This is a genomic window from Rhodococcus sp. W8901 (assembly GCF_013348805.1).
In the GTDB taxonomy this organism is placed as follows: Bacteria; Actinomycetota; Actinomycetes; order Mycobacteriales; family Mycobacteriaceae; genus Prescottella.
Genome location: NZ_CP054690.1, coordinates 2,682,290 through 2,738,438 on the forward strand (window position 1 = coordinate 2,682,290; position 56,149 = coordinate 2,738,438).

The 56,149-nt window shown below is 69.0% G+C and carries 58 protein-coding genes and 1 tRNA gene (2 of these 59 cut by a window edge); 29 read left to right on the forward strand and 30 right to left on the reverse strand.

Annotated elements, in window-relative coordinates:
- On the reverse strand, positions 1-333 hold the beginning of the coding sequence (locus HUN07_RS12670) for an SDR family oxidoreductase (RefSeq protein WP_174910017.1). It extends 438 nt beyond the left edge of the window; 333 of the gene's 771 nt are visible here — the first part of the coding sequence; it begins with the start codon at positions 331-333; its stop codon lies beyond the left edge, outside the window.
- Between the two features lie 163 nt (positions 334-496).
- On the opposite strand from HUN07_RS12670, the gene HUN07_RS12675 reads away from it, so the two are divergent.
- The 3 genes from HUN07_RS12675 to HUN07_RS12685 all read left to right on the forward strand — a co-directional run bounded on the left by HUN07_RS12675 (position 497) and on the right by HUN07_RS12685 (position 3,165).
- Positions 497-2,128: an ABC-F family ATP-binding cassette domain-containing protein gene (locus HUN07_RS12675; protein WP_174910019.1), complete on the forward strand. Its 1,632-nt coding sequence runs from the start codon at positions 497-499 to the stop codon at positions 2,126-2,128.
- 105 nt (positions 2,129-2,233) lie between these two features.
- Entirely contained in the window at positions 2,234-2,476 is a 243-nt protein-coding gene (locus tag HUN07_RS12680) for a helix-turn-helix domain-containing protein (RefSeq protein WP_114723021.1), read from the forward strand.
- Between the two features lie 167 nt (positions 2,477-2,643).
- Entirely contained in the window at positions 2,644-3,165 is a 522-nt protein-coding gene (locus HUN07_RS12685; protein WP_174910021.1) for a hypothetical protein, read from the forward strand.
- Positions 3,166-3,323: 158 nt separating this feature from the next.
- Here the strand turns inward: HUN07_RS12685 and HUN07_RS12690 are convergent, their stop codons facing one another.
- The 3 genes from HUN07_RS12690 to acnA form a co-directional block, all read right to left on the reverse strand.
- Positions 3,324-3,980: a maleylpyruvate isomerase family mycothiol-dependent enzyme gene (locus tag HUN07_RS12690; RefSeq protein WP_254622916.1), complete on the reverse strand. Its 657-nt coding sequence runs from the start codon at positions 3,978-3,980 to the stop codon at positions 3,324-3,326.
- A 170-nt stretch (positions 3,981-4,150) separates the two neighbouring features.
- Positions 4,151-4,720, reverse strand: a complete 570-nt coding sequence (locus HUN07_RS12695) for a TetR/AcrR family transcriptional regulator (RefSeq protein ID WP_174910025.1) — start codon at positions 4,718-4,720, stop codon at positions 4,151-4,153.
- Positions 4,721-4,831: 111 nt separating this feature from the next.
- Positions 4,832-7,633, reverse strand: coding sequence for an aconitate hydratase AcnA (gene acnA / locus HUN07_RS12700; RefSeq protein WP_174910027.1), 2,802 nt, complete (start codon positions 7,631-7,633; stop codon positions 4,832-4,834).
- A gap of 320 nt (positions 7,634-7,953) precedes the next feature.
- Between acnA and HUN07_RS12705 the strand changes: the two genes are divergently transcribed.
- The 9 genes from HUN07_RS12705 to HUN07_RS12745 all read left to right on the forward strand — a co-directional run bounded on the left by HUN07_RS12705 (position 7,954) and on the right by HUN07_RS12745 (position 16,779).
- The gene (locus tag HUN07_RS12705) at positions 7,954-8,523 is read left to right on the forward strand and encodes an Rv1476 family membrane protein (protein WP_174910029.1); all 570 of its coding nucleotides are present in this window, start codon (positions 7,954-7,956) and stop codon (positions 8,521-8,523) included.
- A 359-nt stretch (positions 8,524-8,882) separates the two neighbouring features.
- A complete protein-coding gene (locus HUN07_RS12710; RefSeq protein ID WP_174910030.1) occupies positions 8,883-10,331 on the forward strand; it encodes an NlpC/P60 family protein in 1,449 nt (482 codons plus the stop codon).
- 97 nt (positions 10,332-10,428) lie between these two features.
- Complete coding sequence (locus HUN07_RS12715; RefSeq protein ID WP_114723026.1) at positions 10,429-11,544, forward strand: AAA family ATPase; 1,116 nt, start codon at positions 10,429-10,431, stop codon at positions 11,542-11,544.
- Positions 11,541-12,497 carry a DUF58 domain-containing protein gene (locus HUN07_RS12720; RefSeq protein ID WP_114723027.1) on the forward strand — a complete coding sequence of 319 codons (957 nt, stop codon included), beginning with the start codon at positions 11,541-11,543 and terminating at the stop codon, positions 12,495-12,497. The genes HUN07_RS12715 and HUN07_RS12720 overlap by 4 nt, the downstream gene beginning before the upstream one ends.
- Positions 12,494-13,474 (forward strand): VWA domain-containing protein, encoded by a 981-nt coding sequence (locus tag HUN07_RS12725; RefSeq protein WP_114723028.1) that lies wholly within the window; start codon positions 12,494-12,496, stop codon positions 13,472-13,474. The genes HUN07_RS12720 and HUN07_RS12725 overlap by 4 nt, the downstream gene beginning before the upstream one ends.
- A gap of 68 nt (positions 13,475-13,542) precedes the next feature.
- Complete coding sequence (fabG1, locus tag HUN07_RS12730; RefSeq protein ID WP_114723029.1) at positions 13,543-14,265, forward strand: 3-oxoacyl-ACP reductase FabG1; 723 nt, start codon at positions 13,543-13,545, stop codon at positions 14,263-14,265.
- Positions 14,266-14,317: 52 nt separating this feature from the next.
- Positions 14,318-15,115 carry an NADH-dependent enoyl-ACP reductase InhA gene (inhA, locus tag HUN07_RS12735; RefSeq protein ID WP_174910034.1) on the forward strand — a complete coding sequence of 266 codons (798 nt, stop codon included), beginning with the start codon at positions 14,318-14,320 and terminating at the stop codon, positions 15,113-15,115.
- A 42-nt stretch (positions 15,116-15,157) separates the two neighbouring features.
- The gene (locus HUN07_RS12740; protein ID WP_174910036.1) at positions 15,158-16,228 is read left to right on the forward strand and encodes a ferrochelatase; all 1,071 of its coding nucleotides are present in this window, start codon (positions 15,158-15,160) and stop codon (positions 16,226-16,228) included.
- A gap of 62 nt (positions 16,229-16,290) precedes the next feature.
- Positions 16,291-16,779, forward strand: a complete 489-nt coding sequence (locus HUN07_RS12745; protein WP_254622917.1) for a helix-turn-helix domain-containing protein — start codon at positions 16,291-16,293, stop codon at positions 16,777-16,779.
- Between the two features lie 26 nt (positions 16,780-16,805).
- On the opposite strand, the gene HUN07_RS12750 is transcribed toward HUN07_RS12745, so the two are convergent.
- The gene (locus HUN07_RS12750) at positions 16,806-17,618 is read right to left on the reverse strand and encodes a hypothetical protein (RefSeq protein WP_174910040.1); all 813 of its coding nucleotides are present in this window, start codon (positions 17,616-17,618) and stop codon (positions 16,806-16,808) included.
- Positions 17,619-17,685: 67 nt separating this feature from the next.
- Between HUN07_RS12750 and HUN07_RS12755 the strand changes: the two genes are divergently transcribed.
- The 3 genes from HUN07_RS12755 to HUN07_RS12765 are packed head-to-tail and all read left to right on the forward strand — an operon-like array spanning position 17,686 to position 20,178.
- Complete coding sequence (locus HUN07_RS12755; protein WP_174910042.1) at positions 17,686-18,513, forward strand: DUF3097 domain-containing protein; 828 nt, start codon at positions 17,686-17,688, stop codon at positions 18,511-18,513.
- 58 nt (positions 18,514-18,571) lie between these two features.
- Positions 18,572-19,003, forward strand: coding sequence for an NfeD family protein (locus HUN07_RS12760; RefSeq protein WP_114723034.1), 432 nt, complete (start codon positions 18,572-18,574; stop codon positions 19,001-19,003).
- A 5-nt stretch (positions 19,004-19,008) separates the two neighbouring features.
- Complete coding sequence (locus HUN07_RS12765) at positions 19,009-20,178, forward strand: SPFH domain-containing protein (protein ID WP_114723138.1); 1,170 nt, start codon at positions 19,009-19,011, stop codon at positions 20,176-20,178.
- Positions 20,179-20,256: 78 nt separating this feature from the next.
- Here HUN07_RS12765 and HUN07_RS12770 read toward each other — a convergent pair whose 3' ends face one another.
- The 5 genes from HUN07_RS12770 to HUN07_RS12790 form a co-directional block, all read right to left on the reverse strand.
- On the reverse strand, positions 20,257-21,096 hold the full coding sequence (locus tag HUN07_RS12770; RefSeq protein WP_114723035.1) for an alpha/beta fold hydrolase: 840 nt from the start codon (positions 21,094-21,096) through the stop codon (positions 20,257-20,259).
- 141 nt (positions 21,097-21,237) lie between these two features.
- Positions 21,238-21,768, reverse strand: coding sequence for a hypothetical protein (locus tag HUN07_RS12775; protein ID WP_174910043.1), 531 nt, complete (start codon positions 21,766-21,768; stop codon positions 21,238-21,240).
- Complete coding sequence (locus HUN07_RS12780; protein WP_114723037.1) at positions 21,765-22,346, reverse strand: hypothetical protein; 582 nt, start codon at positions 22,344-22,346, stop codon at positions 21,765-21,767. The genes HUN07_RS12775 and HUN07_RS12780 overlap by 4 nt, the downstream gene beginning before the upstream one ends.
- 66 nt (positions 22,347-22,412) lie before the next feature.
- Positions 22,413-23,072, reverse strand: a complete 660-nt coding sequence (locus HUN07_RS12785; protein ID WP_174910046.1) for a TVP38/TMEM64 family protein — start codon at positions 23,070-23,072, stop codon at positions 22,413-22,415.
- A gap of 49 nt (positions 23,073-23,121) precedes the next feature.
- The gene (locus tag HUN07_RS12790) at positions 23,122-23,943 is read right to left on the reverse strand and encodes a PaaI family thioesterase (RefSeq protein ID WP_174910047.1); all 822 of its coding nucleotides are present in this window, start codon (positions 23,941-23,943) and stop codon (positions 23,122-23,124) included.
- A 172-nt stretch (positions 23,944-24,115) separates the two neighbouring features.
- Here HUN07_RS12790 and mutA point away from each other — a divergent pair, with 172 nt between their 5' ends.
- From mutA to meaB, 3 genes are read left to right on the forward strand one after another with little or no spacing between them, the layout of a single operon-like run.
- Positions 24,116-26,011: a methylmalonyl-CoA mutase small subunit gene (gene mutA / locus HUN07_RS12795; protein ID WP_174910049.1), complete on the forward strand. Its 1,896-nt coding sequence runs from the start codon at positions 24,116-24,118 to the stop codon at positions 26,009-26,011.
- A gap of 14 nt (positions 26,012-26,025) precedes the next feature.
- On the forward strand, positions 26,026-28,287 hold the full coding sequence (scpA, locus tag HUN07_RS12800; protein ID WP_174910051.1) for a methylmalonyl-CoA mutase: 2,262 nt from the start codon (positions 26,026-26,028) through the stop codon (positions 28,285-28,287).
- The gene (gene meaB / locus HUN07_RS12805) at positions 28,274-29,275 is read left to right on the forward strand and encodes a methylmalonyl Co-A mutase-associated GTPase MeaB (protein WP_254622918.1); all 1,002 of its coding nucleotides are present in this window, start codon (positions 28,274-28,276) and stop codon (positions 29,273-29,275) included. Before scpA ends, meaB begins: the two co-directional genes overlap by 14 nt.
- A gap of 73 nt (positions 29,276-29,348) precedes the next feature.
- Here the strand turns inward: meaB and HUN07_RS12810 are convergent, their stop codons facing one another.
- The 4 genes from HUN07_RS12810 to HUN07_RS27270 all read right to left on the reverse strand — a co-directional run bounded on the left by HUN07_RS12810 (position 29,349) and on the right by HUN07_RS27270 (position 31,843).
- The gene (locus HUN07_RS12810) at positions 29,349-29,786 is read right to left on the reverse strand and encodes a VOC family protein (RefSeq protein WP_114723041.1); all 438 of its coding nucleotides are present in this window, start codon (positions 29,784-29,786) and stop codon (positions 29,349-29,351) included.
- 88 nt (positions 29,787-29,874) lie between these two features.
- Entirely contained in the window at positions 29,875-30,555 is a 681-nt protein-coding gene (locus HUN07_RS12815; RefSeq protein WP_174910055.1) for a ScbR family autoregulator-binding transcription factor, read from the reverse strand.
- Positions 30,556-30,653: 98 nt separating this feature from the next.
- Complete coding sequence (locus HUN07_RS12820; protein ID WP_174910057.1) at positions 30,654-31,712, reverse strand: nucleoside hydrolase; 1,059 nt, start codon at positions 31,710-31,712, stop codon at positions 30,654-30,656.
- The gene (locus HUN07_RS27270; protein ID WP_302675485.1) at positions 31,709-31,843 is read right to left on the reverse strand and encodes a hypothetical protein; all 135 of its coding nucleotides are present in this window, start codon (positions 31,841-31,843) and stop codon (positions 31,709-31,711) included. The genes HUN07_RS12820 and HUN07_RS27270 overlap by 4 nt, the downstream gene beginning before the upstream one ends.
- 77 nt (positions 31,844-31,920) lie before the next feature.
- Here HUN07_RS27270 and HUN07_RS12825 point away from each other — a divergent pair, with 77 nt between their 5' ends.
- Entirely contained in the window at positions 31,921-32,640 is a 720-nt protein-coding gene (locus HUN07_RS12825; RefSeq protein ID WP_174910059.1) for a lysoplasmalogenase, read from the forward strand.
- Here the strand turns inward: HUN07_RS12825 and HUN07_RS12830 are convergent.
- Positions 32,592-33,854, reverse strand: a complete 1,263-nt coding sequence (locus HUN07_RS12830) for a CoA transferase (RefSeq protein WP_254622919.1) — start codon at positions 33,852-33,854, stop codon at positions 32,592-32,594. The two genes, HUN07_RS12825 and HUN07_RS12830, sit on opposite strands and share 49 nt — an antisense overlap.
- Positions 33,855-34,024: 170 nt before the next feature.
- On the opposite strand from HUN07_RS12830, the gene HUN07_RS12835 reads away from it, so the two are divergent.
- Both HUN07_RS12835 and HUN07_RS12840 read left to right on the forward strand, forming a co-directional pair.
- A complete protein-coding gene (locus HUN07_RS12835; protein ID WP_114723044.1) occupies positions 34,025-34,567 on the forward strand; it encodes a DinB family protein in 543 nt (180 codons plus the stop codon).
- Positions 34,568-34,646: 79 nt separating this feature from the next.
- Positions 34,647-35,522: a class II glutamine amidotransferase gene (locus HUN07_RS12840; protein WP_114723045.1), complete on the forward strand. Its 876-nt coding sequence runs from the start codon at positions 34,647-34,649 to the stop codon at positions 35,520-35,522.
- A 3-nt stretch (positions 35,523-35,525) separates the two neighbouring features.
- On the opposite strand, the gene HUN07_RS12845 is transcribed toward HUN07_RS12840, so the two are convergent.
- From HUN07_RS12845 to HUN07_RS12860, 4 genes are all read right to left on the reverse strand, one after another.
- Positions 35,526-36,776, reverse strand: a complete 1,251-nt coding sequence (locus HUN07_RS12845) for a saccharopine dehydrogenase family protein (RefSeq protein ID WP_174910061.1) — start codon at positions 36,774-36,776, stop codon at positions 35,526-35,528.
- Positions 36,777-36,818: 42 nt separating this feature from the next.
- Positions 36,819-37,199 (reverse strand): DUF2784 domain-containing protein, encoded by a 381-nt coding sequence (locus tag HUN07_RS12850; protein ID WP_174910063.1) that lies wholly within the window; start codon positions 37,197-37,199, stop codon positions 36,819-36,821.
- A 92-nt stretch (positions 37,200-37,291) separates the two neighbouring features.
- Positions 37,292-37,687 (reverse strand): universal stress protein, encoded by a 396-nt coding sequence (locus HUN07_RS12855; RefSeq protein WP_114723048.1) that lies wholly within the window; start codon positions 37,685-37,687, stop codon positions 37,292-37,294.
- 139 nt (positions 37,688-37,826) lie between these two features.
- Positions 37,827-39,269, reverse strand: a complete 1,443-nt coding sequence (locus tag HUN07_RS12860) for an SDR family NAD(P)-dependent oxidoreductase (RefSeq protein WP_441346813.1) — start codon at positions 39,267-39,269, stop codon at positions 37,827-37,829.
- Positions 39,270-39,490: 221 nt separating this feature from the next.
- Here HUN07_RS12860 and HUN07_RS12865 point away from each other — a divergent pair, with 221 nt between their 5' ends.
- Positions 39,491-40,708: a S8 family peptidase gene (locus HUN07_RS12865; protein WP_114723050.1), complete on the forward strand. Its 1,218-nt coding sequence runs from the start codon at positions 39,491-39,493 to the stop codon at positions 40,706-40,708.
- A 161-nt stretch (positions 40,709-40,869) separates the two neighbouring features.
- On the opposite strand, the gene HUN07_RS12870 is transcribed toward HUN07_RS12865, so the two are convergent.
- A tRNA-Leu gene (locus tag HUN07_RS12870) sits at positions 40,870-40,955 on the reverse strand.
- A gap of 213 nt (positions 40,956-41,168) precedes the next feature.
- On the opposite strand from HUN07_RS12870, the gene HUN07_RS12875 reads away from it, so the two are divergent.
- Complete coding sequence (locus HUN07_RS12875) at positions 41,169-42,494, forward strand: M20/M25/M40 family metallo-hydrolase (protein WP_254622920.1); 1,326 nt, start codon at positions 41,169-41,171, stop codon at positions 42,492-42,494.
- Positions 42,495-42,527: 33 nt separating this feature from the next.
- A complete protein-coding gene (locus HUN07_RS12880) occupies positions 42,528-43,058 on the forward strand; it encodes a YbhB/YbcL family Raf kinase inhibitor-like protein (protein WP_174910069.1) in 531 nt (176 codons plus the stop codon).
- 63 nt (positions 43,059-43,121) lie between these two features.
- On the opposite strand, the gene HUN07_RS12885 is transcribed toward HUN07_RS12880, so the two are convergent.
- The 8 genes from HUN07_RS12885 to HUN07_RS12920 all read right to left on the reverse strand — a co-directional run bounded on the left by HUN07_RS12885 (position 43,122) and on the right by HUN07_RS12920 (position 50,268).
- Entirely contained in the window at positions 43,122-44,192 is a 1,071-nt protein-coding gene (locus HUN07_RS12885) for a quinone-dependent dihydroorotate dehydrogenase (RefSeq protein ID WP_174910071.1), read from the reverse strand.
- An 8-nt stretch (positions 44,193-44,200) separates the two neighbouring features.
- Positions 44,201-44,449 carry a DUF5703 family protein gene (locus tag HUN07_RS12890; protein WP_174910073.1) on the reverse strand — a complete coding sequence of 83 codons (249 nt, stop codon included), beginning with the start codon at positions 44,447-44,449 and terminating at the stop codon, positions 44,201-44,203.
- A gap of 6 nt (positions 44,450-44,455) precedes the next feature.
- Positions 44,456-45,472 carry a hypothetical protein gene (locus tag HUN07_RS12895; protein WP_174910075.1) on the reverse strand — a complete coding sequence of 339 codons (1,017 nt, stop codon included), beginning with the start codon at positions 45,470-45,472 and terminating at the stop codon, positions 44,456-44,458.
- Positions 45,473-45,595: 123 nt separating this feature from the next.
- Positions 45,596-46,462, reverse strand: coding sequence for a heme ABC transporter ATP-binding protein (locus HUN07_RS12900; RefSeq protein WP_174910077.1), 867 nt, complete (start codon positions 46,460-46,462; stop codon positions 45,596-45,598).
- Positions 46,462-47,520, reverse strand: coding sequence for a FecCD family ABC transporter permease (locus tag HUN07_RS12905; RefSeq protein WP_174910079.1), 1,059 nt, complete (start codon positions 47,518-47,520; stop codon positions 46,462-46,464). Before HUN07_RS12905 ends, HUN07_RS12900 begins: the two co-directional genes overlap by 1 nt.
- Entirely contained in the window at positions 47,517-48,536 is a 1,020-nt protein-coding gene (locus tag HUN07_RS12910) for a heme/hemin ABC transporter substrate-binding protein (RefSeq protein ID WP_174910081.1), read from the reverse strand. The genes HUN07_RS12905 and HUN07_RS12910 overlap by 4 nt, the downstream gene beginning before the upstream one ends.
- A complete protein-coding gene (locus HUN07_RS12915; RefSeq protein WP_174910083.1) occupies positions 48,533-49,216 on the reverse strand; it encodes a biliverdin-producing heme oxygenase in 684 nt (227 codons plus the stop codon). The genes HUN07_RS12910 and HUN07_RS12915 overlap by 4 nt, the downstream gene beginning before the upstream one ends.
- Before the next feature lie 116 nt (positions 49,217-49,332).
- The gene (locus tag HUN07_RS12920; protein ID WP_174910084.1) at positions 49,333-50,268 is read right to left on the reverse strand and encodes an aldo/keto reductase; all 936 of its coding nucleotides are present in this window, start codon (positions 50,266-50,268) and stop codon (positions 49,333-49,335) included.
- Between the two features lie 219 nt (positions 50,269-50,487).
- On the opposite strand from HUN07_RS12920, the gene HUN07_RS12925 reads away from it, so the two are divergent.
- Genes HUN07_RS12925 through HUN07_RS12940 form a run of 4 tightly spaced genes read left to right on the forward strand, consistent with a single transcriptional unit; the run spans position 50,488 to position 53,535 of the window.
- Positions 50,488-51,333, forward strand: coding sequence for an undecaprenyl-diphosphate phosphatase (locus tag HUN07_RS12925; protein WP_174914681.1), 846 nt, complete (start codon positions 50,488-50,490; stop codon positions 51,331-51,333).
- A gap of 36 nt (positions 51,334-51,369) precedes the next feature.
- Complete coding sequence (locus tag HUN07_RS12930; protein ID WP_174910086.1) at positions 51,370-52,074, forward strand: histidine phosphatase family protein; 705 nt, start codon at positions 51,370-51,372, stop codon at positions 52,072-52,074.
- 40 nt (positions 52,075-52,114) lie between these two features.
- Complete coding sequence (locus tag HUN07_RS12935; RefSeq protein ID WP_114723061.1) at positions 52,115-52,708, forward strand: DUF3090 domain-containing protein; 594 nt, start codon at positions 52,115-52,117, stop codon at positions 52,706-52,708.
- 5 nt (positions 52,709-52,713) lie between these two features.
- Positions 52,714-53,535: an SCO1664 family protein gene (locus HUN07_RS12940; RefSeq protein WP_174910088.1), complete on the forward strand. Its 822-nt coding sequence runs from the start codon at positions 52,714-52,716 to the stop codon at positions 53,533-53,535.
- A gap of 40 nt (positions 53,536-53,575) precedes the next feature.
- On the opposite strand, the gene HUN07_RS12945 is transcribed toward HUN07_RS12940, so the two are convergent.
- Positions 53,576-54,739, reverse strand: a complete 1,164-nt coding sequence (locus HUN07_RS12945; protein ID WP_174910090.1) for a hemerythrin domain-containing protein — start codon at positions 54,737-54,739, stop codon at positions 53,576-53,578.
- Between the two features lie 5 nt (positions 54,740-54,744).
- Positions 54,745-55,374, reverse strand: a complete 630-nt coding sequence (locus HUN07_RS12950; RefSeq protein WP_174910091.1) for a TetR/AcrR family transcriptional regulator — start codon at positions 55,372-55,374, stop codon at positions 54,745-54,747.
- Positions 55,375-55,472: 98 nt separating this feature from the next.
- On the opposite strand from HUN07_RS12950, the gene mshC reads away from it, so the two are divergent.
- Positions 55,473-56,149 carry the 5' portion of a cysteine--1-D-myo-inosityl 2-amino-2-deoxy-alpha-D-glucopyranoside ligase gene (gene mshC, locus HUN07_RS12955; RefSeq protein ID WP_174910093.1) on the forward strand. Its footprint extends 565 nt past the window's final position, so 677 of the gene's 1,242 nt are visible here — the first part of the coding sequence; the start codon lies at positions 55,473-55,475; its stop codon lies beyond the right edge, outside the window.

Genomic DNA, 56,149 nt, shown 5'->3' on the forward strand with positions numbered 1-56,149 from the left:
GTCGAGGTCGGCGTCCATCAGCGCGCCGTAGACCGGGTTGATGCCGGTGTTGTTGATCAGGATGTCGATCGATCCAAGGTCGCTCACCGTGCGGGCGACGGCCTCGGTGCGGGCGTCGGCGTCGCCGGAGTTCCCGACGATCGCGATGACCTTGCCGGCGTGCCCGAGGGCGCGCAGGTCCGCGGCCGCTTCCTCGAGCGGTTCGGGTTTGCGCGCGGTCACCACGACGTTGGCGCCGCGCCCCAGCAGTTCCGCGGCGATGGCCTTGCCGATTCCTCGGCTGGCGCCGGTGACGAGGGCGTTGCGTCCCTGCAGATCGTTCGCACGTGTCATGGAGCCGAACGTTAGCCGACTCACTGCACCGCGGTGTGGCGACAATCCCGCGTCACGGTAAAATCGGTGGTTCTTGTGCTCTATCGCGGGCACGATGACGTCCGAATGGCGCAGTGCGTGCGCTTCGGGGCCGTCCCGCCTTTTCTCACCTAGGGAGTTTTGCTTGATTACCGCCACCGACCTCGAAGTTCGTGCCGGTGTGCGGACGCTGCTGTCTGCCCCGGGTTCGGCGTTGCGTGTGCAGGCCGGGGACCGGATCGGTCTGGTCGGGCGTAACGGTGCCGGCAAGACGACCACCCTGCGCATCCTGGCGGGGGAGGGCGAACCCTACGCGGGTGCGGTGATCCGCAGCGGCGAGTTGGGGTACCTGCCGCAGGACCCCAAGGAGGGCAACCTCGACGTCCTCGCGAAGGACCGGGTGCTGTCGGCGCGGGGTCTCGACGAGATCATGCGCAAGATGGAAAAGCAGCAGACCATCATGGCCGAGGCCGTCGACGACGCGGTCCGTGACAAGGCCGTGCGCAAGTACGGTTCGCTCGAGGACCGGTTCTCCGCCCTCGGCGGGTATGTCGCCGAGTCCGAGGCGGCCCGCATCTGCAACAGCCTCGGGCTGGCGGATCGCATCCTGGAGCAGCCGCTGCGCACCCTCTCCGGTGGTCAGCGTCGCCGCGTGGAACTGGCCCGGATCCTGTTCGCGGCCTCGGACGGCTCGGGCGGCAAGTCGAACACCACGCTGCTGCTCGACGAGCCCACCAACCACCTCGACGCCGACTCGATCACGTGGCTGCGCGGGTTCCTGCAGAACCACGACGGCGGCCTGATCGTGATCAGTCACGACGTGGACCTGCTCAACGACGTCGTGAACCGGGTGTGGTTCCTCGACGCCGTGCGCGGCGAGGCCGACATCTACAACATGGGCTGGAAGAAGTACCTCGACGCCCGCGCCACCGACGAGCAGCGGCGCCGGCGTGAACGCGCCAACGCCGAGAAGAAAGCCGGCGCGCTGCGCGTGCAGGCGGCCAAGCTCGGCGCGAAGGCGACCAAGGCGACCGCGGCGCAGAACATGGCCAAGCGCGCCGACAAGATGATGGCCGCTCTCGACGAGGTGCGGGTGGACGACAAGGTCGCGCACATCCGCTTCCCGGAGCCCGCCACCTGCGGCAAGACACCGCTGATGGCCGAGAACCTGACCAAGATGTACGGCTCCTTGGAGATCTTCGCCGGTGTCGATCTGGCGATCGACCGTGGCAGCCGGGTGGTCGTGCTCGGGCTCAACGGCGCCGGCAAGACGACGCTGCTGCGCATCCTGGCGGGCACCGAAACGCCCAATGCGGGCGAGCTGGTGCCCGGTCACGGGCTGAAGATCGGCTACTTCGCGCAGGAACACGACACCCTCGACGACGACGCGACTGTGTGGGAGAACATCCGGCACGCCGCCCCCGACACCGGGGAGCAGGACCTGCGCGGTCTGCTGGGGGCGTTCATGTTCACCGGGCCGCAGCTCGAGCAGCCGGCGGGCACCCTGTCCGGTGGCGAGAAGACACGTCTGGCGCTGGCCGGGCTGGTGTCGTCGGCGGCGAATGTGCTGCTGCTCGACGAGCCGACCAACAACCTCGACCCGATCTCACGCGAGCAGGTGCTCGACGCGCTCCGCAGCTACACCGGCGCCGTCGTCCTGGTCACGCACGACCCGGGCGCCGCCGAGGCACTGAACCCGGAGCGGGTCATCCTGCTGCCTGATGGGCAGGAAGATCACTGGTCCCAGGAGTACCTCGAACTCATCCAGCTCGCCTGATTCGTCCCATCCCCGCTGGCTGAGCGAGTTTTCGGTTTGTTGATCACGCGTCGATCGGTGATCTAGCCTGGAAACCGGGGCTCGCTCAGCTGACCGGAGGATGTCATGGCGGAGAGCACGGGGATCGGCGGGGTTTCCGGCGGGGTTTCCCGGGGGGCCCGAATCACCGGGGAATCGCGTGACAAACTCCGCGACGAACTGAAAGCCCAGTACGAAGCCGGTGCGAGCATCCGCACCCTCGCCGAACAGACCGGCCGCTCGTACGGGTTCATCCACAACGTGCTCGTCGAGGCGGACGTGACACTGCGGCGGCGGGGTGGGCCGAACCGGCGCAAGAAGACTGTTTGACCAGGCTGTTACCGGATCGGGGAGCTTCTGGTGGGATCCCACCAGCCGGAGCCAACAGGGATTCCAGTTTCGATCGGCCGGTCCGCGAGATTCTGCCGTCCGGCGAGGGCTTGTGGTATCACGGAAAATCGCCAGCTTGAAGGTCCGCGTTATGTACTGTCCGAATCATGCGTATGCGGGCTGTAGCTGCGTCCTTGCTGCTCGCTGCCGCCGTGGCCGGTTGCGCGAGCACCGGTACGGGCGGTGATGGGCTCGACTCGCCCGTATCCTCGCCGCCGAGTGAGGAATCTCAGCTCTACTCCGCTGCGCTGCACCAACTGGTTCTCGTCGACAATCCCTTCGCGAGATCGCCGTCGCCGGTCGGGTACGTCTACGTCGTCGACGGTTCGCAGTTCGACACCGACCTGAAGAACGACATCACCGCACAGTCCGGCGATCTTCCCTCTGTCGAGTTCATTGCAAGCCCTGATCAGCGGGCAGATGTCGGAAGGCAAGGCTTGACTGGCGTCGAGAACGACGGAGTCATCATCGAGCTCGATCCGACGCAGCGACAGGACGACGGGAGGGCCCACGCCGGCGTACGACTATGGTGTGGCATCGATTGCGGAATCGGGCTCACCTACGTCCTCGAGCGCATCGACGGACAGTGGACAGTCACCGGAACGACGGGCCCCGTTACCATTTCCTGAAGCATGGTTCTTGTTCGGTGCGCCACCGCTACGTCGTCGCGCGAGGCTGTAACTGGACTCCGCGGGGAGGCCGCCGTTTCCATTCGACACGGATGCCTACGGATCCCCGCCGGGTCGCCACCCACACCCAACGCCGACGTCCATCCGGGAGTGGCCCGCTAGACGTTTGCCGGTGGGCGGCCGGATGAGGAACCGCCGAGCCGTACTCGCAGCGTCGCCAGGCCGGGGCCCTCGAGCTCGTTCGCGACATCGCCGCGTCCGGCGACGGACATGAGCAGGGCCTCGCCGGGTCCGCGGACTTCAGGTCCGCTTCCCGCGGTCCAGTCCAGGTCTGTTGCCGCCAATCGAAGGCCCCGGATCCGTCGGTGTGCGCCTATCGGGGGCGCGATGCGCGCGAAGTCGAGAGCGGGCACGAGCGCCTCGGCGGGGATATCCCGGGGGAGGCCGAGCGGCCGACGAATGTCCTGCTGGTGGATCATGCCGTCGACGAGCGCGATTCGGCTCCCGAATGCGGTGGTGAGTCCTCGGGGCTGCAGGCTGCGATCCAGTAAGTCGAGCAGTTGGTGTGGGCTGTGCTCTGCGAAGTCGTCCAGCCCGATCGCGTTGGCGCGGTCGAACCGCAACCAACCGCGAGCGAACCTGCTCGCCACCCCGCCGGGGCCCAGCTCCTCGTAGCTCAGCATGTGGGCAACGACGTCGCGGACGCTCCAGCCCGCGCACAACGATGGCGTCTGCCACTGCTGTGGGGTGAGTGAATGCAGGAGAGTCGCGAGTTGGGTCCGCTCGGCGCGGGCCAACTCCTTCACGTCACGCACTGCAACTCCCGGACTGGTCCAAGACCACGAGTAGCCCGTGCCCATTGCCGGCCGTTCCCCTGTTGTGCCGCGGTCGGCGATCAGTAGCCATGACGCAGTATCACTCGATCTCGGCCGGCGGCGGGCCGGTTACGCGCGAACGCCCGCAGCTGATGAAGGGACGAGTCGGTTCAGGTATCTCTGCGACGCACCGATTCCTCGACGAGATCGAGCACGGCCGAGAGGTTCTCGCCGCCGTGGCCGGAGGCGATGCGTGCGATCAGGCCGTCGAGGACCAGGTCGAGGTAGTCGAGCAGAACGTCGGTAGGCAGGTCGTCGCGCAGGCGTCCGGCCGACTTCTGGCGCTCGAGGCGGCGGACGGTGGCCTCGGTGAGTTCGGCACTGCGCTGCGTCCAGTCGCGGGCGAACTCGGGGTCGGTGCGCAGCCGTCGGGCGATTTCGAGTCGCGTTCCGAGCCAGTCGAACTGCTCGGGGGACGCGAGCATGTCGCGCATCACCTGGACCAGACCGCCCTCGGCGACGACGTCGGCCATGCGTTTGGCGTCCTCGTGGGCAAGGGCGAGGAACAGTCCGTCCTTGTCCTTGAAGTGGTGGAAGATCGCACCGCGCGAGAGCCCGGTGGTTTCCTCGAGGCGGCGCACGGTGGCGCCGTCGTAGCCGTACTGCGCGAAGCACTGGCGGGCCCCGTCCAGAATCTGGCTCCGCCGCGCCGCGAGATGGTCTTCACTGACCTTGGGCACAGCCGACATCCTTTCGTACGAAACTGCAACGGCGGGCCCGAGACTGACGTCCCGAGCCCGCCGTCAACGCGCTGAGTGATCCCGGGGAACCGGGATCACACGATCAGGTGACTAGCCCCGGATCATGTTGCGCAGCACGTACTGCAGGATGCCGCCGTTGCGGTAGTAGTCCGCCTCACCGGGGGTGTCGATACGGACGACCGCATCAAACTCTGTACGAGACCCATCCGCCTTGGTCGCGGTGACCTTGACCGTCTCCGGGGTGACGCCCTCGTTCAGCTTCGCGACGCCCGCGATGTCGAAGGTCTCGGTGCCGTCCAGGCCCAGCGAGCCTGCCGACTCACCTGCCGGGAACTGCAGCGGGACGACGCCCATGCCGATCAGGTTCGAGCGGTGGATGCGCTCGAACGACTCGACGATGACGGCCTTGACGCCGAGCAGGCTGGTGCCCTTGGCGGCCCAGTCACGCGACGAACCGGAGCCGTACTCCTTGCCGCCCAGCACGACCAGCGGGATGCCGGCGGCCTGGTAGTTCTGCGACGCGTCGTAGATGAACGACTGCGGGCCACCCTCGAGGGTGAAGTCGCGGGTGTAGCCGCCCGAGACGTCGTCGAGGAGCTGGTTGCGCAGACGGATGTTCGCGAACGTGCCGCGGATCATCACCTCGTGGTTACCGCGACGCGAGCCCAGGGAGTTGTAGTCCTTGCGCTCGACACCGTTGGCGTCCAGGTACTGCGCGGCCGGGGTACCGGGCTTGATCGGGCCGGCCGGGCTGATGTGGTCGGTGGTGACCGAGTCGCCGAGCAGCGCGAGCACGCGGGCGCCCGAGATGTCGGTGACCGGAGCCGGATCCATCGTCATGCCGTCGAAGTACGGCGCCTTGCGGACGTAGGTCGACTTCTCGTCCCACGCGAAGGTATCGCCCTCCGGGGTGGCCAGGTTCTGCCAGCGCTCGTCGCCTGCAAAGACCGTGGCGTAGGACTTGCGGAACATGTCCTGGCTGATGGCCGACTTGATGGTGTCGTCGATCTCCTGCGCGGACGGCCAGATGTCCTTGAGGAAGACGTCGTTGCCGTCCTGGTCCTGACCCAGCGCGTCGGTCTCGAAGTCGAAGTCCATGGTGCCGGCCAGCGCGTACGCGATGACGAGCGGCGGGGACGCCAGGTAGTTCATCTTGACGTCGGGGGAGATGCGACCCTCGAAGTTGCGGTTGCCGGAGAGCACCGCGGTGACCGACAGGTCGTGCTCGTTGATCGCCTTGGAGATCTCCTCCGGCAGCGGACCGGTGTTACCGATGCACGTGGTGCAGCCGTAACCGCCGAGGTAGAAGCCGAGCTTCTCGAGGTACGGCCACAGGCCGGCCTTCTCGTAGTAGTCGGAGACGACCTGCGAACCCGGAGCCATGTTGGTCTTGACCCACGGCTTGGTCTCGAGGCCCTTCTCGACCGCATTGCGGGCGAGCAGAGCGGCGCCGAGCATGACCGACGGGTTCGACGTGTTGGTGCAGGAAGTGATGCCGGCAACCGCGACCGCGCCGTGGTCGAGAACGAACTCGCCGCGCTCGGTCTTCACCGTCACCGGCTTGCTCGGGCGTCCGTGCGAACCGTTGGCGGCCGACGGAATCACCGAGGCGACGTCGGAGACGCCGGCCGTCGAGGCCGGGTCGGACGCCGGGAAGGACTCCTCGACGGCCTCGTCCAGCGCGGAGTGGGCGGCCTCGGCACCGTTGGTGACGTAGGTGACGATGTCGCGACGGAACGCGTCCTTCGACTCCGACAGCAGGATGCGGTCCTGAGGACGCTTCGGGCCGGCGATCGACGGCACGACCGTCGACAGGTCCAGCTCGAGGTACTCGGAGTACGCGGGCTCGTGGTCCGCGTCGTGCCACATGCCCTGCTCCTTGGCGTACGCCTCGACGAGCGCGAGCTGCTCCTCGGAACGTCCGGTCAGACGCAGGTAGTTGATGGTCTCGCCGTCGATCGGGAAGATCGCTGCGGTGGAACCGAACTCGGGGCTCATGTTGCCCAGGGTCGCGCGGTTGGCCAGCGGCACCTCGGCGACGCCCGCACCGTAGAACTCGACGAACTTGCCGACCACGCCGTGCTTGCGCAGCATGTCGGTGACGGTGAGCACGACGTCGGTCGCGGTCACGCCGGGCTTGATCTCACCGGTCAGCTTGAAGCCGACGACGCGCGGGATCAGCATGGAGACCGGCTGGCCGAGCATGGCAGCCTCGGCCTCGATGCCGCCGACGCCCCAGCCCAGCACGCCCAGGCCGTTGACCATCGTGGTGTGCGAGTCGGTGCCGACGCAGGTGTCGGGGTATGCCTGACCGTTGCGGGTCATGACGGTGGGCGCCAGGTACTCGATGTTGACCTGGTGCACGATGCCCATGCCCGGGGGGACGACCTTGAAGTCGTCGAACGCGCCCTGGCCCCAGCGCAGGAACTGGTAACGCTCGCCGTTGCGCTGGTACTCGAGGTCGACGTTGCGCTCGAGAGCGTCGGCGCGGCCGAAGACGTCGAGGATCACCGAGTGGTCGATGACCATGTCGGCGGGGGAGAGCGGGTTGACCTTGTTCGGGTCGCCGCCGAGGGCGGTGACGGCCTCACGCATGGTGGCGAGGTCGACGACACAGGGCACGCCGGTGAAGTCCTGCATGATCACGCGCGCGGGGGTGAACTGGATCTCGACGCTCGGCTGCGCCGAGGGGTCCCAGTTCGCGATGGCGCGAATGTGATCGGCGGTGATGTTGGCACCGTCCTCGGTGCGCAGCAGGTTCTCGGCGAGAACCTTCAGCGCGTAGGGCAGCTTCTCGGTGCCGGGGACGGACGCGAGGCGGAAGATCTCGTACGAGTTGTCTCCGACCTCGAGCGTTCCCTTGGCGCCGAACGAATCAATACTGGTGGTCACGTCAGCTCCACTCGTCTTTGAGGTTCGCCGTCGACGGGGCTGTGTCGACGGCTGAAGCGAGGCACGCGAACAGGGCCCGATTCGGTCGGCGGACCGAACCCGACAGTTCCGCGGGCGTCTCCAAACGAGTCTAACAGTACGCTTGTCCTGTGAGACTGCAGGGTATTGCCGAGTTCCGGCCGGGGCTGACGGGCCTGCTCGCGTCGGTCCAATCCTCACGCAGTCGGCGCGCGGGCGCAACGGACGAGGCGGTCTCGGCGGCGGGCCGTCACGTACTGTGCAGTGCACGCTTGCCCTTCGTCACCGAACCCGGATGAGAGATGTCTGCTCCTATCGCGCATGCCCTGCTCCCGCTCGTCGCCACCATTCCCGATGGCGTCTCCGTCGACTCGGTGCTCGCGGACCTCGCGGACGACGGAGTCTCGGCGCCCGCATCGGACGTGGAGGGTCTGCGCGACGTCGTGATCCGCGCCGAGGAGCACGGGATCAAGCTCAGTGTCGTTGTCGTGGACAAGGAGCCGGGCCGATCCGAGCAGTTGCGGGACCTCGCGACCGAGGTGGGGCAGACCGAGGGCGGCACGGTGCTGGTGCTCGGACCGTCGGCGCCCGGCACCTACAGCGACACCGTGAGCCGGGTCGTGCTCGAGGGTGCGCAGGACCGCACGTACACCGGTAACCCCGTCGAGTCGGCGAACAACTTCGTCGACGAGATCACCGAGCCCGGTACGCCGTGGGGCCTCGTCACCGCCCTCCTGGTGCTGGTGGTGGTGCTGGTGGGCGGGGTCTCCTACTTCGCGAAGTCGTGCCGTGGACCCGCCCCCGCGTCTGCCCCGTCCGGTCCGGCCGTGGGCGCCGATGCCGATTCCGACGGGGACAGCGCCGCCCGCTGACGCCCGGCGTTCGCCGCCCGAACTCCCACCCACCGTCCCGACCGCCCGTACCTGCGCGAGGGCCGTCGATTCGGCGTATTCGCGCCATTTCCCCAGGTCGAATTACGTCCACGTCATTTGTGACAAGAGTTCACCAGAGAGCGCAAAGTGTCGTACGGTGCCAATGGCACTTTTTGGGGAAGAAGTGTCGCGAGAGTGATGTGACGATTCGCGTGACCGTTGTGCCGTCACGCGATCTGCGCGTCGCCGGCGGTGCCGTCGGCGTACCTCCCCGCACGGGCCGGACAAGCCGCCGGCCCGGTCACAGCCTTAGGGAGGGTGTTGTGAGGCGGAGGGGTTCTAGGAGTTCACGCGGTGGCGTGCGACGTCCGGGCTTCTCGCGGACGCGTTCACGGTTCGCCCGAGTCGTGTTGGGTGTGAGCATCGTCGGCGCGCTGGTATCGGGGACACCGGGCATCGCGGCCGCCGTGCCGCCGCCACCGCCCAATCCGTCCGATGCCGAGATCCAGAGCGGCAACGCGCAGGTCTCCGAGGGCGTCGTCCAGGTGGGTGACCTCATCAACCGAGTGGCCACCGCGAACCAGGAGTTGTCGCGGCTCGACGACGAGGTCGCGATCAAGCGCGAGGATGTCAATCGCGCCCTCGTCGACCTGCAGAGCGCTCGGGACGCCGCGGATGCCGCGGGCGGCATGGTGGCGCAGAGCCAGCAGGCACTTCGTGACGCCGGAACGCAGATCGAGCAGGCCCAGAAGCGGTTCACCGACTACGCGGTGTCGAGTTACACCAAGGGGCGCAACGTCGCGTCGCTGTCTTCGTACTTCGGTGCCGAGGGGCCCGACGACATCCTGGACCGCGCCCAGATCATGCGGGTGCTGTCGGGGAGCCAGAAGGCGGTTCTCGAGAACCTGCAGCGGGCGCGGACCGAGCAGGCCAACCGGGACTCCGCCGCCCGCGAGGCCAAGCAGCGCGCGGACGCCGCGGCAAGCGAGGCCGAGTCGAAGAAGGCGGAGGCGGAACAGGCGATCGTCTCGGCCCGGAGTGCGCTCGAGGAACAGGCCACCCGGAAGGCTCAGATCGAGGCCGACCGCAATTCGGCCCAGGCGCAGCTCGACGCCGCCCGGAGCAACGTTGCCGGACTGCAGGGCCAGCGCGAGGCATACATCAACTGGGACAACCAGCGGCAGGCGGAGGAAGCAGCCGCTGCTGCCGCCGCTGCCGCCGCCGCCGAGGCCGCGCGGCGGGCCGCGGAGGATCGCGCGGCGAACGAGCGGGCGGCCCAGCTGGCGGACGGTGAGCGCCCACACACCCAGATCGACGACGGGGACTCCGGCTGGACGCCACCGGCCCAGTCCCAGCCACGCCCGATGTCTCCGGCCGTCACCGGGAGCGCGGCGATCGAGACGGTGATCGACCGTGGCATGTCGCAGCTGGGCGTCCCGTACGCGTGGGGTGGCGGGAACGCCAGCGGCCCGACACTGGGCATCCGCGACGGCGGCGTCGCCGACAGCTTCGGCGACTTCGACAAGGTCGGATTCGACTGCTCGGGACTGATGATCTACGCGTTCGCCGGTGTCGGAATCTCCTTGCCGCACTACACCGGATATCAGTACACGGCGGGCACCCAGGTGGCGTCGTCGGACATGCGTCGTGGCGACATGATCTTCTACGGCCCGAACGCGAGTCAGCACGTCGCCCTCTACCTCGGTGACGGGCAGATGCTCGAGGCGCCGCAGTCCGGGTCGATCGTGAAGGTCTCGCCGGTGCGGTGGGACGGGATGACGCCCTACGCTGTCCGTATGGTGTCCTAGGTCACCTCGCCTGCGTGCGGGGAACGGGTGACACCTGGAATAGTTGAGCAGACAGTCGAGTCGATGAGAACGATCTAGGTGGAAGCGGGGATTCTTGGTGACCTCACGTGACGGCGCGGTAGCTGGGTCCGGCTCGGAGGGAGCGCACGCGAGCGCGGGGGCGCCGGCGTCCGATCTCGCTCGTGACGTGCACACCCTCGAGCGGGCGATCTACGAGGTCAAGCGAGTCATCGTCGGGCAGGACCGCCTGGTCGAGCGCATGCTCGTCGGCGTGCTGGCCAAGGGGCACGTGCTGCTCGAGGGCGTTCCGGGCGTCGCGAAGACGCTGGCCGTGGAGACGTTCGCGAAGGTCGTCGGCGGATCGTTCTCCCGCGTGCAGTTCACCCCGGACCTCGTGCCCACCGACCTGATCGGTACCCGCATCTACCGGCAGGGCCGCGAGCAGTTCGACACCGAGCTCGGCCCGGTCGTGGCGAACTTCCTGCTCGCCGACGAGATCAACCGCGCACCCGCGAAGGTGCAGTCGGCGCTGCTCGAGGTCATGGCCGAACGCCACGTGTCGATCGGCGGCAAGACGTACCCGATGCCCGAGCCGTTCCTGGTGATGGCGACGCAGAACCCGATCGAGAACGAGGGCGTCTATCCGTTGCCGGAAGCCCAGCGCGACCGCTTCCTGTTCAAGGTGCTCGTCGACTACCCGTCGGTGGAGGAGGAGCGCGAGATCGTCTACCGGATGGGCGTCGCCGCTCCGGAGCCGCATCAGGTTCTCGACGCGCACGAACTCGTCCGACTGCAGAAGGTCGCGAGCACCGTGTTCGTCCACCACGCGCTGGTCGACTATGTGGTCCGTGTGATCGCCGCGACGCGCACGCCTCGACAGTTCGGCCTCGACGACGTCGCCGGTTGGATCGCCTACGGGGCGTCGCCGCGCGCGACGCTCGGCATCATCTCCGCGTCCCGCGCCCTGGCGCTGCTCCGCGGACGCGACTACGTCGTCCCGCAGGACGTGCTCGAAGTCATTCCGGATGTGTTGCGCCACCGTCTGGTTCTGTCTTACGACGCGCTCGCCGACGAGGTGTCGCCGGACGACGTGATCACCCGGGTGCTGCAGACCGTCGGGCTGCCGCAGGTCGGCGCCCAGCCGGTTGCGCCGGTGGCACCGCCGGCGTTCGAGCCCGCGCACCTGTCCTCGTCGGGCACGCAGCAACAGTGACCCGTCGCGCGGGAGCAGTGCCGTCGTTCCGCTCCGGATCGCTGCGCGACCCGGAACTGACCGCCGCCCTGCGGACCCTCGAACTGACCGTCCGCCGACGCCTGGACGGGGTGCTCCACGGCGATCACCTCGGTCTGATCCCCGGTCCGGGCTCCGAACCGGGCGACGCCCGCGAGTACCAACCCGGTGACGATGTGCGCCAGATGGATTGGTCGGTGACCGCCCGCACCACCCATCCGCACGTCCGGCAGACGGTCGCCGACCGGGAGCTCGAGACGTGGCTCGTGGTCGACCTGTCGTCGAGTCTGGACTTCGGAACCGTCGGGTGCGAGAAGCGCGACCTCGCGGTGGCCGCGGCCTCGGCCATCACCTACCTCGCCGGCGGCAGCGGGAACCGGATCGGTGCCATCGTCGCCACCGGGGATCGGACGGTGCGGATTCCGGCGCGTGGGGGCCGCGTCCACGCGCAGGCGATGCTCCGGCGCATCGCGTCCACCCCGCACGCCGCCGACGGTGTCCGCGGCGACCTGCGCGGCGCGCTCGAGTCACTCCGCCGCCCGGAGCGCCGACGCGGTCTCGCCGTGGTCATCAGCGATTTCCTGGGGCCGATCGACTGGGAGCGCTCGCTGCGCGCCCTGTCCGGCCGGCACGAACTGCTCGGTGTCGAGGTACTCGACCCGCGCGATACGGCGCTGCCCGACGCGGGCGACGTCGTGCTGTTCGACCCCGAATCGGGTCGGACGCGTGAGTTCTCGACGACGCCCCGGTTGCGCGCCGACTTCGCGCGCGCCGCGCAGTCGCATCGCGACGACGTGGAGGCCGCGCTGCGACGCTGCGGGGCACCACGACTGAGCTTGAGTACCGATCGGGACTGGATCGCCGATGTCGTGCGGTTCGTCACCTCCCGTCGGCACAGCTACGGCGCTCCCGGGACCCGGGCGGCGCGCGGATGAGCCTGTCGCAGTTCGCTTCTCCCTGGTGGTTGTTGTTCCTGGTGGTCGTGGCGGGGTTGGCCGCGGGCTACGTCGTCATTCAGCGTCGCCGCCAGAAGCACGTGTTGCGCTTCGCGAACATGGAGCTGCTCGAGAAGGTCGCACCCAACCGGCCGAACCGGACCCGGCACATCCCGATCGCCCTGATGCTCGTCGGGCTGGTCTTCCTGACCGTCGCGCTCGCCGGGCCGACCGCCGACAAGCGGGTCCCGCGGAACCGCGCGACGGTGGTGCTGGTGATCGACGTGTCGCTGTCGATGAAGGCCACCGACGTCGAGCCGAGTCGTCTCGCGGCCGCGCAGGAGGCGGCGAAGTCGTTCGCCGACGGCCTGACTCCGGGGATCAACCTCGGGTTGGTCGCGTTCGCGGGCACCGCATCGGTTCTGGTGTCGCCGACGCCGAATCGCGACGAGACCAAGGCCGCGATCGACAACCTGAAGCTCAGCGAACGGACCGCGACCGGTGAGGCGATCTTCACCTCGCTGCAGTCGATCGACACGCTCGCAGCGGTTCTCGGCGGCAGCGAGCAGGCGCCGCCCGCCCGCATCGTGCTGCTCTCGGACGGCAAGCAGACCGTGCCGGAGAGCCCCGACGACCCGCGCGGTGGGTTCACCGCGGCCCGGCAGGCGAAGGACAAGGGCGTGCCGATCTCCACGATCTCGTTCGGTACGAGCTACGGCACCGTCGAGATCGAGGGCGACCGCATCCCGGTGCCGGTGGACGATCCCTCGCTCCGGGAGATCGCGAACCTCTCGGGCGGCAACTTCTTCACCGCGTCCAGCCTCGAGGAACTACGCGACGTGTACGACACACTCGAGGAGCAGATCGGTTTCGAGAACGCCCGCGGCGACGCCAGTCGACCCTGGCTCGTCCTCGGCGTGCTCTTCAGCGCGGCGGGACTCGCGACGGCACTCGTGCTGCGGCAGCGCCTGCCCTGATCTGGTCCGATACGTCGAATTCGTCCACCTCCGCCCGAAACCGGCAACCGAACAGATAGGTTGATCGCATGTCGAAATCCAGCTCCCCGTCCCGTTCCGTGCTCGTGACCGGAGGCAACCGCGGCATCGGCCTGGCCGTCGCGCAGCGCCTTCTGGAGGACGGGCACAAGGTTGCCGTCACTCACCGCGGGTCGGGTGTGCCGGAGGGCCTGTTCGGCGTCAAGTGCGATGTGACGGACGCGGAGTCGATCGACCGTGCCTTCAAGGAGGTCGAGGAGCATCAGGGTCCCGTCGAGGTCCTGGTCGCCAACGCCGGCATCACCGACGACACGCTTCTCATGCGGATGGACGAGGAGCAGTTCTCGCGCGTCATCGACTCCAATCTGACCGGCGCCTTCCGATGCGCCAAGCGCGCCAATCGGGCGATGCTGCGCGCCCGTTGGGGACGGATGATCTTCCTGGGCTCGGTCGTCGGCCTCGCCGGCCAGGCAGGCCAGATCAACTACGCGGCGTCGAAGGCCGGCGTCATCGGCATGGCGCGGTCGATCACCCGTGAACTGGGGTCGCGGTCGATCACCGCGAACGTGGTGGCACCGGGCTTCATCGAGACCGACATGACCGCGGAACTGTCGGAGGACCTGCGCGACACCGCCAAGAAGTTCATCCCGCTGCAGCGCCTGGGCAAGGCCGAGGACGTCGCCGCGGTGGTCAGCTTCCTCGCCTCCGAGGACTCCGCGTATGTCTCCGGTGCCGTGATCCCGGTCGACGGCGGCATGGGCATGGGCCACTAGGCCCTCCCGAAACATCACGCACCCACAGACTTTCATCTACAGGAGAAGCAACATGGGCGGACTGCTCGCGGGCAAGACCATTCTCGTCACCGGAATCATCACCGACGCATCCATCGCGTTCCACGTCGCGAAGGTGGCGCAGGAGCAGGGCGCGAAGGTGATCATCACCGGGTTCGACCGGCTCCGGCTGATCGATCGCATCGCGCAGCGTCTGCCGGAGCCGGTGCCGCCGGCCGTCGAGCTGAACGTCCAGGACGACGAGCATCTCGCGACGCTCGCCGACCGGGTCCGGGAGTTGGCGCCCGAGGGCATCGACGGGGTCGTGCACTCCATCGCCTTCTCGCCGCGCTCGGGTCTGGGTGCCCCGTTCCTGGACGCACCATGGTCGGACATCTCCAAGGCGATGGAGATCTCCGCGTACTCGTACGCCTCGCTTGCCAAGGCGCTGCTGCCGGTCCTCAACGACAACGCGTCCATTGTCGGCATGGACTTCGATCCGTCCCGTGCGATGCCGTTCTACAACTGGATGGGTGTGTCCAAGGCCACGCTCGAGGCGGTCAACCGGTACGTCGCCAAGGAGGTCGGCGTGCGCGGCATCCGCTCCAATCTCGTTGCGGCAGGGCCGGTCAAGACGCTGGCGGCGAAGGCCATCGCCGGCGACGCGACCGGTGCCGGCGACGAGTTGAACAAGCTGAACGCCGCGTGGGACAGTGCCGCGCCGATCGGCTGGGACGTCGACGACCCGACCCCCGTCGCCAAGAGCGTGTGCACGGTGCTCTCGGACTGGCTGCCCGGCACCACCGCGTCGATCATCTACGTCGACGGCGGCTTCCACGCGGTGGTCGGCTGACCCGTCCACGGCGGTGTTTCGGCGACGGGCGAGAATGAGGGCATGAGCGGTCAGCAGGACACGGAGTTCGACGCACTACTCGTGCTCTCGTTCGGGGGGCCCGAGAAGCCCGAGGACGTGCGGCCGTTCCTCGGGAACGTGACCCGGGGCCGGGGGATCCCGCCCGAGCGGCTCGACGCCGTCGCCGAGCACTACATGCACTTCGGCGGGGTGTCGCCGATCAACGCTCTCAACCGCGACATCATCGAGCGCGTCGAGGCGGATCTGCGCGTCGCCGGGATCGATCTGCCGGTGTACTTCGGCAACCGCAACTGGCACCCGATGGTGGAGGACACCGTCGCACGCATGCGTGACGACGGTGTCCGCACCGCGCTGGTGTTCCCGACGTCGGCCTGGGGCGGGTACTCCGGCTGCCGGCAGTACCACGAGGACATCGTCCGGGCCCGTGCGGCGGTCGGCGCCGACGCTCCGACGCTCGCGAAGCTGCGGCAGTACTACGACCATCCGCTCCTGATCGGGGCCTTCGCCGACGCGATCCGCGTTGCGCGACAGCAGCTTTCGGGGAACGTGCGGGAACGCGCGCGGCTGGTGTTCACGGCGCACTCGGTTCCGATCGCCGCCGATGCCGCCGCCGGGCCCCCGGCCGAGGGCGGGCATCTCTACAGCCGGCAGGTCGCCGAGGCGGCCCGCCTGTGTGCGGAGGCCGTCGGCGTCGACGACTTCGACCTGGTGTGGCAGTCGCGGTCCGGTCCGCCGCAGGTGCCGTGGCTCGACCCCGACATCTGCGATCACCTCGACACGGTGGCCGCCGCGGGTGCCCCGGCGGTGATCGTGTGCCCGGTCGGGTTCGTGTCCGACCACTTGGAGGTGGTGTGGGACCTCGACACCGAGGCCCGCGACAAGGCCGCGGAACTGGGCATCGAGTTCGTCCGGGTCGCGACGCCGGGCACCGATCCGCGTTTCGCTCGGATGGTGCGCGCGCTGGTCGAGGAGCGGCGAACCGGCACGGTGCCGGCTCGGCTCGGACGGGAGCCGCTGCTGGGCGCCACCGTGGACGGGCTGCCCTGCGCCACCGAGTGCTGCGCGCCGGCGCGTCGTCCGACGGGTCGCTGACGCCGGACCCGCAGGCGCGTTTCCGAATGGAAACGCGGGATGTGGAGGGCTATGTTGGGCGGGTGCACGACACCCTCTATCACCGCTTCGAATTCTCGTTCATCGTTCCGCTGCTGACACTTTCGCGGGAGGCGACGATCGCGGAGGAGTTCGGCGGCCGCGTCGACGACCGTTCGGGGCTGCAGCTGCTGACGGTGACGACCGAGGGCATGCGCTGCGCGACCGCCGGCATGAGCCTGGTGGACCAGTTGGCGGCGCGGGGGGTGCGTCCGCTGCGCACCCATCCGGATCTCGTGACCCGGCAGGACGTCGCCGACCGTGCCGGGGTCACCCGCCAGGCGGTGGGGCAGTGGGTGCGCGGCGTGCGGCAGAAGGGAACCCCGTTCCCGGTGCCGTTCAACACCGTCTCCGGCGGCATCTGGCTGTGGGGCGACGTGTACGCCTGGCTGCGGCACCACGACTACGGTCGCGACACCGGCCTGCGATACCCCACCCTCGACGAGCACGTGCGGATCGACCGGCACATCGTGATGAACCACCGCGACGACTGAGCCGTCTCGGGGCCGTCTCGGAGCGGTCAGGCCCGGTGTGCCGACCCCGCGCACGCGGACACCGCGGCCACCCGGGCCGAACGGACCGCGGCCCACAGTGGGCGCAACAGTTCCTCGCTGGCGGCGGCGCTGGACGCCGACGGTGCCTCGGTGGGTGAATCGTCCTCGGCGACAGCGAGAATCGTGGCCACCTGGTCGGCGGAGTCGAGGATGCGCAACGCCCGCGTCGGGATCGTGTCGGGGTACCGATGGTGCGCGCGGTCGTCGAGCGCCTCGGCGATGCGCCGGCGGGGATCGCCGTCGGCGCGGCCGGTCTGCACCGACGACAGGCGCAGCAGTGCGTCGGCGGCGCCGCGGATGGCCTCGCGCATCGCGTACTCGGCCTCGCCCAGTCCCGTGTAGTCGGCCGCCGGCGGCACCGTCGCTATCGGAAAGACCGTCCACCGCAGCACGTCCGGTCCCTCGATCACGGGCACGAGGCCGGTTCCCGGATGCCCGGTCTCGCCGACGATCACGCCCTCGCCGGCGTCGAGCGCCGCCCGCGCGAAGCCGGTGCCGGCGGGCAGGCCGCGCACGTCACCCGGTGCCGGTAGGACGAGACGCACCTCGGCCCCCGCGGGCGCGGTGCCCTGTCGCACGATGCGCAGCAGGAGCGGCCCCGCGCCGTCCTGAACGCCCGGCCAGTCGAGCCCGGTCGACTGCGCGGTTGCGGCGTCGGAGGCGCCGACGATGTGCATCGGCGCCCACTGGTGCAGGGCGTCGATCACGTCGTCGGGGGCGCTGTCGCCGGCGAGCCAGGAACCGGCCCACACGGTCAGCGTCGCGCTGGGGGAACTCACGGTTAACGAGCATAGGACGGCGTGGCGACCGGCGCGCGCATGCCTTGCTCGCATAGCGTGAAGTGCCGTGAACGCGAGCAACAAGTACGGCGACATCTACGCCGGCCACCCCCGGACCCGGAAGCCCTCGATCCCGAAGGTGGCGGCGGAACGGGACCTGGTGGTCGAGGACGCGTCGACCGGATTCTGCGGGGCCGTCGTCGGCTTCGAACGCACCTACGACGGCGACTTCGTCCGACTCGAGGACGGTGCCCGGCGCACCCGGCTGTTCGCGATGCGCGAGGCCGCGTTCCTCATCGACGGTCGGCCCGTCACCCTCGTCCGTCCCGCGCCGCAGCAGCAACAGAACGCGGCGGCGCAGCGTTCGGCGTCCGGTTCGACGCGGGTCGAGGGCCTGCGGGCCCGCACCGCGCTGCCCAGCCGGATCTGGGTGGAGGGCGTCCACGACGCCGCGCTCGTCGAGCGGGTCTGGGGGCACGACCTGCGCGTGGAGGGCGTCGTCGTCGAGCATCTGGAGGGGCTCGACAACCTCGCGGACCGGTTGGTCGAGTTCCAGCCGGGTCCGGGACGCAAGGTCGGTGTGCTCGTCGACCATCTGGTCACCGGTTCCAAGGAGGAGCGGCTGACGCAGGGGCTCGGCCCGCACGTGATGGTCACCGGCCACCCGTACATCGACGTGTGGGAGGCGGTGCGACCCAAGGCGGTCGGGATCGCCGCGTGGCCCACGGTGCCGCGCGGCCAGGACTGGAAGACCGGTGTGTGCGACGCGCTGGGCTGGGGCACACCGCAGGACGGGTGGCGCCGCGTCTACGGCGCGGTCAGCAGTTTCCGGGATCTCGAGGCCCCGCTGATCGGTGCCGTCGAGCGGCTTGTCGATTTCGTCACCGTCGATTGATCCACAGCCGGGTCCGCGGTCCCGGCGGCCGCGTCCCGAGTTCTGGTTAGATGGTGGCGTGGCAGCTCTGATTTGGCTGGTGGCGGGGGTGTTGTTGGCGGCTGCGGAGGCGTTGGCGGGGGAGTTCTTCCTGCTGATGCTCGCCGGTGGCGCGTTGGCGACGGCCGGCTTCAGCGCGGTGACCGACTTCCCGGTGTGGGTCGACGCGATCGTGTTCGGTGTCGTCTCGGTCGCGCTGGTCTTGGGGGTGCGCCCGGTGTTGTTGCGGCGCTTCGAAGCTCCACCGCTCAAACTGACCAATGCGGCCGCGTTGGCCGGCAAGCAGGCGCTCGTCCTCGAGGAGGTCGGGGCGCACGCCGGGCAGGTCAAGCTCGACGGTGACGTGTGGACGGCGCGTCCACTCGACGTCACCGAGGTGTATCCGCCGGGCACGACTGTGACGGTGATGGAGATCGACGGCGCGACCGCCGTCGTGTGGAGGGGACCGTAGAAGACATGGCAGCACTGATAGTTCTGGCGGTACTGGTCGTACTCGTCGTCGTAGTGGTCGCGAAGTCGGTGGCCCTCGTGCCGCAGGCCGAGGCGGCCGTGATCGAGCGGCTCGGCCGCTACGTCAAGACCGTGTCCGGTCAGCTCACGTTCCTGATCCCGTTCGTCGACCGGATCCGGGCCAAGGTCGATCTGCGTGAGCGCGTCGTGTCGTTCGCGCCGCAGCCGGTCATCACGCAGGACAACCTAACCCTGTCGATCGACACGGTCGTCTACTTCCAGGTGACCAACCCGCAGGCCGCGGTGTACGAGATCAGCAACTACATCGCCGCCGTCGAGCAGCTCACCATCACCACCCTCCGCAACGTGGTCGGTGGCATGACCCTCGAGGAGACGCTGACCTCGCGCGACTCGATCAACGGTCAGCTGCGCGGCGTCCTCGACGAGGCCACCGGACGTTGGGGTCTGCGCGTCGCGCGGGTCGAGCTCAAGAGCATCGATCCGCCGCCGTCGATCCAGGAGTCGATGGAAAAGCAGATGAAGGCCGACCGCGAGAAGCGCGCGATGATCCTCACTGCGGAGGGCCACCGCGAGTCGTCGATCAAGACCGCCGAGGGCGCGAAGCAGAGCCAGATCCTCGCCGCCGAGGGCGCGAAGCAGGCCTCGATCCTCGGGGCCGAGGGTGAGCGTCAGTCCCGGATCCTGCGGGCGCAGGGTGAGCGCGCCGCGAAGTACCTGCAGGCGCAGGGCGAGGCCAAGTCCATCGAGAAGGTGTTCGCCGCCATCAAATCGGGCAAGCCCACCCCCGAGATGCTCGCGTACCAGTACCTGCAGACGCTGCCGCAGATGGCGCAGGGCGACGCGAACAAGGTCTGGCTCGTCCCGAGCGACTTCGGTGACGCCCTCAAGGGATTCGCGAAGACTCTCGGCGCACCGGGCGACGACGGTGTCTTCCGCTACGAGCCCACCCGCACCGAGGACGAGGACCTGCCGCGGCCCGAGGACGACTCGGAAGAGGTGGCCAGCTGGTTCGAGACCAAGACCGACCCGGCCGTCGAGCGGGCGGTCCGTGCGGCGGAGGCCGTCGCGCGGACGCCCGTCGAGAGCCCGCTCACCCAGGAACACCTGCTCGGCGGCACCGACGAGCCCGGCGAATTGCCTCCCGGCAAGGAGTAGGCCGTGCCGCGGTGACGCGGCCGCGGGCCTGTCGAGCGACGCACGCACGTCGCGGCATCGGCCATCGGGGCATTGTCGTCATCGGAGGTGGGTGCCGAGGAACTCGACCACTCGGGGCACGACATGGTGCGCGTGGGTCATGACGCCGCCGTGGCCGGCGTCGGGGACGACGCACAGTTCGGCAAGGGGCATCTGTTCCACTGCCGCTCGGGCCTGGGTCGGACCGAGCAGTGGATCGAACTCGAAGGCGACGGCAAGAACCGGAACGTCGATCTTCGGCAGCCGGTCCATCCGGCCGTGGTCTCGGAGCCAGGCGTGAGACGCACGTGCCTGGGCGACTTCGCCGTCGCTCGACGTCCACTGCGCACTCTGATAGGCGGACATGGCGGCCCACTGTTCGACCATGGGCGACGCTGTGGCCAGTGCTGTGGGCGGCAGTGCCGTCAGGAGGGTCTGCATGGTCATCACGTCCGCAGGCAGAGCGCCCAGTTGATCTATCAGGGTCGATTCGCTGTTGACGACGGCATGCAGGAGGGGCGTGGTCGGACCGGGGCCGGCGATGAGGACTGCGGCGGCGAAGAGCTCCGGCTGTGTGGCGAGCAGGTGTTCGGCGGTGAAGCTGCCCAGCGAGTAGCCGACCAGTGCGGGTGGGCGGTCGAGATCGAGGGTGGCGATGAGGGCCAGCAGATCGTCGCCGAGGTCCTCGACCGTGCAACTCGCGGACGGTGCCTCGCTCGGTACGACGCCCCGAGATGCATAGGCGATGGCATCGAAGCCGTGATCGACGAGGGCTGGGGTCAGCCCGGCAACGTCCCAGGCGACGGGAGGCATCCCCGTGCCGCCGATCAGGACGACGGGAGGGCCCTCTCCTCGGCGATCCACCCCGAGCCGGATTCGTCCGGTATCGATCATCTCCATGGCAGGGATTCAATCACCGGGAGCTCGGTGGAATGTCGACAATGACCTTCCTCTGACCTTTCGCTGCCGGCGCGGGCGCTACGGCAGCGCGATTGTCGCGAAGCCTCGGGACAGGTCGCTGCTCGGACGGAGCCTGTGGCCTCAGGTCAACAGCGCCCGGCCGACACCGGCGGCGGCCACGGCCCACAGCACGCTGGTGAAGGTGCCGATGATGAACTGCTCCGACGCGTGCGGTTCGCGCAGTTCGGGGTAGCGGGCGAGGCCCTTCACCGCGAGGACGATCGCGATGCCCTCGGGCCAGCCGGCGAGGATCGAAACGGCGACTGCGGCCCGTTCCAGGAGACCGATGACCCGGCCGCCGCGGAGCGGGCCGTCGTCGGGTTCCGGACCGGCGTCGGGCTGGCGGCGGGCGAACCGGAAGGCCGCCAATACCATCGGCGCGCCGCCGGTAGCGGCGGCCGTCACTGCCAGGACGTAGGTCGTGGCGAGTGCGAACCCCGTGACCGGGGGCGCGCCCGTCGCGGCGACGGCCGCACCGCCGAGCGCCAGTACGGCGACCACGGGCGCGATCCGGACGACCGCCCCGGAGTGCGCGGACGACGCCGCGAGGCGGCCCGCGACGGTCCCCACGAGCGCGGCGACCCCGATCAGGGTCAGGCTGAGTACGGTCATCGATCGGCCTTCCGGAGTAGTCGCTCGGTCAGTCGGCGGCCCGCAACCTCGGCTTGCCAGCCCGCGGCGGTGAGTCGCTGGGATACGGCCTGTTTGCTGATGCCGAGTGCGGCGGCGGCCTCGGCCTGCGTGAGGCCGCGTTCCATGAGCGACACCGCGGCGTGCCCCTGTGGGGAGCGGCGCGAGACGAGTAGCGCGACGAGGGTCAGTGCCGCGTCGGCGTCGGCGGCGGCATCCGGGTCGGCCGCCTCGACCGCGACGCCGCCGGGGGCCTTCTTCGCGCGTTCGACGGCCACCCGGGCGGCCTCGAACGCCGGCCCGCGACCGGCCCGCGTCTGGGTCGGCAGCGGTTCCTCGACGATCCCGATACCGATTCCGATGCTCCAATGACCTCGCCGAACGAGGTCCAGCACGAGGTCGACCACGGCGGCAGCGTCGTCGTCGACGGCCTGGACCTCGTCGCCGGCGGTGCGTTCGAACGGGCGGAGCAGGCGTCGGTTCCCGAGATCGGCGAGCAGTGGACCGACGCGGTCGATGTCGCGTCGGCTGCCCCGTTGATCCACGGTCAGAACGAACATAGAGCAAGGCTAAGAGCTTGAAACCGGAAGATCAAGCTTCAAAGCTTTACTTTACGAAGTCCAGTCTCAATCCTTGACTGCCGCCTCGGGGACCGGCGTTCGCGCATCGACGAACAGGCCGAGGACGCCGACAGCGATGCACACTCCCGACACCGCCAGCATCGCTGGATCGGTCTTGCCGGTCAGTGCGTCCGCGAGCAGCACCACCCCGACTGTGCCCGGAACGGTCCCGACGACGGTGGCGACGGTGTAGGGGAGTACCCGGATCGACGACACTCCGCAGCAGTAGTTGACCACCGAGAACGGGATCGCGGCGATCAATCGGAGAGACCCGACCGCGAGCCAACCGCGTCGCGCCAGGCGCGCATCCACCGCCTTCACCGCCGGGTGGGTCAGATGGGCGGCGACCGCATCACGACCGATCGCGCGCACCACCAGCAGCGCGAGCACCGCGCTGACGGTCGTGGCTGCGAGTGCGACCGCGATGCCCGTCGCGGCACCGAAAAGCACGCCCGCGCTGACTGTGAAGATGGTGCGGGGAATCGGTGCCATCGTCACGACGACGTGCACGATGAAGAATGCGACCACGAACATTGGCCCGACCGACTCGGACCACGTCCGGACCTGGTCGATCGAGGGGTGCGGCACCATCGCGGCGGCGACGAACAGCACCGCCAGGCCGACGAGGGCAGCGAGGAGCCGGGGATCCCTCAGTCGCGCAATCACAGTCGGCCAGGATACCCGCGCTCGACCTGGTTTCCGTCGGTCTGCCCGGCTATCGACTCGGCCGGCGGCACGTCACGGTGGCGACCGCGCACACGCGTCCGTCCGCGTCGGTGCTCGTCACCCGGGCGACCGCGACCGCGCGACCGGCACGGATGACCTCCGCAGTGAAGACGAGGTCGGCGTCGACGGGAGAAGGCCGGAAGAAGTTGATCCGCAGCGATGCGGTGTGCATCGGCGTATCCGGTGCGCTGACGGCGGCGTTGCCGATCAGATCGATCGCGCAGGCCTGGATCCCGCCGTGCATCACGCCGAGCTTGTTGGCCAGGGCCTGGTTCGGCGGCACGATCAGCCGCGGATGCTCACCGTCGCGCTCGATCCGGCCACCGATCCGGACGAGCGGCGCGACCGACGCGGCCGGCACCGAGGCGGCCGTTGCGAGGGGGCGGACCACCGTCGCGCTGCGATCGGTGCCCGCGTCCACGAAGTTTCCCCACGCGGTGCCGGTCGCGATCAACGTGTCGGCGCTGTCGCGGATCTCCGTCGAGCTGGTGCCACCGTCCGCCGTCACGGCCACGACCCGGCCGTCGGCGTGCAGTTCGGGCCCGTGCCACCCGGTGGGTGTGACGAAATCCACTGACAGGTCCGCGGTCACCAGTCCGCTGCGTTCGCCGCGCCGGTCCCACAGCGTGAATCCGAGGATGTCGTCGACGAGAATGCCCAGCGTGGCGGTGGGGGAGGTGGCCCAGGAGTCGAGCCCTTCGATGTCCATCGTGAGCCGGTTGAACCCGTCCAGGCGCTGCGGCGGACGCATCCGGAACAACCTCTGGGGAGTGACGGACACGCCTTCTTCCAGCACGTTCGCAACGCTCATGAACCGAGGCTAACGAACGTCGGGTGGTCCTCACGTCAGCGGCCACGAGGATGCGGTTAGCATCACAGGTCAGAGGACGACAATCGTCCCATTTGTTTGCCGGATTGTTTTGCCCGATTGGAAGACCGGTCGCCATGAGCGATCGCACGTGAGAGTGAGAGGGAGCCGCCCCGTGTCACCAGCTTCAGAGGCCGAGGACGCCGCGCGCGCCTACTCGGAGTGGCAGCAGGCCGTGGCCGGCGTGCTCGCCAAGTCCCGTCGAGTGGACGCCGCCGAGCTGGGCCCGGAACCGCAGAAGCTTCTCGAGACGACCACCTACGACGGTGTGACGATCTCGCCGTTGTACACCGGACGTGACGAGCTTCCCGAGTCGCCGCTGCCCGGACAGTTCCCGTTCGTCCGTGGCACCGATGCCAGCCGCGACGTCAACGCCGGCTGGTTGGTCAGTGCCCAGTTCGGTCAGGACACGCAGAACGCCGCCGAGGTCAACCGCGCGATCCTCGACGGCCTCGAGAACGGCGTCAGCGCCGTGCGGCTGTCGCTCGGCGGCCAGAACCTTCCCGTCGCCGCGCTCGACCTCGCGCTCACCGGTGTGCTGCTGGATCTGGCGCCGCTCACGCTGGACGCCGGTGCCGACACCGCCGCCGCGGCACAGCAGCTCTTCGCCCTGCTCGACCAGCGCGCCACCGCCGGCGACGGTGTCACCGACCGCGCCCAGGTGCGGGCCGGTCTCGGTGCGTCACCGCTGACGGACGCGTTCGCCGGCGCCGCGGGCGTCGAGCTGTCGGATGCCGTCTCGCTCGCCGAGACCGCGGCCGGCCGCGACGAGTCGATCCGCGCGATCACCGTCGACGGCACCGCATTCCACAACGCCGGTGCGAGTGACGCCGAGGAGCTCGGTGCGGCCGTCGCGGCCGGCGTCGAGTACCTGCGGGCGCTCACCAACGCGGGTCTGACGATCTCGGCGGCCCTGGGCCAGCTCGAGTTCCGCCTGGCCGCCACCGACGACCAGTTCCAGACCATCGCGAAGTTCCGCGCCGGCCGCCAGGTGTGGGCCCGCGTCGCGCAGGTGTGCGGTGCCTCCGAGTTCGGTGGCGCGGTGCAGCACGCGGTCACCTCCGCCGCGATGATGGCGCAGCGCGATCCGTGGGTGAACATGCTCCGCACGACGCTCGCCGCGTTCGGTGCCGGTGTCGGCGGCGCCGACTCCGTGACCGTGCTGCCCTTCGACGTTGCACTGCCCGCGGGTGCCGCAGGCGTGTCGAAGTCGTTCTCGGCGCGCATCGCCCGCAACACCCAGCTGCTGCTGCTCGAGGAGTCGCACCTGGGGCGCGTGCTCGATCCCGGCGCCGGTTCTTGGTACGTCGAGGACCTCACCGAGGAGATCGCGGCCAAGGCGTGGGAGTTCTTCCAGCAGATCGAGACCGTCGGCGGCTACTCCGCGGCGATCGGCTCCGGCGTGATCGGTGACCGCATCGCCGCCACCAAGGCTGCCCGCGACTCCGACATCGCGCACCGCAAGACCGCCGTCACCGGTGTCAACGAGTTCCCGAACCTCGCTGAGGCCCCGCTGCCGGCGGGCGCTGCCGAGGCCGGTGCCACGGTGGCCCGCTACGCCGCGGCGTTCGAGTCGCTGCGCGATCGTTCCGATGCGTTCCTCGCGGCGAACGGCGCACGGCCTCAGGTGTTCCTGGCGCCGCTGGGGCCCGTCTCCGAGCACAACGGACGGTCCACGTTCGCATCCAACCTCCTGGCCTCCGGTGGTATCGAGGCGATCAACCCGGGTCCGCTGGACGCCGGAGACGGCAGCATCGCACCGGCGGTGAAGGAGTCCGGAGCCCGCATCGCGGTGCTGTGCGGCACCGACAAGCGCTACGCGGAGCAGGGCGCGGCGGCCGTGGCCGCACTGCGGGAGGCCGGCATCGAGCAGGTGCTGCTGGCCGGTCCCGAGAAGATCTTCGCTGACGTCGAGGGCGCTCAGCGTCCCGACGGATTCCTTACCGCTCGCATCGATGCAGTGACGGCGCTGTCCGGCCTGCTCGACGCAATCGGCGGCGACAACAAGTGACTGGGAGCATCGAAGTGACAACGAACGAGGTGCAGCACGTCATCGGCAGTTTCGCCGACGTCGCGCTGACGGACCCGCAGTTCCCGAAGCCGGCTGCACCCACCTCCGAGCAGACCGAGGCGCTCATCGAGAACCTCGCGACGGCGAACAACTACACCCCCGAGCAGGTGGTGTGGTCGACGCCCGAGGGCATCGACGTCAAGCCGGTCTACACCAAGGCCGACCGGGACGCCGCCGAGGCCGACGGCTACCCGCTGGGCAGCTACCCGGGTGCGGCCCCGTTCCTGCGCGGCCCCTACCCGACGATGTACGTCAACCAGCCGTGGACCATCCGCCAGTACGCCGGCTTCTCCACCGCCGCCGAGTCGAACGCGTTCTACCGCCGCAACCTCGCGTCCGGTCAGAAGGGCCTGTCGGTCGCTTTCGACCTCGCGACGCACCGCGGCTACGACTCCGATCACCCGCGCGTGCAGGGTGACGTCGGCATGGCCGGTGTGGCGATCGACTCGATCCTCGACATGCGTCAGCTGTTCGACGGCATCGACCTGTCGCAGGTGTCGGTGTCGATGACCATGAACGGCGCGGTGCTGCCGATCCTGGCGCTGTACGTCGTGGCGGCCGAGGAGCAGGGTGTCGCTCCCGAGCAGCTGGCCGGAACCATTCAGAACGACATTCTGAAGGAGTTCATGGTCCGCAACACCTACATCTACCCGCCGAAGCCGTCGATGCGGATCATCTCCGACATCTTCGCGTACACGTCGGCGAAGATGCCGAAGTTCAACTCGATCTCCATCTCGGGCTACCACATCCAGGAGGCCGGTGCGACCGCCGACCTGGAGCTGGCCTACACGCTCGCCGACGGCATCGAGTACATCCGCGCCGGTCTCGACGCGGGCATGGACATCGACAAGTTCGCGCCGCGCCTGTCGTTCTTCTGGGCGATCGGCATGAACTTCTTCATGGAGGTCGCCAAGCTCCGCGCCGGGCGTCTGCTGTGGGCCGAGCTGGTCGAGAAGTTCGCTCCGAAGAACGCCAAGTCGTTGTCGCTGCGTACCCACTCGCAGACCTCCGGCTGGTCGCTCACCGCGCAGGACGTGTTCAACAACGTCGGCCGCACGTGTGTCGAGGCGATGGCCGCGACGCAGGGCCACACCCAGTCGCTCCACACCAACGCGCTCGACGAGGCGATCGCGCTGCCGACCGACTTCTCGGCCCGCATCGCCCGCAACACGCAGCTGCTGATCCAGCAGGAGTCGAACACGGTCCGTCCGATCGACCCGTGGGGTGGCTCGCACTACGTCGAGTGGCTCACCAACGAACTCGCGAACCGGGCCCGCGCCCACATCGCCGAGGTCGAGGAGGCCGGCGGCATGGCGCAGGCCATCGGTGAGGGCATCCCGAAGCTCCGCATCGAGGAGGCCGCGGCCCGCACCCAGGCCCGCATCGACTCCGGCCGGCAGCCGCTGGTCGGCGTCAACAAGTACGTGCCGGACGAGCCGGACAGCATCGAGGTCCTCAAGGTCGACAACACCAAGGTGCGTGCCGAGCAGATCGCCAAGCTGCAGCAGCTGCGCGCCGAGCGTGACGAGGCCGCCACCCAGGCGGCTCTCGCGGAGCTCACCCGCGCCGCGGCGTCCACCGAGGGCGGCATGGAGAACAACCTGCTCGCTCTCGCCATCGACGCCGCCCGCGCCAAGGCGACCGGCGGCGAGATCTCCGACGCGCTCGAGAAGGTGTACGGGCGCCACCAGGCCGAGATCCGGACCATCAGCGGTGTGTACCGGGACGAGGCCGGAAAGGTGAGCAACATCTCGAACGCAATCGAACTGGTCGAGAAGTTCGCCGAGGACGAGGGACGTCGTCCCCGCATCCTCGTCGCGAAGATGGGCCAGGACGGCCACGACCGCGGCCAGAAGGTCATCTCCACGGGCTTCGCCGACCTCGGCTTCGACGTCGACGTGGGACCGCTGTTCCAGACCCCCGAGGAGGTCGCCCAGCAGGCGGCCGACGCCGACGTCCACATCGTCGGTGTGTCCTCCCTCGCCGCCGGTCACCTCACGCTGGTGCCGGCGCTGCGGGAGGCCCTCGCTGCGGTGGGTCGCCCCGACATCATGGTCGTCGTCGGCGGCGTCATCCCGCCGGGCGACTTCGAGGAGCTGTACCAGGCCGGTGCCGCGGCGATCTTCCCGCCCGGCACGGTCCTGGCGGATGCGGCCATCGGTCTGTTGCAGAAGTTGTCGGAGCAGTTGGGACACGATCCGATTGCCGCCGACTAGCCGTCCGCCGCTCGATCTGGCTGCGCTCGGTGACGCGGTCCTGGAGGGCCGGCGAAGTGATGTGTCCAAGGCCATCACCCTCGTCGAGTCCACCCGGGCCGATCACCGGGAGCAGGCGCAGCAGTTGCTGCTGGGCCTGCTCCCGCACGCCGGAAGCGCGATCCGGGTAGGCATCACGGGTGTTCCCGGTGTCGGCAAGTCGACGACCATCGAAGCGCTCGGGATGCACCTGATCTCGTTGGGGCACAAGGTCGCCGTCCTCGCGGTCGACCCGTCCTCGACGCGCACCGGCGGCTCGATCCTCGGCGACAAGACCCGGATGCAGAACCTGTCGGTGGAGCCGAACGCGTTCATCCGGCCGTCCCCGACATCGGGCACCCTCGGCGGTGTCGCGAAGGCGACCCGCGAGACGATGGTTCTGCTCGAGGCGGCCGGCTACGACGTGATTCTCGTCGAGACGGTCGGTGTCGGGCAGTCGGAGGTGACGGTCGCGAACATGGTCGACACGTTCACGTTCCTCACCCTCGCCCGGACCGGTGACCAGTTGCAGGGCATCAAGAAGGGTGTCCTCGAGCTCGCCGACATCGTCACCGTCAACAAGGCCGACGGCAAGCACGAGACCGAGGCGCGGGTCGCGGCTCGCGAACTGGCCGGTGCACTCCGGTTGATCTATCCGCACGACGCGTTGTGGAAGCCGCCGGTGCTGACGATGAGTGCGCTCGAGAACATCGGCGTCGACAAGTTCTGGGACGAGGTGCTCCGGCACCGCCAGGTGCTCGGCGACGCCGGTGAACTCGAGCGTAAGCGGCATCAGCAGCAGGTGGACTGGACGTGGTCGATGGTGCACGACCAGCTGTTGCGCCGACTCGACTCGAACGCGCGGGTGAAGAAGATTCGTGGCGACGTCGAGGACCAGGTTCGTGAGGGGTCGCTCACCGCGGCTCTCGCTGCGCACCGGATCCTCGAGGCATTCGACGGCGCCGAGTAACGCTGTCCCGCAGTCGGAACCACGACGAGGGCTCCACACCGTCCGACGGTGTGGAGCCCTCGTCGTTTCCGTCTCACATGTCGGTGGTCAGCCGTACCCGTCCCTCGGAATCGATACTCCAGCCAGGGTTGTGGCAGATCTCCCAGATCACGCCGTTGGGGTCGGCGAAGTGTCCGTGATAGCCGCCGAACGCCGCGCGCTGCGGGTGTTTGATCAACGACGCTCCCGCGCGGACCGCCGCGGCGACCAGCGCATCGACCGCTTCCGGTCCGGCGACGTTGTGCGAGAACGTGATCCCCGATGTGGCGACGTGGGTACCGGGCCGGCCGATGTCCTCACGGAACTTCTCCGCGTCGAACAGTCCCAGGACCATCCCCGGCGCGGTCTGGAAGAAGATGATCTCCCCAGGCACGTCCAACAGCGGTTCCCACCCGAGTCCGCCGCAGTAGAACGCGCGCGCCGCGTCGAGGTCGGGCGTCGCGAGGGTGACGAAGTGGATGTGTTGTTCCATGTCCCGGAGTGTCGCACCGATACGTGTGATCCGCACGGGCCCCGCATCGCCGATCACGATGCGGGGCCCGGGCGGTGTGTGAATTGATTCAGACGTCGACGGACGGATCCGCTGTTGCCGTGACTGCTTCGGCCGGGGGTGTCCACCGCGCGACGCGGACCTCGGCGAGTTCGGCCGCGTCCTGGGTGGTCGCGATGCTCGGCAGCAGGTATCCCCACATCTCGTCGATGCGTTGCTCGATGTCTCTGCGGCGTGCCAGGACCTGGGATACGAGTTGGACGCCGGTGAACGACCCGATCATGAAGCGGGCCAGCGTGGGAGGATCGACGGTCCCGCGGATCTCACCCCGGGCGATGCCCGACTCGATGAGTTTCTGCGCGCTCGCGATCCAATCGATGTATGGCTGGGCCGGGGCGTCCGCAGTTCCGCTGAACTCGAGTGTCAGCCGCGTGCCCGCGCGGACGATCGGATCGTGCACTATCTGCCGGGCCATCTCGTGACACAGCATCACGAGTTGTCGCAGTGAGCCCGCACCGGTGTTTGCGATCGCATCGACCGTGTCGATCGACGTTCGATGGTGCTCCTCTATGACGACCCTCGCGAGTTCGTCCTTGGACCGGAAGTGGAAGTAGAGCGCACCCTTGGTGGTTCCCGCCCCGTCGACGATGTCGCCGAGGCTCGCTCCTTCGAATCCTGACTGCTCGAACATTCGAGCCGCTCCGGTGATGATCTGTTGCCGTGTTGCCACAGCGCGTGCCTGTCTTACCACGTGAACCGCCTTTTCCCGACTTGACGATCCGGTCGAGCGCACGGTCGCTGTGCGGACTGGACGCTCTTCCAGATCGACGAAACCGTACCAGTGTCGAGCTACCGGTCGGTTCGGTTCCCCGGGGGTGTCACGGTGCGTGCGAAGGCGGCGAGACGGAGGATCAAGTCGTCGAGAAATGCGTCCGCGTCGGTTTCCCAGGTGATCGCCGCGTTGGGAGACCTTCCCCACAATCCGTGCCAGTCGGCGACGGTCTGCCCGCGGGTGATCCGCCCCTCGGTTTCCACGTCCACCGTGGCGGCGCGATAGCGGGCGATCGTGGGATCGAGCGCGACGGCGGCGGCGAACGGATCGTGCATGTGCGCGATGAAACCCTGTCCGTGGTCGCGGTGGAACTGGAAGTAGAAGCGCACCGCGTCAGACAGGTGTCGCACGATCGGATTCGACGTCGTGGACCGGGCGTCCGGGGCGTCGTCGGAGCCGATGAGCTCGACCGGTGTGCTGTCGGCGAGCTCGGCCAGCCGACGCAGATGGTCGGGGCGTAGCTCGATCCGCTCGGTGACGTCGAGGCCGCAGACGATCGGGGCACGGTCCTCGGGCACCGACGAGAACGCCGCGAAGACCTCGGCGGCCGCCTCGGGGTCGACCGAGATGTTCCACTCCGCGACCGGCGTGGTGTTGCCCGGGTGCTGGAAGGCCCCACCCATCACGACCAGCCGCCGGAGCCGCTGGGGGAGTTCGGGATCGGCGCGGATCGCGAGCGCCAGATTGGTGAGGGGACCGGTCACGAGCCCGACCAGTTCGCCGGGATTCTCGCGGGTGAGTTCGATCCACGCCTGCGCGGCGGAACGCTCGGACAGGGCCCGAGTGGACGGCGGCAGGACCGCGTACCCGATGCCCTGCGGGCCGTGGGTGTCCTCGGTGGTGCGCAGCGGGATCTTCAGGGGGCCGTTGGCGCCGACCGCGACCTCGATGTCGGGGCGCCCGCACAGGTCCAGCCACGCCAGGTTGTTGGCCGCGACCTGCGCGGTCGGGACATTGCCGGCGGTCGACAGGACCGCGACGATGTCGGCGTCCTCCCGTGCCAGCAGATAGAGCAGCGCGACCGAGTCGTCGATCCCGGTGTCGACGTCGACGATCAGTCGGGTCGGCGGGGTCATCGCGAACCGGCCGTGACGGTTTCCCGGTGATGGACCGGGAAATTGACGGATCGGGCGATGAAGCAGTTCTCGGGGGCGACCACATGATCGCCTGTCCAGGTCACGTCGAGGACGTAGCTGTGTATGGTCACGTCCCCATTCTCGCGGAATCCGGTTGGATGCGAGACAAACTCGTGTCCGGCCGGATGCGGCCGCCTAGCATGACGGCGTGATTCCTCGGCAGCGTGCGGTGCGGTTCGTGTGGGTGGTATTCGGGTTGCTGGCGATCGTGCACCTGTCGGCGCAATTGGTCGACCGGGAGCGGGTCGCAGACGTCACCCAGTGGTTCCTGATGCCGGTGCTGGCGGGAGCGTTGTGGCTCGGGACGGGCGGGTCTGCCGCCCCCGGACGCAGTCGACTGGTCGTGCTGACCCTCGTCGCGCTGGGCTTCTCGTGGCTGGGCGACACCGCTCCCGATCTCGCCGACGGCGACCTCTCGTTCCTGCTGATGGTCGGATTCTTCCTGCTGGCACAGGTGGCCTACATCGCGGCGTTCGCGCCGTACGGGCGCGCGGAGGTGTGGGGTCGTCGCCGCTGGTCGACCGTCGGGTACCTCGTCGCGGTCGGGTTCCTGGTCCTGGCGTGCGCGCCCGGCGCCGGCCCGCTGCTGGTGCCGGCCCTGCTCTACGGCTCCGCGCTCGGTGCGATGGCCATCCTCGCTGCGGGGGTGAACCGGTTGGTCGCGGTCGGCGGCGCACTGTTCCTGGTGTCTGACGGCATGATCGCGCTGGGCGCGTTCGCGGACTGGTTTTCTCCGCCGGTCGAGGGGTTCTGGGTGATGCTCACCTACATCGCCGCGCAGGTGCTGATCGTGCTCGGCGTGCAGGCGGCGGACCGCGATCACCAGCGCGGTTCGTCGGCACCCCACGTTCTCGCCGGGAACGGGTAGTCGTCGAACCCGGCAAGGACCGGTCGTGCCGTGGTGATTCCGCCGTGGCTCACGACCGTGTCCGGTCCGGGAAGTTGGGCGGCCCGAGCGGCCTCCCGGCGTCCGGGGGCGTCGAGCAGCGATGAGGCGGTGCGCGCGAGGGAGACGTCGATGTCCCGTCCCGCGCCGTCGGCGAGGCGCCCGGTCAGGGCGTCGAGGACACCGGCGGCGAGCAGATACCCCGACGCGTGGTCGAGCACCTGCGCGGGCAGCGGGCCCGGTCGGCCGTCGCCCTCGATCAACGCGATGCCCGACGCTGCCTGGACGATGCTGTCGAATCCGCGACGCCCCGCCCACGGCCCGGCGTGCCCCCACGCGCAGACGCGGCCCCGGACCAGGCCCGGACGAACCTCCGAGAGGTCCCCGACGAGCGCCTCGATGGCGCCCGGCCGGTAACCGGTGAGCAGCACGTCTGCGCCCGACACCAGATCCCGAAAGGTTGCGAGCCCCTGAGGATTCCGCAGGTCGAGCAGCGCCGAGCGCTTCCCCTGCCCGTTCTCGAGATGCTGCCATTCGATCTCCGGCAGCTGCGGCGGATCGATCCGGAGGACGTCGGCGCCGAGCAGGGCCAGCGAGCGCGAGGCCACCGGGCCTGCGATGACGCGGGTCAGGTCGAGGACCCGGACCCCAGACAGCGGGGCGGACGGCGTTGCAGTCGGGGCGGCCGGGCCGTGATCGCGGCGGACTCGGACGCCCACCATATCGCCCGCGGCGGCGGCGATTCCGGGCTCCGACGACGCCCACTCCCGTTCGCTGCGCACGCGCACCGCGATCGCGCCGGCGGCCGCAGCGGTGTCCTCGATGTCGGTGGCCGACAGCTCCGCGACCCGGCGGGCGAAGCTCGCGCGAGTGGTGTCGTCCGGCAGTGCCAGCGCCGTGAGCAGGCGCGCCCGGTGATGCGGATAATTCGCGTGCGTGCGGACCCAGCCGTCGGCGGTCGCGAAGAATCCTGACAACTCGGCGAACCCCTCCACCGGCTGCCCGTCGCGGCGAAACATCCTGTCCCCGGAGAACGACGCTGCGATCCGGTCCGGAGCGGGTCGGTACGGCGACACCGGGAGCCCGACTGCGGCCCTCAGTCCGTCGGCCGCGGCGGCGAACCGGGACACCGCCAGGTGCGCCAGGTCGAGCGCGGGCAGCCGTGCGGACAGATACTCGTCCGAGTGGGTGGTCACTGTCGCGAGCGTACGGTCCGTGCCGAGCGTCGGCGCTGCGACCCGCGGCGCCGTCTCCCGGCAGCGGCGACTCCTGAGCCGCGTCCCAAGATTGCGGACCGTAGTTGTCCGTAATTGCTCGTAGCGTGGTTCTCATCGAGCTTCACCGACACGACCGAAGGGCGACAGACATGACCGGGAACTCCACGACCCCCACCGCCGGCGAGAAGGCCGACATCCTCGCGATGCTTGCGGACCAGCGCAACAGTCTGCTCATCACCGTCCGCGGCATCGACGACGAACAGGCCCGGGCGCGCAGCACTGTCAGCGATCTGACGCTCGGGGGCCTGATCAAGCACGTCTCGCGGATGGAGCGGAACTGGGTCCGGAACATCGTCGAACGGGACGAGACCGCGGAGTTCGACATGGAGGTCGCGATGGAGACATATTTCATGGCCGAGGGCGAGTCGATCTCCGGGTTGCTCGCCGAGTACCGGGCGGCGGTGGAGGAGACCGAGCGGGTGGTTGCGTCGCTCGACGACCTCGATCTGCAGGTGCCGTTGCCCACCGCTCCGTGGGCGCCGGAACGTCAGTGGTGGAGTGCCCGCCGCGTGCTGCTGCACATCCTGCGCGAGACCGCCCACCATTCGGGTCACGCGGACATCATCCGCGAGGCCCTCGACGGGGCGAACACCACGATGCAGATGGGGGCGGACGCCGGTATGGAGTTCTGACGGGAGAACGGGCACGCCGCGCGGGTGTGCCCGTTCATACTGGTCGAAACCCGGCCTCGAGACGAGGAGGACGACGGCCATGTGTCGACTGTTCGGACTGTCCGCGGCCCCACACCGCGTCATCGCCACCTTCTGGCTGCTCGACGCCGAGGACAGCCTCGCGGAGCAGAGCAGGCGCATGCCGGACGGTACCGGCCTCGGCACGTTCACCGCGGACGGTTTGCCTCGCGTCGAGAAGCAACCCCTCGCGGCGTACCGGGACCGGCAGTTCGCGCGCGAGGCGAGGGAGCGCGAGTCGGAGACGTTCGTCGCGCACGTGCGGTACGCCACGACCGGAGAGAACGACGCCGTCAACACGCACCCGTTCGAGCAGCAGGGACGACTGTTCGCGCACAACGGGGTGATCGAGGACCTGACCGAGCTCGAGGCCGAACTCGGTGACTACCGCGATCTCGTCAGGGGCGAGACCGACTCGGAGCGGTTCTTCGCGCTGATCACCCGGCGCATCGACGAGAACGGCGGTGACGTCGCGGCCGGCATCGCGGCGGCGACCGGGTGGATCGCCGACAACCTCCGGATGCTCGCGCTGAACTTCGTGCTCGCGACTGCGGACGAGTTGTGGGCGTTCCGGTACCCGGATGCGCACGACCTGCTGGTCCTGCGGCGCCGACCCGGCGGGTCCAGCGGGCGCCGACACCTCGAACAGGCCAGCACGGCCGGCACCGTCCGCGCCCGGTCCGGGGCCCTCGCGTCGCTGCCCGCGGTGGTGGTCGCCACCGAGCAGATGGACGAGGATCCGGACTGGGAGTCGCTGTGTCCGGGCGAGTTGCTTCACGTGGCGGCGGATCAGACGGTGACCAGGACCATGGTGCTCGACAGGCCGCCGCGACACCGGCTGGCCCTGTCGGACCTCACGGGCCGTGCGGCCGCGGCTCAGGCGCCGAGCGGCCCCTGAGCCTCAGGCGCGCTGCGCCCGAATGACCAATCCGGCGTCCCGCAGTCGCGTCACCAGCACGTCGCCCAGCGCCGTCGCCGGCGTCAACACACCGGACCTGTCCGGGAGGTCGTCGCGCTGCAACGCCAGCGCCAGGGCTGATTCGCCGAACATCACCGCCGTCGCCGCGTACCCGGGATCGCCCTCGGCGGCGACACGGGCCGTGTAACGAGCGCCCGTCGTCGTGTCGCCGTACAGATCGATCGTGAAGTGGCCGTTGCGCCGGGCCTTCTCGCTCGGCCCCTCGCCGGGCTTCGGCAGTACCCGATCCAGCAGCCACCGGGTCGGCGGAAACAGTAGCCCGGCCACGGCCGCGCCCATGCCGACCGCCACTGCGCCCGCGATCGCCCGTGACGCGAACGACGACCCGACGTTCATCACCTCGCGGTAGCGGAACTGCTTGCCGTACGCGTAATCGGCGAGGGCGTTGGTGCGGCGCACGACGCGGGTGTTGGCCGACGCCATGAAGAACGGTGCCTTCCAGCCCTCCAGCCCGGGCGCGATGTCCGACCCGCGGACGACCGCCATGTCGGACTGGCGACCGAGGTCCGGTTCGGCCGCGCGGTCCGGGCTCAGCGAATACGGCGCCGCGGCGATGCGCCGCAAGGTGGCGTCGCGTTTGACGACGTCGAGTTGGGTGCGGACCGAGTCGATCGTGCCGCCGCTGGCACCCCCGCTCATCGAGGTCACGACCAGCGTCGTGTCGGTCAACTCTCCGGCGCCGTCGGCCTCCACCTGACGATGCAGGACGTGGACGCCCAGGTCCGAGGGAATCGAGTCGAAGCCGCACGAGTGGACGATCCGCGCGCCGCTCGCGCGGGCGGTGTCGTGGTACAGGTCGATGCTGTCGCGCGCGAAGAGGGTCTCGCCGCTGAGGTCGGCATAGTCGGTGCCGGCCTCCGCGCAGGCCCGGACGAGCGGCAGACCGTACTTGGCGTACGGGCCGACCGTCGTCGCGACGACGTGCGTGGCGGCGGCGAGGGCGCGGAGAGAAGCGTCGTCACCGGCATCGGCCAGCAGCAGGGGCCACTCGGCAGCGGCCGGTCCCAGCTGGCGGCGAACCCGTTCGAGCCGGTCGATCGAGCGGCCGGCCAGCCCGATGCGGGTGCGGGCGGGCGCATGTTCGCTCAGGTACTCGGCCACCAGCCTGCCGACGAAGCCGGTGGCTCCGTAGACGACGACGTCGAGATCGCGGGTTCGCGGGGCAGCTGTCATGCCGACGACCCTACTCGTGGGTAATGATTTGTGCGGCGTACATCACACCGGCGCGTGCCACCACCCCGAGCGATGACGCCGCAGGACGACGTACCCGATCCACGACGCGATCACGCACGCCGCGACCAGGCCGCGGACCAATCCCACGGCATTCTCGGGATACACGACACCGGTCAGATAGTGGGAAATGAACCCAGTGGACGGCAACTGCTGGTCACCGGCCCGCTGCCGGGCCCAGTTCTCGAGGTTCGTGAGCGGACATTCCAGGCCGGCCAGGACCGTGCTGAAACCCCAGGCGACCGCGGCGACGTGCAGCCAGATCGTGCGGCGCCACCGCCACGCGAGGAAGCCGCCGGCCACGACATAGCCGAGGAATGCCAGGTGGACCACCACCGTGGCATCGGCCAACAATCGATACAGCACCGCGACACCTCCCGACGTCGGGATGGGACCACTCGGTTTTCAGGCTACTGCGGGTCGAGCTGCCTGCGGTGCTACTGCGGTGCTATTGGGTGCTATTGCGGTTCCTTGACGACGAGGATCGGCACGTCGACCTCCAGCAGTAGGCGCTGCAGCGACCGTTCTAGAAGGAACTTGCCGATCGGCGACATCCGTTTGCTGCCCGCGACGAACAATCCTGCGCCGCTGTCGGAGACCAGGTCGACGAGAGCGCCGACACGGTCGCCGCTGTGCTCGCCCGTCCGCAACTCCCACGGAGATCCCCCCACCCCGCCGTTGTCGAGAACGGTCTGCACCGACGCACGCATTGCCTCGACGTCACCGTCTCCTGCGGCGTCGTCGAGGATGTGCAACACCAGGAGCTGCTCGCGACGCTGCATGGCCTCGCGTGCGGCGTACACCATCGCAACGCGCCCCTCTGGAGTATCGCTGTATGCAACGGCAATGGCCATGGAGCCTCCCAGACGAGTGAAACAGTGCCCGTCCAGTATCGCCGCTCGGCCGCCGAAGCACCGTGTGGCACACGTCGCGATTCAGGTGTGACGTGCGCCCGTCGGCCCGAGTTTCGGGGTCGTGCGTGGGAGTGAGTGGCTACCAGGGCGAGGTCTGATAGTCCTTGAGGAAGCACCCGTACAGGTCGACGCCCGCCTCACCCTGCACGATCGGGTCGTACACACGCGCCGCGCCGTCCACCAGGTCGAGCGGGGCGTGGAAGCCCTCGTCGGCCAGTCGCAGTTTCGTGTAGTGCGGGCGCTCGTCGGTGATCCAGCCGGTGTCGACCGCCGTCATGAGGATGCCGTCCTCGAGCATCTCCTTGGCGCTGGTGCGGGTGAGCATGTTCAGCGCGGCCTTCGCCATGTTGGTGTGCGGGTGGCCCGGACCCTTGTATGCGCGGCTGAACTGGCCCTCCATCGCGGAGACGTTCACCACGTACTTGCGCCGCGCCGCCGCCGCCGCCATCGACGGCCGCAGCCGCGAGACGAGGATGAACGGGGCGACCGAGTTGCACAACTGCACCTCGAGAAGCTCGATCGGGTCGACCTCCTCGACCGTCTGCACCCAGCTGTTGGTGTGCGCGATATCGGGCAGCAGGCCGCCCGCGTCGATCGCGACGCCGCGCTCGATGCGGGCGGGTGTCGCCGAACCGGCGACCAGCGCGAGCGAGCTGACCTCCGCGGCCGACAGGTTCGCGGCCGAGGCGAGCGTCGCCGTCGACAGCGATCCGGCCAGGGCCGCCGGGTGTGCCTCGCTGGTCTTGCCGAACGTCACGACGTCGGGCAGTTCGCCCGCAGGCAGCGCGCCGGACTCGGCCTCCGCGAGCGCGCTGTAGGCGCCGGGGGAGCGGCGGACCGTCTGCGCGGCATTGTTGATCAGGATGTCCAGCGGACCCTGTGCGGCAACGGAATCGGCGAGCGCGACCACCTGGGCGGGATCGCGCAGGTCGATGCCGACGACCCGCAACCGGTGGATCCAGTCGGCGCTGTCCTCCATCGCCTTGAAGCGGCGGATGGCGTCGTTCGGGAATCGCGTCGTGATGGTCAGGTGGGCGCCGTCGCGCAGCAACCGCAGCGCGATGTACATGCCGATCTTGGCGCGTCCGCCGGTCAACAGGGCGCGGCGCCCCGTGAGATCGGTGCGGGCGTCACGCTTGGCGTGACTGCAGGCCGCGCACTCCGGACACAACTGGTGGTAGAACGCATCCACCTGTGTGTACCGCTGCTTGCAGATGTAGCACGGCCGCGGGCGGATGAGGGTCCCGGCGGTCGCGCCGGCGGCGCTGGAGGTGAGCGCAATCCCTGCGGTCTCGTCGTCGATCCTGTCGGGTGAGCCCGTGGCGGTGGCCGCGACGACGGCCCGATCGGCCTCGGACACCGCGTCCCGCGTCTCGACGCGACGGCGGCGCTTGAGCTTCTTGAACAGGTTGCCGACCGCGCGCTGGAGCGCGACCGAGTCGGGGTGGTCCGCGTCGAGCGCGGATGCCTCCGACAGCACCCGCATGCAGATGTCCAAATCGGCGGGATCGATACCCGTCATCGGTTGTGCCATCGGTAGGTAACTCAGTCCTGATCTCGTGCGCGTGTGCGTGATCCCGTGCGGGTGGTCGACGGATCAGTCTACCGAGTACTCGATCGGGCTCTTCCGGCCGCTGTGCTGGTGACACCGTGCCCTCGTCAGAGGAGCATGTGAAGTACCAGGGGGAGTGCCCCCGGGGCAGTCCCCCGCTCGAGAGATGACACTCGAGGAGGGTGAGGACAATGAGCAAGTCGAACGGGTCCGGCCAACCCGGATCGGACCGATCGGGCGCGTCGACGGCCTCCGCCGTCGGCACATTCGAGATGTTGCACGCGGAATCGGTGGTGCCGGTCGAGTCGCCACTGCAGAAGGAAGGCCCATTTCTTCCGGAACTGACCGAGGTGGATCTGCTGGTACGCGCACCCGAGGCGCGACGCGACTTCAACGTGTCGGGCTCCGGCGTCACCGTCGCGGTGCTCGACACCGGATTGCGTTCCACACACGTCGATTTCGCGGGACGAGTGGTTCCGGGCCGCAACTTCACCTCCGACTACGGCGGGGATCCCGCCGAGATCACCGACGGGAACGGACACGGCACTTCCGTCGCGGGCATCGCCTGTGCGGGACGGATCCACACCGGAATCGCACCGAACGCGCGGGTGGTGCCGGTCAAGGTCCTCGCCAACGACGGCACGGGTCGCTTCGCCGACATCCGCGACGCACTGGACTGGGTCCTCGACCGGCGCGCGTCGCTCGGGATCTCGGCGCTGTGCCTGGCGACCGGTGCGTCCGACAACCGCACGACGGACACCGACATGCCCGGCGACGCGATCGGGGCGCTGCTGCAGGAACTCACCGACGAGGGCGTGTGCTGCTGTGTGGCGGCCGGCAACGACTACTACGCACACGGCGGCATGCAGGGAATGTGCTACCCGGCGGTGTTCCGCCAGACGATCAGCGTCGGTGCGGTGTACGACGCCGACGAGGGCAGCTTCCGCTACCGCGACGGCGCCAAGGCGTTCGCGTCGGACTCCGACCGCCTCACGCCGTTCACGCAGCGACTGCACCGGACCGTCGGTGGCCCGTGTGCGACCGACACCTTCGCACCGGGATCGCCGATCACCTCGTCGGGCATCCTCAACGACACCGGTGAGTCGATCCAGTACGGGGCCAGTCAGGCGACACCGGTCGTGCTGGGCGTCGTGGCGCTGCTGCAGTCGTTCTACCTGCGCACGATGGGGCATCTGCCCACCGTGGTGGACGTCAAGCGGTGGCTGGCCCGTGGCTCGACAGTGGTCTATGACGGCGCCGACGACCACGACAACGTCAATCACACCGAACTGACCTTCCCGCGGACGAGCGCGCTCGGATCGCTGCTGGTGTGTGCGAAGGACCTCGCGGTGCGGGAACTGGCGACGGCCGATCGGGCGAGCATGCGGATGGGGGCGATGCGCCACTGAGACGAGTTCGCGGGAACGTGTACGGAGTGATCGAAAGACGGTGGCTCCGAACGAGAGTGGCTCCGAACGACAGTGGCACCGAGGAGTACACAGAAACGAGAAGATCCCCGGCTCCTGGAAAACCAGGTACCGGGGATCTTCTCGTCTGTCTCAACTCAGAGTGTCCGAGGGGGGACTTGAACCCCCACGTCCGTTAATAGGACACTAGCACCTCAAGCTAGCGCGTCTGCCATTCCGCCACTCGGACTCGTTGTTGCAAGCTGTTCAGTTGTTTTTCTCTTTGCCCCGTTCTCCGGGTGCCTGGAAAGATTATCCGATCTTTCGCCAGGTCCAAAATCGCCTGGTCAGAGGAGGGTTTTGGACCAAAAGCGGGCATCGATGGTTGCACGTGCTGTCGCTGCGACGGTGGTAGGAAAGTGAGGTGCCATCACATGAAGAAGCAGTGTCCTCACCACAGCCCGTGAGTCGCGCCGAATCGGAGGTCGTCGACCTCGTCAGCGCGCTGATCCGGTTCGACACCTCCAACACCGGCGAACTCGAGACCACCAAGGGCGAGCGGGACTGCGCCCTGTGGGTGCAGTCCAAGCTCGAGGAGGTCGGGTACGAGACCGAGTACGTCGAATCCGGTGCCCCCGGGCGGGGCAATGTCTTCGCGCGGCTGCGCGGTGCGGATCCCGGGCGCGGAACGCTGATGATGCACGGCCACCTCGACGTCGTGCCCGCCGAGCCCGCGGACTGGAGCGTGCACCCGTTCTCGGGGGCCGTCGAGGACGGTTACGTGTGGGGCCGTGGCGCGGTCGACATGAAGGACATGTGCGGGATGATGCTGGCGTTGGCCCGCCAGTTCAAGGCCGAGGGCACCGTGCCGCCGCGGGACATCCTGTTCGCGTTCGTCGCGGACGAGGAGGCCGGCGGCAAGTGGGGCTGCCAGTGGCTGGTCGATCACCGGCCCGATCTCTTCGAGGGCGTCACGGAGGCGGTCGGGGAGGTGGGCGGCTTCTCGCTGACCATCCCGCGCGCGGACGGCACGGAACGCCGCCTGTATCTCGTGGAGACGGCCGAGAAGGGGCTCGGCTGGATGCGGCTCACTGCCAAGGCCACCGCAGGCCACGGATCGTTCCTGCACGAGGACAACGCGGTGACGATCCTCGCCGACGCGGTCTCCCGGCTCGGCAACCACACTTTCCCCCTCGTGATGTCCGATTCGGTCGCGGAGTTCCTCACCGTCCTCTCCGAGGAGACCGGCGTCGACTTCGACCCGAACTCGCCCGACATCGACGGCACCCTGGCGAAACTCGGCAGCATCGCCCGGATCATCGGCGCGACGCTGCGCGACACCGCGAACCCGACGATGCTCAAGGCCGGCTACAAGGCCAATGTGATCCCGCAGACCGCGGAGGCCGTGTTCGACTGCCGCGTCCTGCCCGGCCGGCAGGCCGCGTTCGAGCGTGAGGTGGACGAGCTGATCGGGCCGAACGTCACGCGCGAGTGGATCACCAAGCTCGATTCGTACGAGACGACGTTCGACGGCCACCTGGTGGACGCTATGAACGACGCCGTGCTCGCGCACGATCCGAACGGCCGCACCGTGCCGTACATGTTGTCGGCGGGCACCGACGCAAAAGCGTTCGCGCGCCTGGGGATTCGCTGCTTCGGCTTCGCGCCGCTGCGGCTGCCGCCGGAGTTGGACTTCGCGGCGCTGTTCCACGGCGTCGACGAGCGGGTGCCGGTGGACGCGTTGCACTTCGGCACCCGAGTGATGGAACACTTCCTGCTACACAGCTGACCCGCTGTACCCGAGATCTGGGAGAGGATTCACATGGCACACGATCCGTACGACGGACTGCCCGACCTGCCGTCCTTCACGCTGACGTCCGACGACGTCACCGACGGCGCCCCGCTGAAGAACGATCAGGTCAGCGGGATCTTCGGGGCCGGTGGACACGACATCTCGCCGCAGCTGTCGTGGTCCGGGTTCCCGCCGGAGACCAAGAGCTTCGCGATCACGATGCTCGACCCGGACGCTCCGACGGCGTCGGGCTTCTGGCACTGGGCGGTCGCGAACATCCCCGTCACCACCACGTCGCTGCGCGCCGATGCGGGCGACGAGACCGGTTCCGGGCTGCCCGAGGGCGCCGTCTCGCTGCACCACGACGGCGGTCTGTCGCGGTTCCTCGGCGCGGCGCCGCCGCAGGGGCACGGGCCGCACCGCTACATGTTCGCGGTCCATGCGGTGGACGTCGACCACCTCGACGTCACACCCGACTCGACGCCGGCATTCCTGGGCTTCAACCTGTTCTCGCACGCGATCGCGCGTGCCGTCATCACCGGTACGTACGAGCAGAAGTAGACCGGCACACAGCAGGCCCGTCACCGCGATCGGTGACGGGCCCTGCTCGTGGAATCCGGGGTACTACGTGCGGGCGCCGGCACCCACCGCGTCGCGGATCGACTGGAACCCGGCCTCGCGGACCTTCCGGGCCAGGCCCTTGTTCAGCTTGTGGGCGTAGAACGGCCCGCCGTAGATGAAGCCGGTGTAGCCCTGGACCAGGGTCGCCCCGGCGAGGATCCGTTCCCAGGCCTGATCGACGGTCTCGATGCCGCCCACCGAGATCAGCACCAGCCTGTCGCCGACCCGCGCGTGCAGACGGCGCAGCACCTCGAGCGAACGCCGCGCGACGGGGGCGCCGGACAGGCCGCCCGCGCCGATCTCCTCGATCCGCGACTGCGGGGTGCGCAGGCCCGTGCGGGAAATCGTGGTGTTGGTGGCGACGATGCCGGCCAGGCCCAGTTCGACGGCGAGATCGGCGACGGCGTCGACGTCCTCGTCGGACAGGTCGGGTGCGATCTTCACGAGCACCGGGATGTGCACGGTGTCGAGCACCGCCTGCAGCAGCGGGCGCAGCGACTCGACGGCCTGCAGGTCGCGCAGCCCGGGGGTGTTGGGGGAGCTGACGTTGACGACGAGGAAGTCGGCGAGCGGTCCCAGCAGACGCGCGCTGGCGGTGTAGTCGCCGGCCGCCTCCTCCGCGGGAACGATCTTGGTCTTGCCGATGTTCGCGCCGATCGGTACGTCACCGCGGCGGTGCCGCAGGTAGTTCGCGGCATTGCCGGCGCCGTGGTTGTTGAAGCCCATCCGATTGATCAGTGCCCGATCGTCGGACAGACGGAACAGGCGCGGCGCGGGATTGCCGGGCTGGGCCTGAGCGGTGACGGTGCCCACCTCGGCGAAGCCGAAGCCCATCGGTCCCCACGTGTCGACGCCGGTCGCGTCCTTGTCGAACCCGGCGGCAAGCCCGACCGGTGCCGGGAAGTCGACGCCGAACGCCGTGGTGCGCAGTGCCGGATCGTCGACGACGAGCACCTTGGCGACCAGTGCACGGATCGGCGCGAACCGCGTCACGACCCGCATCGCGGCGAACGCGAGGTGATGGATGCGTTCCGGGGGGATCCGGAACATCAGACGCAGAAGCAGGTGGTACACGAATCTCCCTAGATTCCAGGTGCCGGAATGTGATGGGTGGTCTTGCGGCGGCGGAGCAGGATCCGACGGCTGCCGTCGGTGTACAGGCGGACGCGTGAGAGCTCCCAGCCGCCGAACTCGGCCTGCAGTGCCAGTCGCATCGACGCGCTCACCCGGGTGACGTCACGGGGCAGGCTCAGCGGAATGTACTCGAACTCCTCGGAGTCCGTCTCCCATTCGCGGGGAATCCCGCTGCGCCGCTGCGACCTGGACGTCACCGTGGATCACCCCGCCGCGAGCGGGATCGTCTGCAGTCCGTCGCCGACCGCGGACCCGACGACGAGGGTGCCGGTGGCGGTGTCCACCGCGACAGAGTTGGGCTGGCGGACGGTGTCGTAGCGGACCTTCTCGACGGGGATGCCGGTCGAGATATCGTAGCCGACCACCTTGTTGCTGGCGGTCAGCGTGACCCACACGAGATCGGTCCGCTCGTCGTAGGCGATCCCGTACGGGGCGTTCGCGACGGGGTACCGCTGGCGCATGATCAGCGGGTCGGTGGTGAACACCAGCAGTTCGTTGCCGGCGGTGTCGGTGACCAGGATCCGGCCGTGCTCGTCGGTGATCAACTGGGTGGCGCCCTCGCCGGCGCGCAGGGCCAGGCCCAGGTCCGCGTCGTCGAGGTCGATCTGCGTCAGCGACGTCTGGCGGCGATCCAGTGCGCTGAGGTCGCCCTTGGTGAGCGCGAGCGCGTCGACGGAGGCCAGGCCCGAGATCGTCTCGGAGACCGATCCGGAGGGGTCGACGATCTGGATCCGGCCGTTGGCCAGGCCCACCGCGAGCTTGCCGTCGGGCAGGAAGACAGCCGAGCGCGCGTCGCCGTCGACGGTGACGGACGACGACACGCCCCCCGCCTTCAGGTCGACGATCTGCACGCGGCCGTTCATGGGCAGCAGGAGTCGGCCCTCGGGGGCCGATGTCATCTGCGCGGCGACACCGTCGATCGGGATCTCGCGGGGCGCGCCACCGCCGTCCGGTGTGGCGCTCAGGGTGAACAGTTTGCTGCTGCCGTCGGTCAGCAGTGCGGTGGTGTTCGACGTGGGGTCGAACGTGATCGCGTCGATCGGCCGACCGAGGTTCTGCACCGCACCGGCGGGGGTGGCGCCGGCGGGGGAGACCGCCGCGGTGGCCGGTTCGATGGTCTTGAGGTCGTCGGCGTTCTTCTCGGACGAACACCCGGTGAGCAACAGCAACGCGGCAGCCCCAATCGTGCAAGCGGTGATGCGCGGTGCCGGTACTCGCATGGGTGTGCTCCTCGGATGCTGCAGCAGTGCTGCCGTGTGGTGCGTGTGTGCTCGCCTTCTAGCATCCATGATCGACCGGACCGGCCGGAATCCGAGTCACCCCGGACGTGAGGCGTACGACACTCACTCCCCGGCGGCCGGTGTGCCGTCCCGGCGCGGGAGCACCAGCGTGGCGCCCGACCGGGGGTGCCTGAACACCTCGACCGGATGGCCGTAGACGCGGGACAGCAACTCCTCGGTGAGCACCTCGGCCGGTGGTCCGTCGGCGGCCGCACGGCCGTTCTCGAGGACGCAGATCCGGTCGGCGTACGCCGCGGCCAGTCCCAGGTCGTGGAGCACGACGACAACGGCGGCACCGTCGGCCGCCCGGTCGCGGGCGATGCGCATCACGGACTCCTGGTGACCCAGGTCGAGGGCCGCGGTGGGCTCGTCGAGGAGGGCGGTCTCGGTGTCCTGCGCGAGCACACGGGCGAGTGCGACGCGCGCACGCTCGCCGCCCGAGAGGACGCTGAACGGCCGGTCCGCGAGGTGTCGGACGTCACAGATGTCCATGCACTCGTCGATGACCTTGTCGTCGTCGGTGTCCCGCCCGGTGCGCTGCCACGGCGCGCGCCCCATCGTGACCACCTGGCGGGCGGTGAACGAGAACCCCACGGTGTGCTGCTGCGGCAACACAGCGCGCCGGCGCGACATGTCCGACGGTGTCCAGTCGCCGAGCGGCTTGCCGTCGAGTTCGACGGTGCCCGCCGCGACCGCCTGGTCGCCCGACAGCGCCGCCAGCAGCGTGGACTTGCCGGCGCCGTTGGGGCCGACCAGTGCGAGCACCTCACCGGAGCGGACCGTGAGATCGACGCCGTCGAGGACGGTGCGTCCGCCCCGCTCGACGTTGATCCCGGTGGCCCGCATCGTCACGGCGCCGCGTTCGGTGCGCGCGGGGACGTCGGTGGCGCGGCCGAACAGGCTTCGGGTGCGGTCGATCATCGAGCCCATCACGCCCACCCGCCCTGACGGGAACGGGTGCGGCGCAGGAGCCAGAAGAAGAACGGTCCACCCACGAGCGAGGTCAGCATGCCGAGCGGAAGGTCGGCGTTGTCCACGAGCGTGCGGGAGCCGAGGTCGGCGGCCAGCAGGACCACTGCGCCACCGAGCACGCTCGCGGGCAGTAGTAGTCGATGCCCGGGGCCGACGAGCATGCGCATCACGTGCGGTACGACGAGGCCGACGAACAGGATGATGCCGGTGAACGCGACGCCCGACGACACCAGCACCGCGACGATCACGATCGCGATCAGTCGCAGCTTCTCGACGTCGACACCGAGGTGCCGCGCCGCGCTCTCGCCGAGGGCGAGCAGGTCGAGTTTCGGGGCGATCAGCATCGACGCGGCGATGCCCGCGATCGCCATCGGGGCGACGATCGCGACGGCGTTCCAGCTGGCGCCGTTGAGGCTGCCCATCTGCCAGAACACGATCTGGTCGCGGGCAGCGGGGCTCGCGACGAACGTGAAGAACGCGATGAGTCCTCCGGCGAACGCGTTGATCGCGACGCCGGTGAGCACGAGGGTGACCACCTCGGTTCGGCCGCCGGAACGGGCGAGGAGGTAGACGAGGGTGGTCGTGATCAGTCCCGCCACGAAGGCGGAGCCCGCGACGGCCGGTCCGGCGGTGAATGCGCCGCCCAGCACGATCGCGGCACTGGCACCCACCGCGGCGCCGGCCGAGACGCCGATGACGCCCGGCTCGGCGAGCGGGTTGGAGAACACGCCCTGCAGGAGGGCTCCCGAGCAGCCGAGCGCCGCGCCGACGAGGATCGCGAGGATCACGCGCGGGAACCGCACCTGCCACAGCGTCACCTCGCCGCTGGGATGCGACGGCATCGGTCCGATGTCGAGCCCGATGCGGTGCAGGACGCTGCCCAGGACCTCGGCCGGGCTGGTCGGCACCTGACCGATGCAGGCCGACGCGAGGGCCAGCACGGCCAGCAGGACTACCAGCCCGACGATGACCGTGCCGGGCCGCACCCGGGGCCGGCTGGCTACCGAGGTACTCATTCCGCGTCGGGGTGGTAGATCGCCTCGGCCAGCGCCGCCAGCACCTGGCCGGTGTTGGAGCCGAAGCTGAGCAGCATGGTGTCGGACATGTCCACGACCCGCTTGTTCTGGCCGGCCGGAGTCTGCGCGATACCCGGAACCTTCTCCAGGCCGTCGACTCCACCGATGGATTGGAGGCCACCGCTCATCATCAGCATGACGTCGGGTGCCGCCGCGATCATGGCCTCACTCGTGATCGGGACGAACTCGCTGGTCAGGCCCGAAGCGGTGCCCGCGTCCGTGGCGCCGAGCGCCTCGATCAGCGAGTCGGCACCGGAACCGGGTCCGGCGAGCATCGTGATTGAGGGACCACGCATGTAGAGGAACGCGATCTTCAGCGCCTCGGAACCGGCAGGAACCAACGCCTTCGCGTCGGCGATCTCCTGCTCGGTCCGTGCGACGAGCTGCTCTCCCTGTGCGGGCACGCCCAACGCCGCGGCCACCGCGGTGATCTGCCCCGGCACACCTTCGAGGGTGCGGGTGGGATCGAAGTAGACGACCGGAACCCCGGCAGCGCGGAGCTGATCCTGTACCGACTTGGGGCCGATGCTGGTGTCGGTCAGCATCACGGTCGGGGACAGGTTCAGGATCGCCTCGGCATTCATCGCCTGTCCGCCGGGGGTGATGTTGGGGATGTCCTTCGCGGCCGGGAAACCGGATGCAGTGTCGCGACCGACGACGTTGTCACCGAGACCCAGTGCGAACACCGTTTCGGTCAGGGTGCCGTATCGGTCGGCCGTCACGATCCGGCTGGCATCGTTGATCGTGACGTCGACACCGTCGAAACTGCGCACCGTGACCGGAAGTTGCGGGGTCGGGCTGTCCGCAACCGGTCGTGGATCGGCGTCGGCGACCACCGCGGTGGTCTGGCCGTGCTGCGCGGTTTCGTCGGTCGCGACGGACGTGCAGGCCGCGAGTGAGACTACGGTCGCGGCCGAGGCGGCCACGACGAGGAGCCGGGAGAGCGCAGATCTCATTTCACAAGGTAGCGATCGATATCGGCCTCGAGATCGGCGAACAGGCCGCCGTTGAGGCCGTACGCGAGGTTGACCTCGCTGATGAAACGTGCCTGCTCGTCTGCGGACAGCGGTGCCTGATCGAGCTTGGCGCGGTACTCGTCCTTGAACACCTTCGGCTTGGCGATCTGGTCGAAGATGTAGAACCGCAGGCCGTCGACCTCGTAGCCGTACGCGCGCTCGAGCATGCGTCGGATGATCTGACCGCCGGACAGGTCACCCATGTAGCGCAGGTAGTGGTGCGCGACGAAGTCGGCCGGGGAGGTGAAGGCGACCTCTTCGAGGCGCGCGACGTACGCCGCGGTCGCGGGAGTCGCGACCAGCTGGTCGCGCCAGGCCGGGCCGAGTAGGAACTCGAGGTCGGCCGCGAGGGCCGGCAGGCGGACGAGCTCGGGAGCGATGAACGGCGCAGCGATCGGGTCGGCGACGTGGGTGTCGGCGGCGCGCTCGAGCACCTCGTAAACGAGGTAGGTCTGTGCCAGTAGGGCCGCGAAGCCCTCCTTGGTGAGCTTGCCGGCGAGGAGATCGCCCACGAATCGGGACTGCTCGGTGGCGCGGTGAGCCGCATCGGTCTCGGTCTTGATGCGCTCGGCGAAACCGGCGAGCTCGCCGGCCTCGGTACCCTGGTCGAGCACGTCCATGTGATCTCCTTCACGATGACATTCGTCAGACACAACGGCTACGAGGTTAGCCTATCCTCGCGATCGTTGTCGTCACTAATCACCCTGAATCAATCGAAAGTTGGACGCTCGACCGATCAGGCGCTGACGTCGTCGAGCGCCGATGCGATCGCCGCCGGCAACTCGAGCTCCTCGGCGGACAACACGCCGGTGAGCTGGGCGAGATCTCGTGCGCCGACCACCGCGCTCGCGACACCGGGCCGGTCCCGCGCCCATGCGAGTGCCACCGCGAGCGGTGACGTGCCCAGACCGTCGGCCGCGGTGAGGACCGCGTCGACCACCCGGACCGAGGACTCCGTGAGGTAGCTGCGGACCTCGGCGGCGTGCTGCTCGTCCGCGCCGCGCGAATCGGCCGGGATCCCGTCCCGGTACTTGCCGGTGAGGACGCCGCCCGCGAGCGGAACCGCGGCGAACACGCCGATGCCGTGATGAGCCGCGGCGGGAAGCAGCTCTTCCTCGACACCGCGGGCGAGGAGCGAGTACTCGGCCTGGGTCGCGACCAGTCGCCCCGGCCCGCGATAGCCCGCCGCGGTCGCGAGCTGCCAGCCCAGGTAGCCGCGGGCCCCCGTATATCGGACGCGGCCGCTGCTGACCGCATGGTCGAGAGCCGACGCGACCTCGTCCACCGGGGTCAGCGGATCCCACGTCGCTACCTGCCACATGTCGAGGTGGTCGGTGCCGAGTTCGCGCAGTGTCGAATCCAGCTGCGCGAGCAGACCGCGGCGGGAACAGTCCACGCGCTGCCCGTTGTGCGCGTACGGATTGATTCCGGCGCTACCACCGAGGATCAGGTATTCGCGGGGCACCACGTCATCGAGCAGTTCCGCGAGCAGGCGCTGGGCCTTCCCGTCGCCGTAGGCGGGCGAGGTGTCGACGAGGGTGCCACCGGCATCGACGAACGCGGACAGCTGTGCCGCAGCTTCGTCACCGTCGGTATCCCGACCCCAGTGCAGGGTCCCCAGCCCGAGCCTCGACACGCGCAGACCGCTCGTTCCCACCGCTCTGTATTCCATAACCGCCCACGTCTCGACACCGGATGTTTCAGCTGACTTCACCGGCAGGACAACGCCCGCCGGTGTGAAGAACACTAGTAGCGCGCACGGCGCGCCGAGTACAGCCACGCCGGGTACCGTCTGTCCGGTGAAACTTGGACCACACGCGTGTAATACGGATGCCCGCAACCTGATCCGCCGCACCTCACTCGACGCGAGTGGCCCGGGGTCCCTCGCGTGATCGGGGAGGCCATGACCTGGCTCCAGGCGATCGTTCTCGGCGCGGTGCAGGGGCTCACGGAGTTCCTGCCGATCTCGTCGTCGGGCCACCTGCGGATCGTCTCGGAGATCTTCTTCGGCACCGACGCCGGTGCGTCGTTCACCGCGGTCACACAGCTCGGCACCGAGGCCGCGGTTCTGTTGTACTTCGCCCGGGACATCGGCCGCATCGTGGCGGCCTGGTTCCGCGGACTGTTCCATGCAGAGCACCGCGGCGACCTCGACTACCGCATGGGCTGGTACGTCATCATCGGCACCATTCCCGTCGGTGTGCTCGGCTTCCTGTTCAAGGACCAGATCCGCACCGGCGCAAGGAACCTGTGGCTGATCGCGACGATGCTGATCGTCTTCGCGCTCGTGATCGCGGCCGCCGAGTACTACGGGCGCAAGACCCGGCCGATCGAGGACCTGCGCGCCCGGGACGGCATCATCATGGGTTCCGCACAGGCACTCGCGTTGATCCCCGGCGTCTCGCGCTCCGGCGGCACCATCAGCGCCGGCCTGTTCCTCGGCCTCACCCGTGAGGCCGCGGCTCGCTACTCGTTCCTGCTCGCGATCCCCGCGGTGGTCGCCTCCGGATTGTTCAGTCTCCCCGACGCATTCGAGCCGGAGGGGGAGGGGCTGATCGCGTCCGGGCCGCAGCTGCTGGTGGCGACGTTGATCGCGTTCGCCATCGGGTACGCCTCGATCGCCTGGCTGCTCCGCTTCGTCGTGAACCACTCGATGTACTGGTTCGTCGGCTACCGCATCGTGCTCGGTGTCGTCGTGCTGGCACTGCTCGCGACCGGCGTGGTCTCGGCGACGTGACCGGTGTCGGAGCGGGACGCCATTAGGCTGTAGCCCATGACGGTGATCCTGCTCCGACACGGACGTTCGACGGCGAACACCTCGCGCACCCTCGCCGGTCGTTCGCTGGGCGTCGCACTCGACGACGTCGGGGTCGAGCAGGCCAAGGGGCTCATCGACCGGCTGTCGGGTGTCGCGATCGCGGAGATCGTGCAGTCGCCGCTGCTGCGGTGCGAGCAGACCGTCGCCCCGCTCGCGATCGACCGGGGGCTGACGCCGCGGACCGACGAGCGACTGGCCGAGGTGGATTACGGACAGTGGACCGGCCGGAGCCTGAAGGACCTTGTCGAGGAACCCCTGTGGCGGGTGGTCCAGCAGCACGCGTCGGCCGCCGTCTTTCCCGGCGGTGAGGGGTTGGCGCAGGTCCAGGCCCGTGCGGTGGCCGCGGTGCGAGAACACGACCGGCGCCTGGCCGAGGAGAACGGCAGGGACGTCGTGTGGATCGCCTGCAGCCACGGCGACGTGATCAAGTCGGTGCTCGCCGACGCGGTGGGCAGCCACCTCGACGGATTCCAGCGCATCGTCACCGAGCCGGCATCGATCAGCATCGTGCGGTACACGGCGACCCGACCGTTCGTCCTGCGGATGAACGACACCGGGAGCGACCTCGCCGGCCTGAACGGCGCCGGCGGCGGGAAACACGACGCGCAGGAGTCGGTGCCCGGCGGTGAGGTCGGCAATGATCGGCCGCCGGGACAGTAGGGCGGATAATGAAGCGGTACGCAGAATTCGAGGAGGTGCAATGCCACGCGCGATACATGTTTTTCGCACCCCTGATCGATTTGTTGCGGGGACGGTCGGCGAACCCGGCGACCGGTCGTTCTATCTCCAGGCCGTGCACGACGCGCGGGTGGTGAGCGTGCTGCTCGAGAAGCAGCAGGTCCAGGTGCTCGCCGATCGGATGGGTCTCCTGCTCGAGGAGGTCCACCGGCGGTTCGGTACCGCGGTGCCGCCCGAGGCGGGCGAGCTCGGTGACCTCAGCCCGCTCCTGACACCGCTGGACGTCGAGTTCCGGGTCGGCACGATGGGCCTCGGCTGGGATGCCGAGGCGGAGTCCGTCGTCGTCGAACTGCTCGCGGTCAGCGAGACGGAGTTCGACGAATCGGTCGTCCTCGATGATGCGGAGGAGGGCCCCGACGCCGTGCGGGTGTTCCTCACCCCGATCCAGGCGCGCGAGTTCGCGTTGCGCTCCGAGCGCGTGGTCGCCGCGGGTCGTGCCCCGTGCCCGCTGTGTGGCGAGCCACTCACCGCGGACGGCCACGTCTGCATTCGCACCAACGGATACCGGCGGATTGCGGGATTCGATTCGTCCGTCGAGTTCGGAGAAGAGCTCTGACTGCGGTGTCGATCGACCCGTCGGATCCCGCGGCCCGCGAACTGCTCGCGGACGGTGAACTGACGCTGGTCGGTCGGATCGTCCACGCGAGTAACGCGACGCTGGTGTGTGAGGCGTCCACGAACGGCCGGTCGGTGCGCTGCGTGTACAAGCCGATCCGGGGTGAACGCCCGCTGTGGGACTTCCCGGACGGCACGCTCGCGGGCCGCGAGGTGGCGTCGTATCTGATCTCGGAGGAGCTGGGCTGGGGCGTGATCCCCCGCACGATCCTGCGCGACGGTCCGTTCGGCCCCGGCATGGTGCAGCAGTGGGTCGAGACCCCGGACCGTCACCCCGAGTCGGGCGGGCAGCTCGATCTGGTGGACATCTGCCCTCCCGAGGAGGTGCCGCCCGGCTTCTTCGAGGTGCTGCGTGCCCTCGACGTCCAGGGCACCGAGGTGGCGTTGATCCACGCCGACGATCCCCGGCTGCAGCGGATGGCGGTCCTCGACATCCTGCTCAACAACGCCGATCGCAAGGGCGGGCATGCACTCGAGGGGGTCGACGGGTCGGTGTACGGCGTCGACCACGGCATCTGCCTGCACGAGGAGAACAAGCTCCGCACGGTCCTGTGGGGCTGGGCGGGCTCGCCGATCGGGGACGACCTGATGGCCGACGTGGCCGGGTTCGCGGAGCGGCTCGAGGGCGAGGTGTTCCCGGCCGTCCTCGCCCGGCACATCACGGCCCGTGAGGTCGACGCTCTCCGCGACCGTGCGCGGGCGCTGGTCGCGGCACCGGTGATGCCACATCCCGTCGGATCCCGGCCCATTCCCTGGCCCGCGTTCTAGTCGTTCCAACGGTTCCGACGGTTCCAGCGGTATCCGACGCTCAGTTCGGGCCGATTCGCGACGCGTCCTCCCGATCGGCCAGTCGTGCCAGCCGAACCAGGTCACCTTGTAGTGCGTCACTGCGATCGTGGTGGGCAGGCACCGTCAGCGAAATCGTCCGGTCGAACCAGGTCGGCAGGTTGATGATTCGATAGGACTGCACGATCCGGGTTCCCGAATCCGTCGGCTCGAGCACGAACCGCCATTCGGTGTTGTCGCCGTAGATTCCGCCGTCTGTCACCCACACCATCTGGCGGGGAGCGTCGAGTTCGGTGAGGGTGCACGTTCGGCTCCATCGCACGAATCCGGCCTTGCTGCTGCCCCGGAACCGCGCGCCGACCGATGCGGCCGAAACCCCGTCGAGCCACCGTGCGGCGTGGCACTCGTGACTCCACTCGCGGACTCGGGTCACGTCGGCGAGCACGTTCCAGACCGCCTCCGGGGACGCCGAGGTCGTCACCTCGTGGCGGCCGCCGAGTGGTGACTTCAGTGGGGAGAACTCCGCCGATCGCCACCGTCGGAACGCCGCCCGCCGGTAGCGCTTGATCATCACGTGGAGCATCAGCCAGCGCGGGATCGCCGGCACGAGTTGCACGATGGCCCGCCGGTCGTCCGGCTCGGCGTCGTCCACGATGAACAACCCCTCGTCGAACAACTCGATCGGACCGAGCGGCTTGATGTTGAATTCCTCGTCCCACTCCCGCCACTCGGCCTCGGTGATCGTCGCCGACACGATCGGCATCATCTGACGCTCCTCACGCTCGAGGTGCGGCAGCAACAGCTCGCTCAGCCGGTCGATCGCTGCAACGGTGGCATCCTTTGCCTCCGCCGAATCACGGTATGCGCCGGCCACTTCCTCCACGCGCTGCATCGCCGGGACGATGGACCGGTGGTCGGCGTTCATCTCGTCGAGCAGGGGGTACGCCTTCTGGTTGCGCAGCCGGACGAGCGGGTACAGGTGGTTGTCCTCCGATTCGTGGTGGTGATGGAGGAATTTCATCATCCACAGCAGGTGGTCCGCGATCGCGATACGTTGCGCATCGAAGGGCGCGGGCCAGCTCGTGAGCGTGTCCCGCGCTCGGGCCAGATCACGCCGGAGAGCGGAGTGCACGATTCCCATGACACGGGTGTCAGCCGGTCCTTCGAGGTCTGTTCCGGCGTTCATGATGGCTACTCCTCAGAAAGGTCGAGCAGCCGGACGACGGTCTCGGCCACCCAGGTTTCGTAGTGCTGGTCGGACCATCCGGACCCCTCCGTGAGCCGGAGGTAGACCTCGTTGCTCAGCACCGCGGTCAGCCCGTCGATCTCGGTCGCTGTCACTGGTCTACGAGCCAACGCGGTGGCCAGGGCCTCCACCGAGTCACGGTGGTCGGCGTGGTTCTTCGCGAGGAGTTCGGCGAGTTCGGCGTCGTTGGACGCGCCATGAGCCAGAACGCGGTCGAGATGCGCGGTCCGTCGGAAGATCCAGGCCGTGAATCGGCCGGTCGCCGCGGCACGCTCGGCGAGACCGCCCTGGCCGATGGCGCGGAACTCGGCGCGGTCGAGTAGCGGCACCGGATCGTCGTCACCGACTACGGCGATGTCGAGCGCGACCTTCAGCAGTGCGCGTTTGTTGCCGACGCTGCTGTACACAGTCTCGATCGCGCACCCCGCCTCGGCCGCCACGTCGCGCATCGACGTACCGGACCACCCACGCTGGACGAACAGTCGTGTTGCCGCCGCGAGCACGGCATCGCGGGTTCGCCCGGCCATCTCCTGGCGTAACGGGGAGTCGTAGCGCCGGGGATTTGTCCTGTTCACACTCCCATCCTAGGACGAGCATATATTCATTACAACAGCATTCCAGCGATCTGCGGCGGCTGCGAGTACGGAAACACCGGTCCACTAGGCTCGTGCCCATGCAGTCTTGGTCCGATACCGCTGTCCCGTCCGTGCCCGGTCAGGGCCCGGCCCTCCGGCTCTACGACACCGCGGACCGGCAAGTCCGGCCGGTCACTCCCGGTCAGGTGGCGAAGATGTACGTGTGCGGCATCACGCCGTACGATGCGACCCACCTCGGGCACGCCGCGACCTATCTGACGTTCGACCTGGTGAACCGGATCTGGCGGGACGCCGGTCACGATGTGCACTACGTCCAGAACGTCACCGACGTCGACGACCCGCTGTTCGAGCGGGCCGCACGCGACGGCGAGGACTGGATCGTGCTCGGCATGCGGGAGACTGCGCTGTTCCGTGAGGACATGGAGGCGCTGCGGGTGCTGCCCCCGCGCGACTACATCGGCGCGGTGGAATCGATCAACGAGGTCGTGGAGCTGGTCGAGAAGTTCGTCGCATCCGGTGCGGCGTACATCGTCGACGACCCCGAGTACCCCGACGTGTACTTCCGGGCGGACGCCACCGCGCAGTTCGGGTACGAGTCCGGCTACGACCGCGCCACCATGGAACACTTCTTCGCCGAGCGTGGCGGCGACCCCGACCGCCCGGGCAAGCAGGATCCGCTGGATGCCCTGGTGTGGCGCGCGCAGCGCCCCGGCGAGCCGTCGTGGCCGTCGCCGTTCGGTCCAGGCCGTCCCGG

Excerpts from the sequence above, each read along its gene's own strand:
- HUN07_RS12790 (WP_174910047.1), bottom strand. The coding sequence starts at position 23,943 with ATGAGCGTTGCGAACGTGCTGGAAGAAGGCGTGTCCGTCACTCCCCAG.
- HUN07_RS12915 (WP_174910083.1), bottom strand. The coding sequence starts at position 49,216 with ATGGACGTGCTCGACCAGGGTACCGAGGCCGGCGAGCTCGCCGGTTTC.
- HUN07_RS12860 (WP_441346813.1), bottom strand. The coding sequence starts at position 39,269 with ATGACGGGTATCGATCCCGCCGATTTGGACATCTGCATGCGGGTGCTG.
- HUN07_RS12770 (WP_114723035.1), bottom strand. The coding sequence starts at position 21,096 with ATGGAGATGATCGATACCGGACGAATCCGGCTCGGGGTGGATCGCCGA.
- HUN07_RS12780 (WP_114723037.1), bottom strand. The coding sequence starts at position 22,346 with ATGTTCGTTCTGACCGTGGATCAACGGGGCAGCCGACGCGACATCGAC.
- HUN07_RS12855 (WP_114723048.1), bottom strand. The coding sequence starts at position 37,687 with ATGGCCATTGCCGTTGCATACAGCGATACTCCAGAGGGGCGCGTTGCG.
- HUN07_RS12905 (WP_174910079.1), bottom strand. The coding sequence starts at position 47,520 with ATGAGTACCTCGGTAGCCAGCCGGCCCCGGGTGCGGCCCGGCACGGTC.
- HUN07_RS12725 (WP_114723028.1), top strand. The coding sequence starts at position 12,494 with ATGAGCCTGTCGCAGTTCGCTTCTCCCTGGTGGTTGTTGTTCCTGGTG.
- HUN07_RS12910 (WP_174910081.1), bottom strand. The coding sequence starts at position 48,536 with ATGAGATCTGCGCTCTCCCGGCTCCTCGTCGTGGCCGCCTCGGCCGCG.
- HUN07_RS12865 (WP_114723050.1), top strand. The coding sequence starts at position 39,491 with ATGAGCAAGTCGAACGGGTCCGGCCAACCCGGATCGGACCGATCGGGC.
- HUN07_RS12810 (WP_114723041.1), bottom strand. The coding sequence starts at position 29,786 with ATGGAACAACACATCCACTTCGTCACCCTCGCGACGCCCGACCTCGAC.
- HUN07_RS12820 (WP_174910057.1), bottom strand. The coding sequence starts at position 31,712 with ATGACCCCGCCGACCCGACTGATCGTCGACGTCGACACCGGGATCGAC.
- HUN07_RS12840 (WP_114723045.1), top strand. The coding sequence starts at position 34,647 with ATGTGTCGACTGTTCGGACTGTCCGCGGCCCCACACCGCGTCATCGCC.
- HUN07_RS12930 (WP_174910086.1), top strand. The coding sequence starts at position 51,370 with ATGACGGTGATCCTGCTCCGACACGGACGTTCGACGGCGAACACCTCG.
- HUN07_RS12895 (WP_174910075.1), bottom strand. The coding sequence starts at position 45,472 with ATGCGAGTACCGGCACCGCGCATCACCGCTTGCACGATTGGGGCTGCC.
- HUN07_RS12680 (WP_114723021.1), top strand. The coding sequence starts at position 2,234 with ATGGCGGAGAGCACGGGGATCGGCGGGGTTTCCGGCGGGGTTTCCCGG.
- HUN07_RS12945 (WP_174910090.1), bottom strand. The coding sequence starts at position 54,739 with ATGAACGCCGGAACAGACCTCGAAGGACCGGCTGACACCCGTGTCATG.
- HUN07_RS12705 (WP_174910029.1), top strand. The coding sequence starts at position 7,954 with ATGTCTGCTCCTATCGCGCATGCCCTGCTCCCGCTCGTCGCCACCATT.
- HUN07_RS12835 (WP_114723044.1), top strand. The coding sequence starts at position 34,025 with ATGACCGGGAACTCCACGACCCCCACCGCCGGCGAGAAGGCCGACATC.
- HUN07_RS12900 (WP_174910077.1), bottom strand. The coding sequence starts at position 46,462 with ATGGGCTCGATGATCGACCGCACCCGAAGCCTGTTCGGCCGCGCCACC.
- HUN07_RS12935 (WP_114723061.1), top strand. The coding sequence starts at position 52,115 with ATGCCACGCGCGATACATGTTTTTCGCACCCCTGATCGATTTGTTGCG.
- HUN07_RS12740 (WP_174910036.1), top strand. The coding sequence starts at position 15,158 with ATGAGCGGTCAGCAGGACACGGAGTTCGACGCACTACTCGTGCTCTCG.
- inhA (WP_174910034.1), top strand. The coding sequence starts at position 14,318 with ATGGGCGGACTGCTCGCGGGCAAGACCATTCTCGTCACCGGAATCATC.
- HUN07_RS12880 (WP_174910069.1), top strand. The coding sequence starts at position 42,528 with ATGGCACACGATCCGTACGACGGACTGCCCGACCTGCCGTCCTTCACG.
- fabG1 (WP_114723029.1), top strand. The coding sequence starts at position 13,543 with ATGTCGAAATCCAGCTCCCCGTCCCGTTCCGTGCTCGTGACCGGAGGC.
- HUN07_RS12845 (WP_174910061.1), bottom strand. The coding sequence starts at position 36,776 with ATGACAGCTGCCCCGCGAACCCGCGATCTCGACGTCGTCGTCTACGGA.
- HUN07_RS12765 (WP_114723138.1), top strand. The coding sequence starts at position 19,009 with ATGGCAGCACTGATAGTTCTGGCGGTACTGGTCGTACTCGTCGTCGTA.
- HUN07_RS12775 (WP_174910043.1), bottom strand. The coding sequence starts at position 21,768 with ATGACCGTACTCAGCCTGACCCTGATCGGGGTCGCCGCGCTCGTGGGG.
- HUN07_RS12920 (WP_174910084.1), bottom strand. The coding sequence starts at position 50,268 with ATGGAATACAGAGCGGTGGGAACGAGCGGTCTGCGCGTGTCGAGGCTC.
- HUN07_RS12685 (WP_174910021.1), top strand. The coding sequence starts at position 2,644 with ATGCGTATGCGGGCTGTAGCTGCGTCCTTGCTGCTCGCTGCCGCCGTG.